The following is a 57,671-nucleotide window of genomic DNA, read 5'->3' on the forward strand; positions in this document are numbered from 1 at the left end:
GACAGTATTTTTTCTACCGGCGGCTATGGTAGAATTATTTTATTGCATGAGAAAAAACCGACTGTTTATGAAAATAACAAAAAAAATCAGAATTTTATTTCTAAAGATAATATCGAGTATTTCTTATATTCTTCCAATTACAGCTACGGTGTAGTTCCCGTAAACTATTATATGAAGCTCAAAAAAGGAATGTATTATTTAAAAGAAAACTTTTTATTATATAAATCTTATCACACAAAGACCGAGGAAAAGCTGAAAATAAACCCGTTTCATGAAAATATTCCCAGGATTTTTGCGATTAATGAATCTGTATTTTTTTTAGATATCAGGAATCAAAAAGTCAAACAAATCGAAGAGGACAACATTATAAATTCTTACCATATCCCGTTACTTACTGACCGTAAAAGTAAAATTTTCTGGAATCAGATCAATAATCAGGTTTTTATTCTTAATGAAAATACACTCTACACGTGCCGTTATGAAACCGGACAGTTAAAAATAACTCCGCTCATGCAGATGAGTAATAATATAAAAAAAGATAATCTTATCAGCATATATTATGATGAATTTTACAAAAAGCTTTATCTGGGAAGCAGTACAGATGGTCTGCAGATTATTAGTTTTTCAGAATTTACTGCCATAAAAAGTCCAAAATCGCACTCTATTTTTTATTCTTTGCTCCCCTTCAGTTCTTCTTCAGTCATTACGTATTGGGGAGAAGTCTATGACCGGAATGGTTTTATAACCGATAAAAAATTTAAAGATACTAGTCCGTTTTTTATGGATTATGATCAAAATAGAAACATTATTGTCCGGAATGAAGGTCATGCAATGATCTATAAAAAGGAAAGTTCTTACAAAAATTTTATTTCTCTTCCGATAAAAGATTTTTTTATAAACGGTTTTTTTTACGATGAAAACAGATATTATGCAATCATTGTAAAACCCGGAAAAAATGGCACCAATCAGTTTTACGGAATGCTTGCCGTGTACAAGGATACATCTTTCAATTCGTTAGAAAAAAAGATCATATTTAATGATGAGCCTACAAGATTTCTCAGGATTAATCGGGATAATATGCTGGTTGGTACTATAAAAGGACTGTATAAAGTATCACTCATTACAAATAAGGCGCACCTGATCGGCACGGACGAAATATCAATCCGAAATATTATAAAGTCAAAAAATGGTAATTTCTGGATAACAACGTTAGGGAAAGGCTTTTATTTACTCAAAAACGATCGCCTTATTAAAATGCCCCGTGACAGTAACGACAATATTTCCTCGGCACATACAATTTTAGAAGATAGCAACGGTTTTTTTTGGATACCTACCAATAACGGACTTTATAAAGTATTGGAAAGTCAACTTTTAAAATATGCCCAAGATCAAAGCTTTAAAGTAAATTATTATAGATTTTCAAAAGATTCGGGTTTTAATACCAATGAGTTTAACGGTGGCAGTAATGTATGTTCCGCAAAGCTGGAAAATGGAGAATTTGTGCTTCCTTCATTAGATGGACTTGTGTTTTTTGATCCTTTAAAAATTAAAAGCTATTATCCTGAAAATCTATACGTTGAAAGATGTCTCGTTGATAATCAGGAGCTTTATTTTAAGAATAATTTGTATTTGGATCAGGAATCTGACCGTATTGAGATATTTATTGATGCTCCGTATTTTGCAAATCCTGATAATATGGTGATACAGGCAAAACTAAGCGGTAACCCTCAAAAGAAATGGCAGCTTATCGGAAAGGAAAGAAAATTTTCAATTTCAAACCTTGGATACGGAAACCACATTCTTACAGTAAGAATCCTTGTTTCTGATACCGGAAAATTTATCTATAAAAAAGTGAATATCATTATTCCTCCTTATTTTTATCAGACTTTTTGGTTTAAAATAATAATCTTTTTGATATTATCATTCTTATTATATTTTTTAGTAAAATGGAGATTAAGCTTTCTTAAGAAAAAAAATTATGAGCTGGAACGGGTTATTAATCTGCGTACAAAAAAACTTTCTGATACGGTAGAAAAATTAGAAACTACAAAAATACGGCTTCATAAAGAGATCGAACAGCAAAAAAAGCTCATCGGCACCATTACCCATGATATTACAACTCCGATAAAATTTATTGCTCATACCGCAAAAGAAATTTTAGAAAAAGAAGAATTTGACCAAAAACTTACAGAAAAAATCCTTCATTCTATTTATAAATCATCGGACCAGTTGTATAATTTCACCATTACGTTGAAAGAATACGCAGATATTTACAGTCATCGGGAAGATAAAACAGAATTTTATTCTCTTTATCAGCTTATTGAAGAAAAAAGAATACTTTTTAGCACCATTGCAGAGAATGACAATACTGCAATTATCAATAATGTAAACCCGTTTTTACAGACACAGATCAGTAAAAACATATTGGCTGTGATACTTCATAATCTGCTTGATAATTCTGTAAAATTCACAAAAAACGGCACGATAACAATCAATAATACCCTTGAAAACGAAAATATCATTTTGCTGATATCAGACACGGGAATCGGGATGGATGAGAAAAAAATAGAATACTACACCAAGCTACAGGATAATATTGAAAGTGAAAAATTATTATTACAGAAATATGGGATGGGACTGCATCTCGTTTTGCAATTATTACAAATGATCAACAGCAAAATTGTCTTCGAAAAAAATAAATTACAGGGAACATCTTTCAAATTAATTTTAACAAATAAAAAAAATGACTAAATATATTCTTATAGCCGATGATCACGACGTTGTACTGGCAGGTACGAGCTTAATTTTAGAATCAAGAATACCCAACGTAATTATTGATCAGGCTGAAGATTATCCCGAAGCACTGGAAAAGATTTCCAGGCAAAAATATGACCTTGTTATTTTAGATATCAATATGCCGGAGACGAAAAATAAAAAAATGATCCCCGAAATTAAAGAACTTGATCCTGATGTAAAAATCCTGATATTTTCTGCTTACGAAGAAGAAATAGCCGTACAGTATATAAGAGAAGGCGCTAATGGATATCTCAGTAAGCTGAGCAAGGTTGATGAGATTTCAGATGCCGTGAGCAGAATATTCTCTGAAGGTTATTATTATCCGTCTGCTATTGTCAATCAATTATTGCAGGAATCGCCGTCGGATACCATAAAAAATCTTTCAGAAAGAGAATATGAAATTTTTATCTTAATGGTAAAAGGCTATGGGAATTTAGAAATCTCAAATACCATGAATATCCAAATGACCACCATCAGCACGTACAAAAAAAGAATTCATAATAAATTGAAAACCAAAAATCTTGCTGATCTTATTAAGCTTTATCAAACTTATATATCTTAACTATTTTTCTGTTTGTTAGGTTGTAGCGATTTCAAAATATAATGAAAAATAAGTTGTACAACAAAAATAAAAACATCAACTTATTAAGAGCCGTGTAGAAAATTTTCTACACGGCTCTTAATTTTATTCTACAAAATATGAGTTTTATTATAGAACTATTCCTATAATTTTACATTATTATAAAAGAGCATATAAGTCCTCGGTTAATGCTCCATTCATTCCGGTAAAAGATTAATAAAGATTTTCAACAACAAAAACATTAATAAATGCGTAAAAAATTTACAACATTATTAAAAGTAGTAGGATTACTAATTTCTTCTATTGCTTTTGCACAGACAGGAAATGTAGGAGTAAACACTCCAAATCCGGGATCTACAATGGATATTAACGGATCTGTAGCCGCAAATTACAGCGCAGTAAATACAACACCCTACAATTTAACCTCAACAAATTTCCATGTATCTTATAACGGTACATCGAATGCTGTATTTAATCTTCCGACAGCAATAAGCGGGACCGGAAATTTCAAAGGAAGAATGTACACGATCAAAAACAACACAAATTTTACAATAACAGTAAATGCCGCAGCTCCGGAAATAATCAACGGAAACCCAAGCATTTTAGTCCCTGCAAATCAGAGCGCACAACTAATCAATACAGGTCTTACAGGAGCTAATTCTACATGGGAAATGGTCTCTTCAAACAACATAACAGCCAGCAACGGTACTACTCTCTCTGGTACTGACGTGAGATTAGGCGGCACACTTTCTCAGGCAACCAACATTGATACAGCAGGAAATAATCTAAGTGTCAACGGAACAGGAAAGATTCTGGTGGGTACCAATGTACTTCCTGCGGGAGCTTCAAATTCTAAACTTGTAATTGACAATGGGACAACAAACGGTGCATTACAGATCAAGGATGGTACTGAGCAACTTGGATATGTACTTACAAGTGATGCGAATGGTTTGGCAACCTGGTCGTCTACAACAACCACCTCTTTTGCAAATAATTGGACTCCTTATACAGGAACATTAACCAATCCTTTTACAGCTCCCACGGGTATAAGTGGTGTATCTACAGGAGTTTCAGTAGTAATCCCTTCAAAAGGTTGGTATTTCTTCCGTTTTGGTATTGCCATTAATTCTGATTGTAATGATTACATTTTCTATATTAACGGTTCTGGAGATGTCTGGAAAAGCTATTGTACATCTAGTACTGCCGTTTTTATGAGTCCAAGAGACCAGAACCGGGTATTATATTTTCCCGCACCAGGAACTTATCCTGTATTAGCAGCTAAAACTAATGGTGTTGTACCTATAGGTTTTAATATAGGTAACCCTAGTTTTTATCTTGATTTTGTGAAATTCCAGAATTAATATAAAGCTGATCTTCTCACTTTTATTTAATGGTAAACTGTTACAAATTCTATTTTAAATATTCTGTTGAACACTTTCACAAACATATTTTCGTATGAAAAGAAATCTGATTTTCTTATTATTAGCAATTCTAAACTGTGTTTTGATTTCTGCACAGGCTGGAAATGTAGGAGTTAACACGCCAAATCCCGGCAGCAAATTTACAGTAAACGGCTCATTCGCTGCAGCATACAGCTCTGTAGCTACAAGCGGGCCGGTTGGAGCTGATGATTATTATATTGCATATAGCAGCGGCAGTAATGGGACTTTAACATTACCTGCTGCCATCAACGGATTAGGTAATTTCATCGGACGTACCTACCATTTTAAAAATACAGGAACAGCAAACTTTTCGGTAGCAGCCAACGGAAGTGAATTAATTGACAATCAGAGTGGTGCCGGTGTGGCATCAATCAATGTACCACCGGGTTATTATGCTTTTTTTATAAGTAAAGGATTGACGACAGGAACAACGTGGGAACTGATTTTGCTTTCAAGCTCAGACAGCCTTCCCGCTGCAGCATCTACTTATGCTTTTTCCACGGTAAGTACCACAACAAGGCAGACCATGCCCGCCACCACCGGTCCGTATATTGCTACAGAAATTGTTTATCCGCAGGGAATGGTGGTAAATACAGGAAATGCCTTAAATACCTCAACTGGACGATTTACAGCTCCTACAAACGGATACTATATGTTTTATGGTTCTACCCAGTTTGATAACGGTTCGCTTCCCGGGAATCCTGCATTTAGCTTTGCCCTGCTTTATCTGATAAAAAATTTCAGCACAACTCCCAATAATGTATTAGTGCAGTCTTATCAGAATAATCCGGGAAGTCTCGTAGGAACAAATGTTTCGTGCATCACCTACCTGAACGCCGGAGAAACCATAAGTATGGCTGCTGTAGCAGCAGTAGCCAGCGGCACTACGTATCAGATTGTGGTAAGCTCATTGTACGGTTACAAAATCGCAAATTAATTTCAACTAAAAATCATTTAACAATTAATCAATTTTATATTTGAGCTAAAAAGATTCTAATAACACAGTGAAAACTCTCAATCGTGTGGATTTCCCTCATTTCTATACGGTTTTACCACTACTAAAGTCCGAAGATAGTTTCTACTACCTAGGACTTTGATAGGTTGATCCTATTTTACACTAAAAAAAGCACCTAATTAGTCCCGATAACAAACGGATTCAACTATTAAAATTAATTTTTTATGACCTATATTTAATAAATAAATACTTCATTGCCGGTCTAAATAAATAGAAAAATAATAAACGACTATAAAAAGTACGCTCTGTTTGGCAAGACCCTACTGCAGAAAATTGCATTGAAACCATCATTTAATTTCGATTTTCCGCTCACTGAGCAAGCCTGTTTTCTCTATGTTTTACAAGGTGAATTTCAATATCAGGTCGATCAAGAAAAGATGAATATTCCTGTCAATTATTCTTTATTACTGAATTGTATCAACTCCGGATAATAGGCAGAACGCTTTTGATCATGTTTATTCTGTTTATCGCAGGTTCTGTTTATCAGTATCTAATGCAAAAAAAACAATAAACCCGATCCAACGTACGTACAACAAGAATAAGTCTACTAAAAAACTCACAAGAAATTTGTGAGCTTTTGTTTTTTTATCATCAAGCTATTTTAATTTGTGAAATTTACTTCAGTTTATAAGAATTACCGTCCCAAATATATGTTTTAGAAGCACGTTTTTTCTTTTCTCTGTCTTTATCATCCTTTTCCATTTCTTCCATTTTAAAAATGAAAGCATTTGGAATTCCGCCTTTGTCGTTTGGAAAAATAAATTCTTCGGTGTGATAATAAACATCGGCATCACCAACATTCATGAGCTGAGGAAGAGCTACCAACTTTTTATTTTTAAATAAAATATATTGATCATAACTTGCAATTCCGCAAGCTTCACCGGAAACCATCGCTTTTAAGGTTAATTCAACATTATTGAGCTTATGATTGCTTTCAATCGTAAACGTTCCATAACTCAAACTTTCTGCAGAACCAGTATCAAAGGAAACCTCATCAATTAATGTATTTCCTTCGACTACTTTTACAGCAGCGATATTTTGATTAATAATAATTTCAGGATATTGCTTGTCTTTTTTGTTAATTGTTTTCGTTAAGCCAAAAAGAAAATCATAACCGTTTTTATTTCTGTAACCTACACAAAGATTTCCGCCCCAAATGTAACCTTCTGAGGTTTTATCGTCTTTTTGATAAAATATTTTGTACCAATTTGCTCTTCGCTCTCCTAATTTCAAAATGGTTTCATCTTGTTTAATGATCAAAACCTGTTGATTGGTTGGCAAAGAATCCAGAATTTGAGCATCGACCTTTGGTGATTGTCTTACTCTTGTCCAATCTGTGAATATTTTTTGAGTTTTATTTTCTTCAAAATTAAAAATTCCGTTGGCATAGGAAATTTCCTCGTCTTGTGCAGAAAAGAATTGAATGATTAATAAAAATAAAACTGTAAATAAAGATTTCATATTAATATTTTGCGGTGTTTTATTTCTCAAGCAATAAACTTACCCATTCTTCACGTTGAAGTTGTTTTTTCAATTCAAGTCCATTTTCTTTGCAAACTTCTAAAATATCGTCAACATCAAAGAAACATAATCCTGAAAGCAATAATTTTCCGCCATCATTTAACACTGAAACATAAGTCGGAATATCTGAAATCAAGATATTACGGTTGATATTCGCTAAAATAATATCATAATTTTCTTTTCCTAAATTTTCGGCAGTTCCTTGTTCGATATCTAATTCTACTCCGTTTCTTACTGAGTTTTCTTTTGAATTTTCAACTGACCATTCGTCGATATCAATTGCTTTTGTTTCAGCTGCTCCGATTTGTTTGGCATAAATCGCCAAAACCGAAGTTCCACAACCCATATCTAAGACTTTTTTGCCATTAAAATCAATATCCATCATCTGTTGGATCATCAAATGCGTTGTCGGGTGATGCCCCGTTCCGAAAGACATTTTAGGCTGAATGATAATTTCATGCATTCCCGGAACCGATTCGTGGAATTCTGCTCTGATCAATACTTTATCGTCGATATTTATTGGTGAAAAATTCTTTTCCCATTCTTCGTTCCAATTAATGTTAGGCATTTCTTTGAAAGTGTATTCAATTTTAACGTCTTCATTTTGGAAAAGTGGTAATGCTTTAAGTTCCTCTTCCTTAAATAAATCTTTCTGAATATAACCTAAAATACCCTCCAATTCTTCTGTGAAGCTATCAAAACCTATCTCGATAAGCTCTGCCATTAATATATCACTCCAAGGCTGAAGCGGAGAAATCTTGAAATCGAATTCTAAATAATTTTGCATGTGAATAATTTGTTGCAAAAATAAAACTACTTTTTTGATTTATTGGAATATTGTGCTTTTGTTTTTTTTAACGCAAAGAGCGCAAAGGTTTATTAAAATTGATATGCATATTTTCGTTCGCAAAGGCGTTTCACTCAGCAAAGATCGCGTCATGATTATCATTAAGTTTGTCATCTTGGAAGGATCTAGGCAATTATTTAAGTTTTGGCTAGTTTTATGTATAAAAAAAGTGGGCTAAAGCCCACTCCTATTGATATTATTCTTCAAATTTAAAATTAGAAAATTTTTAACTCAAAATCTTAAATTTTAAACCGTTTATGGATTTGTAGAGAAAATAGACCCGTTCGCAATCAAAGCTCTTCTGTTCATTTTTAAAATATCTCTTACCCATTCTGCGAAATCTTCCGGTTGAAGAACTGTTTCAGGGTTTCCGTCTGTTAATCCACCTTGGATCGACATATCAGAAGCGATTGTACTTGGCGTTAATGTGATGACACGGATATTTTGTTTTCTCCATTCCGCCATCATGGATTGAGATAAAGAAACAACCGCTGCTTTTGAAGCTGCATATGCTGACATATTCGGACCACCTTTTAATCCAGCTGTTGATGCTACGTTGACGATATCTCCTTCACCCTTTGCTTTCATGAAAGGATGAACTGCTTTTGCAGCATAATATACTCCGAAAAGATTCGTTTTAATCACCTGTTCCCAAGTTTCAGAAGGCATTTCTTCTATCGTTCCAAAGTCTCCGATTCCTGCGTTGTTGATTAAAATATCGATTCCGCCCAACTGTTCTGCCAAAGATTCGATTCCTGATTTCACGTGAATTTCATTATCCATACTGAAAACGGCATAACATGCATTGACACCCAATTTTTGGATCTCATCAACCGTCATTTTAAGGTTTTCTTCGTTTCTACCTGTAATTCCGATATTCACTCCTTCATTTGCCAATGCCAAAGCAACCGCTTTACCAAGACCTCTTCCTCCGCCTGTAACGATAGCGTTTTTTCCCTGTATGTTCATTTTGATAGTATTTTATTCGTTTAAGCAAATTTACGAAAGGGATTTTTGATTGAAACACAAATGAACACAAATATTTTTCACAGATCACACAAATTTATTAACCACAAAAGTTTTAATTAAATATTTTTAAGTTTTGGCTAAAGCCAATTGAATTGTTAATTTCAACAAACGGGCTAAAGCCCGTTCCTATTTATAATATCACACGTTTTAATTGTGTTTATTCGTGAAAAATATTTGTGTTCATTTGTGTTTAAAACAGATTTAAATTTTAATCAAAAAAAATAAAACCGACTCCACATGAAGTCGGTTTCTTGAAAGTATAATAAAAAATGAAAAACTAAGGAATAAGAATAGGGTTTTGAACCTCGAATTCTTGTGTTGTTGTGAACTGATTTCCATACATATCCACTGCTTTTACCTCAACTTTATGTTTTCCTAATGTTAATTTTTTAGGAAAAGCACCTGTCCAGATGTGTTTTGACATTTCCGGGTTTGAAGGTCTTCTTCCCGGTAAAAGATTTGGAGTAACGTCCCATTTGAAAACTGACATTACAAAGTTTGGATCCAAGGTTTCGTCATACTCCATTGCTTCCCACTGATCGCCGTCGATTCTGTATTCTACCTTGTCTTTTTTGCTTCCCATGAAGAAATTAGCCAAGATTTTTGCAGAAGTTCTGCTAGGAATTGCTTTCGGAACATATAAACCGATCTGATAATCTTCCGGTTTTCCGGCTGTTTTGTATTTAACTTTATATTGATTATCATTAAAACTGATGAAAGAATACCCTTTTGCAGTACCATCTCTCATGGTTGAAGTCGGCAATCCTGCATCGTCTGCCGTTCCGGACCACCAGTCACCGCAAGTTGTTCCTGCATTAAATTCGTGAAGATCTTTTGACCCGTTCCAACCTGCTTGTTTTCCGTAGAAAATTTGTTGTTGGATGTGCGTGTGGGCCGATAAAATCAAAGCATTTTGAAAAGGTGTCAGATAATCAAATAATTTCTGACGGTCTGCATTTCTGAAATTATCTTCGTTTTTATGATCCAACGGAATGTGGAAAGAAACGACAACCAATTTGCTTTTATCAACTAATTTAAGGTCATTTTCCACGAATTTCAACTGATCTTCGCGAAAACCTCCCCAATAACCTTTTCCATCTCTCGGATCCGGATACAAAATGTCATCCAAAATAATGAAGTGAACATTCCCATAATTGAAAGAGTAATTAGCAGGTCCAAAATTAGATTCAAACGTTTCGTCTGAGAGTAAATCTTCTTTTGCATCGTAGTTCATGTCGTGGTTCCCCATCACGTTATACCAAGGTAAACCAACTTCTTTCATTACATCTGCGTAAGGTTTTTGTAAACTTAAATTATCTCCAACCAAGTCACCTAAACTAATTCCTAACACTGCATTTTTCTTGGTATTTTTAACCTCATTTACAATCGATCTTTTGAAATAATCCAATTCTTTTTCTGTGTAAGGTTGAGGATCTCCGAAAACTAAAATATCGAAGTTTTTGCTTTCGTTTTGCTTATTTAATGCAAAATTTAATTCTTTTGGAAGCTCTCCAGTCGGTGCAGTTCCTTTATATTTAAAATCTGCAGGCGAACCTTTTGGTTTATATTGATAGTAATATTGAGGTAAATTATTTCCATTCACCGGAGTCATATATCCTGAAGGCTTAATCACAAAAACCGTCTGATTTTCCTGAATTGGTAAGCTGTATCTTCCGCTTTTATCAGTCAAAACTACCTGAGTTCCGTTTGAAACCGCTACTCCTTCGATTCCTTTTTCTTTATTTTCTTTTTTCAGGTTTTTGTTAGTGTCTTCAAATACATATCCTGAAACAGAGGTTTGAGAAAATGCCATTGCTGAAATTAGTAAGCAGGGCATTAAAAATTTTATATTCATTTTATTTTAATTATTAAGGTGGTTTTATTTTCAAATCCTCTTTGTCATCCTGCAAGGATCTCAACAATCTTGGAAAAACTTAGTTTAGATTCCTACGGAATGACAAACTTTGTGGTTAATTTTTATGCTTAAGTTTGTGGTTAATTTTTATGTTTTAATTTAAACTTAGCTTAATTATTCACTTAAATTTTTCAACTTATTATTGATTCCACCATGTTTTAAGGTTGATATTATCTCCTCCCATTTGCTGAACTGCAGTTTGATAATTGGCAGTATTCAAAACCTTTGGATTTGGAGGATACATTAATCTTTGAGGAAGATCTCCGTTATTTAAAAGTCCGCCATTGTTGGGAAGTATTGGGAAACCTGTTCTTCTTTTTTCAAACCATTGCTGCTGGTCTACAAAGAATAAAGCAACATATTTTTGAAGATATATTTTGCTTAAAGAACCGTCATACGCCAAAACAGGATTAGCAAAATAATTAGCAGGCATCACAGCACCCCATTGTTCGATGGTTGCTTTTACCCCATTTTCATAGAAAGTCTGCGCACTTCCGGGAATAATTCCCTTGTTTGCTAATTCTGCTAAGGTGAACTGTAATTCTGCATATGGATAAATCAAAATATTTAATGGAGCTTTTGCTAAATTCTGATTCATGTTTGAAGGCTGATAATTAAATACCGTTCCGTAAGTATATCCTGATGGAGCCCCTTTATACCCAATATTTACACTTGCCAAATCTTTTGCCTGACCAAAAAACAAAGCCATTCTCGGATCATTATTTGCTTTTAAAGTTTCAACAAAAAATGCAGAAGCAGCTCTTCCTGTCGTAAAATCCTGCGGTCTGGCGATCGGAGGAAGAAGTGGGGAAACTCCGGTTACGTTTAATTTTGCAGTCTCAGCATTGCTCTGGAAAATCGGATAAACCAAAGGATTATTGATGATCTCCTGAATTCTTTCATTAACGTTTACTTCACCGTTTTTCTTTAAAATCCTTGTCAATAATCTCAATGAAAGAGAATTACAGAATTTTTTCCAGTTTATAATTCCGTTGGCATCGGATTCTGCTTTGTAAAAAAGGTCAGAACCTGTCAGTAATTTCGTAGTAACGAAAAGTGAATTTGCGGCTTTTAAATCATTCAATAATTGAATATAAATATCTTTCTGCTTATCAAATTTCGGCTGAGAAATACCTCCATCCAAATTGGAAGCTTCTGAAAACGGAACATCACCATAAGTATCAGTAAGATTTGAGTAAACCCAAGCATTCAAAACCATTGCAATTGCCTGATAATTAACATCATTATCTCTTATTGCCGCTTTTTTCATATCACTGATCTGCATCAGCCATTTGTAGCTGTTGTTCCAAAAACCGGCACCTGTATTTTCTGTTACATAATAACGACTCAGAGAGTTTCCTTCGTTTGGAAAATCAAGAGAAACCTGCATGATATCAAATGTGAAATCGTTTGCTCTCATGTAGTTGATTGCAGACATATTGTACTGAATCGGAACTAATAATTTTGAAGCTACAGGCTCATTGATTCTACTTTCATCAACGTTAACCTCATCTAAATTCCTGTCACAAGAAACTGAAACAAAACCAATTCCTGTAATTAATAAAATATTTAAAAGTAATTTTTTCATGATTTTAAATTTTAGAATTTAACATTAAGCTGAATACCTACCGTTCTGGCTGTCGGCAACTGCCCCATCTCAACTCCCGGAGTGATCTGGTTATCGTTAAGCGTTGCAGCTTCCGGATCAAATAATGGGAACTTCGTCCACATCCAAAGATTTCTCCCGAATAATGCTAAAGTCAGATCTGTGATTTTAAGCTGTTCGATTACTGTTTTCGGGAAAGAATATGAAATTCTGGCATCTCTTAATTTAATGAAAGAAGTATCGAAAGTATTCGTTTCTACGTTGGCTCTTCTGTAATAATCTGCGTAATAAGCCGATGCCAACACTCCTTTTGTATTGGGAGAGAATGAACCGTCAGGATTTTGTACAACACCTGCTCCAACGATCAAACCTCCGGGGTTATCTCTTCCGATCAATGTATGCTCTAATTTCCCCTGTTCAGTCATTTTGTGGTGAGACTGTGAATACGCCATTCCTTTGTACTGACCATCAAATGAGAAACTTACCGTAATATTTTTATATCTGAATTCATTCTGAAGACCAGCTCTCCATTCCGGATATGCGTTTCCGATCTTCTTCATTTGAGTCGGTTTTGCTGTTAAGCCATCGCTCGCATTGAAAATCACCTGTCCGTCAGGAGAATACATCAATCCATAACCATACATATCACCCAATGAACCGCCTACAAACGCGTTATAGTAAACTACTCCACCCACACTTGCCATTGTGTAAGGCTCACCATGGAACTCTTCAGGAAGAGAAAGAATTTTATTTCTGTTCAGCGACCAGTTGGCATTTACGCTCCATGAAAAGTTTTTATTTCTAATCGGATATGTATTTAAAGTCATTTCCAGCCCTCTGTTTCTAACCTCTCCTGCGTTGATCACTCTATTGCTGTAACCCGTTTCCCACAATGTCGGAATCTTTACAATCTGATCTTTAGAATTGTTTTGATAAGCCGTTATGGAATAATTAATCCTGTTTTTAAGAAAACTGAAATCCATCCCTGCTTCCATGTTTGTAATCATGTTAGGTTTCAGATTCGGGTTCGGATATAACGCCGGAGATTCTACAGAACCTGAAAAATCACTGTTATTATAGTATTTTATCAACATGTAAGGATCTGTATCGTTTCCGACTGTGGACCATGAAGCTCTTAATTTCCAATAATTAAATTTATCAGACGTTAACTTGAAAATATCTGAAAGAATGAACGATGTAGAAACCGATGGATAGAAGTAAGAACGGTTCTCTTGCGGAAGCGTACTGCTCCAGTCATTTCTTGCCGTAAGATCTAAGAAAGCTTTGTTTTTATATCCTAAAGTTGCCAAAGCATAGGTACTGTTAACCTGCTTATCACTTGGTTTTGCAAATTTATTGATGTTTGAAATCCCATTTGGCATTGTATAAAGTCCCGGTTTCAGAAGTCCGTCTGCCAGATAATCATTCATCGTGTATTCTGTGTAGCGGATATTTCCTCCGACTGATGCACTGAAATCAAAGTCATTGAATTTATTTTTATACGTAAATAAGATATCATTATTTAAATCCATCAACCTGATATGCTGTTCTCTGTACATTCCCTGAAGGTAGTTAGCTGAACTATAAGGTCTTTTTTGGGTACGCAATTCGTTGGTCAATTCCATTCCGGATCTTACTAACACTTCGAAGTTTTTAGTAATTTTATAATTAAGGTTTACGTTTCCTGTGATGAAGTTTTTATCAACACCATTCAGCATTTCGTAAGCAATCAAATATGGATTATCGATAAACGAACTAAACGGATGTACCTGATCAACCTGATCTTTCCCTGATTTCCAAATCGGTGCGTACCAAGATAAATCAACATTCGGATTCTGGAAGATCATGAAATATGAGATCGACTGGTTGCTGTAACCCGTTGCAGGCAAGTTGTCACTCTTCGTCTTATTGTAATTAAATTTAATTCCAATTTTTAATTTTTCACTTAATTTATGATCAACTGAAAAAGCTGCATTAAATCTGTCGAAACCCGTGTTTGGCATCATCCATTCATTCTTTAAATAGGTTAAAGATGACCTGAAAGATGTTGTTTCGTTCGAAGATTCTAATGAAATATTGTTTGAGAACGTAGTTCCTGTTTTCCAGAAACCTTTGATATTGTCTTTGTAAGGCTGCCACAATTGTCTTGTTGCACTTTGACCTTCTGTTTTCGGATCATATTGGAAAAAATACTGTCCCGCGAATTTCGGTCCGAAAGCACTACTTGTTCCACCAGTATTAAGTCCGTCTGCCGAAACCTGATAAGAATAAAAATAATTTCCGCTGGCGTCTTTCTGCATTGTTCCCTGCCCGTATTCGTACTGATAATCCGGCCATTTCAAGACGGTATCGTAACTTGAATAAGAATTTAAAGAAACCTGTATTTTTCCGTTCTTGCTTTTTCCGGATTTTGTGGTGATCATGATTGCTCCACCTGCTCCTCTGGAACCGTATAAAGCGGATGCTGTAGAACCTTTTAAGACCGTAATAGATTCAATATCATCAGGGTTGACTGTATTGATTCCGTTTCCGTAGTCGATTGGTAAATCTGCTTTGGAACCTGCTCCATAAGCCGAAAAACCTGTTCCTGTTGTATTATTATTCATCGGAACACCGTCTATAACGATAAGAGCGTTATTTTCACTCGCATTCATGGAAATATCACCACGCAATTTGATGGTAGAACTTCCCAAAGGCCCGGCTCCTGCTGTCTGAATTTTCAGACCGGCAACCCTTCCTTCCAATGCCTGTGACCAGTTATTGTTCTGAGTTCTTAATAATTCTTCGGACTTAATGGTTTCGGCAACATATCCCAAAGATCTGTCTTGTCTTTTGATACCTAAAGCCGTTACCACAACCTCGTCAATGTTTTTAATAGTGTCTCTTTTAGCTTTCTCCTGAGCCGTCAGACTGACACTGACGAGCCCGAGCAGTGACAAAACCAACAACTTTTGTGTCTCTTTACGCATATCCTTTTTTGTTTGCGCAAAATTAGACCGACATTATGATTACGATCTTAACAAGACTTTAACATTTATTAAAGAATTATTAAACAAAATATTAATTTATGATTAACAAAAATCACATTCGTTTGGTTAACAACATATTGAATAATTAAGCACTTTTAATATGAATAGCATACTATATTCACTTATCTTCATTGTCCTTTTTTGATATAATAAATTTCCCTTTATTAAAAAGCTTTTTGAGTGTTTAATTTTTAACTAAATTGATATAAAAAACAAAAACCTGCCTCAAAAAAGAGACAGGTTGATTGGTATTAAGATCATTAAGAATATCAAGTTAAGCTTTATTTTCGGGAAAATCTGCTTAACACTTAACCTTAATAAAGAATTACTTATTTTTTAATTGATCAGGAATATTTGTAGTGATAAAACCGATTCCCTGAGCTTTTAATTTGTCATAAACCGCTGCGTCATTTACCGTCCAAGAATTGGTGATTAAACCTAATGCTTTAGCTTCAGAAATCCATGTTGGGTTTTTATCGAAAATGCTGTAATGGTAATCGATTCCGTCTAAACCTTCTTTTTTGATCTGTTCAGGCGACAATTCTCCGTTCAGATATTGCACTTTAAATGTAGGTGCCAATTTTTTGATTTCTTTACAGATATTTAAGCTGAAAGAAATGAATTCACTTTGAGATTCCAGCTTCATATCTTTAATCATTTTGATCGTTTTCGCTGTCAGTTCATCTTCTTTTTCTTTTGTCTTATCAGGCTTGATCTCAACAATCAGCTTCAACGATTTGTCTTTTTTTCCTTGCTTTAAATAATCTTTTAAAGTCGGGAAATTTTCACCGTTTGATAATTTCTCTTTTTCTAAATCTTTGAAAGTAGTTTCAGAAATTTCCATTTTTGCATGATGCTCATCATGATTGATGACCAAAACACCGTCTTTCGTCATTCTTACATCAAACTCAGCTCCATAAATTTTTAAATTCTGGGCATTTTCTAATGATTTAATTGAATTTTCCGTTGTCGGAGGTTGCGTCTGCCAATAACCTCTGTGTGCGATAATCTGGGTTTGTGCCTTCATTGAAACTGTGCTTAAAACTGCTAACCCTAAGATAAAATTTTTCATAATATAATTAGATATTAATATTAAAAAGCCGTGAGACTTTTAGATAAAGGTAATAATTTTAAAAGTGAATGATCAATGGTCAATGGTGAATTAACTTCGTTGTCAATTTTAAAAGTAAATGTTTTATAATTAACAATTGACTTGTAAAGCAAAATTGACCATTCACCGTTTATTTTTTGTTTAGAAACTATACTTTGCTCCAATCTGAATTTGGTATGGATTTCCTGATAAAGGTGCTAAACCACTGGTATTTTTAGAATACACAAATTGTTTTGTAATCGGGTCAAACTTGTCAATTCTGTACAATGCCGTGTTTCCGTATGATTTGTTTACGCCCCATTCTTTGTTAAGTAAATTCGCTAGGTTAAAAATATCAACCGAAAGTTCAAATGCTCCGATTTTATCAAATTTTATTTTTTTCGCTACACGAATATCCCAAACTCCATAGAAACCGTTTTTACCACCATTTCTTTCTGCAATATTGTTATTGTAATCGGTAATGTAATTTTTTAACGCTTTTCCAACTTCTGGATCATCAAGCAAAGGCTGAGTAAGATTCGGGAAAATATACGCCAAATCATTAGTATCAACGAAATCTCCATTAATGTTACCTCCGGAAGTAAGAGAGAAACGCGTTCCCCCAATTCCTGAATATCTTAAACCTATTGTAAATCCTGCGATCGTTGGTGAGTTACCATACAACACGACTTTATTACGGAACTGATTATCCGAATACGTCATTCTTAAATCTCTCGGATCGCTCTGAACAAGTGTAGACAATGTCGCTGAATTCGCTACGTTTCCGTTGTAAGAAGTATTGTCCTTAATATCAGACCATGTGTAACTTGCGGTAATTTCTCCGTCTCTCCAATAACGGTAACTTGTGTCAACCACAAATGAGAACTGATTTACCTTACCGTCACTTACAAGTTCCAGAACTCTTCCGAAGTTTTTGTTGATTCTTCCCTCTTTCCAATCAATTTTTCCATTTGTAGGATTTATTGTGCTCACAGGGACAAATACTCCTCTTCCACCTTCATTATCCAGCGTGAATAAAGGATTTACCTTCATGTTTCTGTCATAATAGAAATAATTGTTTCTTCCCAAAGCCATATATCCTGCAACTCCCGCTCTGAATCTTTCATTAAAGAAATGAGTATAAGAAATATTTGCTTTATAAACGATCGGGATTTTAGCATCTTCTCCTGTATAATTTATTGTTGGAAGCTGATATTGAGCAAGTTTAGGAACTGTTCCGTAATCATTTCTATAACTTACAAAATCAGGAGTCAAGCCAATTTTTGAAGGATTCTCATCTACTGTTGCAAAATGCTTCCCATCAAAAACCAAGTTATTAATAACCATATAATTATTAATGTCAGAAGAGAAAATTCCGGCTCCGAATTTCAAGAAATCTTTATTTCCTTCATTAATATTCCACTCAAACTGAAATCTTGGCTGGATAATGAATGATTTGATCTGATTATCGGTTCTGATTCCCATTTCATCAAGTAACTTTTGGTTAAGTTCAGCTTTCGGATAACCTCCATAATCTAGTCTTAAACCAGCCATTAAATCCAGACCTTTTGCAATTTTAGTCTGAATTTGCCCATAAATACCAATATTCCAGATATTAGATCTTACAGAAGTATCATCCACCAAAGGAACTTCTCTGTAAAATCTGTTTGAAACAAGGTTATTAAAATTGGTTAACCCATCAAAATGAAATCTTCCGTTAACCTCACTTCCATATATTGATTTTGAACCGGTGTACATCAAATCTGCACCGAAAGTATATTTAATTTTATCTGTGTTGTAATATAAGTTGTCCACAATCTGAAAAACATTATTCTTAAAACCCTCCTGCGCAAAACGATGTCCTCCAAACTGAATACTTGTCGTTGGCTTATTTTTATCATCAATAACCGATTGCACACGCTCTACAATCCCTCTAGGAACCGGATGCCCCAACTGATCATTCTGATAACTGTCCTGGAAAGTATATAAATATTGTGCTTTTAATTCGTTGGTTACATTAGGTTTTAAGTTTGATCTCAACGTTAATAACAAACTGTTGTCTAAGTTTTTATCATTCGCATAAGATTCAAAGAAATTGATCGCTGTGTTATCAGTTAATCCGTTTTTATTTAAATCGTAAGTAAAGTTATTCCTTATGGTTAACAAGTTTTTAGGGTTAATCTGCCAGTCTAAACGTAAAAATCCTGCATCAGAATTTCTTACTTTATCAAAAGTTCCGAATTGTGGCGAGTTTCCAATACCATATTTTGCTCTTCCGATGTCTAAAACCTGGTTAAGCGTTTCATTCGTAACCCCAAATCTTAACGCATCTTCTTTAGATTGAACATCCGCAATCACCAACGGTCTTGAATCCAATTGATGATCCCAAGCTACAAAAAAGTGTAATTTATTTTTAATAATTGGCCCTCCCAATGAAAATCCGAACTGAGACGTTGAGAAGTCATTCGTTCTTTTATTTCCTCTGATATCATACGGACTTGAAAGCCAATTTGTTCTCAAATATTCCCAAGCGCTTCCTGAAAATTTGTTCGTTCCAGATTTTGTAACAGCACTTACCGTTCCTCCTCCACTTCTTCCCAGCGTAACGTCGTATTGGTTGGTTGTAATTTTAAATTCACGAACAGCTTCAATCGAGATTGAAAAAGGTGCACCGCTTCGGCTTGTTGTAGCTCCCGCTGATGTTGGGTTTTTCGCGGTCATACCGTCGATCGTAAAGTTGGTAGAAGATCCTAACTGTCCGGATAAATTTCCTCCTTTTCCACTTAATGGAGAAAGTTCTGTAAGGTTAGTGAAATTTCTTCCATTCACTGGTAAAATCCCGATATTTTTAGCAGAAATGGCTGTTGCAGCTCCTAAGTTTCCGATTTTATTTTTCAGGTTTCCTGTGATGACAACTTCTTCGATGTTTTTTTCTCTATTTGCCAAATCAACATTTACCGTCACCTGATCACCAAAATTCACCGTGTAGCCTTCTTTTTTCTCATCATTAACGATCACCGTGTAAGGTCCGCCAAGAGGAATTTCTTTAAAAATGTACTCTCCTTTTGAGTTGGTTTCGGTTTCCGTTCTGAAACCTGTGGACTCATTTACGATCGTTACTTTTACTTTCTCCTGAGCGCTGTTTCCGGCATTAATAACCTTTCCAACAATAGATGCCTGCGTGGTTTGTGCATACGCAAGCGTCCCAAAGCTCAAAAACAATAACCCTAATACAATCTTTACTTTTTTCATATCTTCAAATTAGCTGTGCAAAGCTACCTTGACTTTAGGAGCAAAGTGTTTAACAGAATTTTAACATTTTTGTAATTAAATTAGAACATTATGTTAACTTAGTTTAAACATAAATTTTATCCTATACACAATCAATCTGTTGGAATATGTTACGCGATATTAACTTTCTCACCATATTTAATTGTCTTATTTTTTTAAATGCAATTAGTTTAGTTATTTTTGCTTAAAAGATAGAATAGCAATGCCTGAAAACATTCAACAAAAGATAGAAAAGCTCCGCGAAGAGCTACATCAGCATAATTACAATTATTACATCCTTGATGAAGCCACCATCTCAGATTTTGAGTTTGACACCCAACTAAAAGAACTTCAGGATCTTGAAGCGCAACATCCTGAATTTAATGACGATAATTCCCCTACCTTACGTGTTGGCGGAGCTGTAACTAAGAATTTTCCGACCACTCAACATAAATTCAGGATGTATTCTTTGGATAATTCTTATGATTTTGACGATCTTGAAGATTGGGAAAAAAGAATCATTAAAACGATTGATGATCCTGTAGAATTTGTAGCAGAATTAAAATATGATGGTGCTTCAATTTCGATTTTATATGAAAACGGAAAGTTGGTTCAGGCAGTAACGCGTGGAGACGGTTTTCAGGGAGATGAAATCACAGCAAATGTTAGAACGATTTCGGATATTCCTTTGACCTTAAAAGGAGATTTCCCGAATCAGTTTTTCATGCGTGGAGAGATTTATTTAACAAGGAAAAACTTCGATAAGCTTAATAAACTGCGTGAGGAAGAAGGTTTAGACCCTTTTATGAATCCTCGAAATACCGCAAGTGGAAGCTTAAAAATGCAAGACAGCGCAGAAGTAAGAAAACGTACTCTTTCTTCTGTTTTATATCAATATATTTCGGAAGAAGTTCCTGCAGAAACGCATTGGGAACTGCTTCAAAAAGCTCAAGGATGGGGTTTCAAAACTTCTCAACAGGCAAAACTTTGTTCTACAATGGATGAAGTGAAAGAATTTATCAATTTCTGGGATGTAGAACGTCATAATTTACCTTTTGAAATTGATGGAATCGTTTTAAAAGTCAATTCATTACAGCAACAAAGACAGCTTGGATACACCGCAAAATCTCCACGTTGGGCGATGGCGTATAAATTTAAAGCTGAAAAAGTTGAGACCGAATTAAAAAGCGTTGCTTACCAAGTTGGAAGAACCGGAGCAATTACTCCTGTTGCCAATTTAAAACCTGTTTTATTGGCGGGAACGATTGTAAAAAGAGCTTCTCTACATAATGAAGATATTATCAAAAAACTGGATCTTCATGAAAACGATTTCGTGTATGTAGAAAAAGGAGGTGAAATTATTCCTAAAATCGTAGGCATAAACACAGAGAAAAGAACTTCCGAAAGCAAAGAGATCGAATACATTAAAAACTGTCCTGAATGTGGAACAGAATTGGTGAAAATTGTTGATCAGGCCATTCATTTTTGTCCGAATGAGCTTCATTGTCCTCCACAGGTTGTGGGAAGAATGATTCATTACGTTTCAAGAAAAGCTTTAAATATCGATAATCTTGGAAGCGAAACCATTGAACAACTTTACAGAGAAAAATTAATCGAAAATCCTGCTGATTTTTATACTTTAACAAAAGAGCAACTTCTTCCATTGGAAAGAATGGCGGAAAAATCTGCTCAGAATATTATCACAGGAATCGAAAATTCTAAAGAAATTCCGTTTGAAAAAGTACTGTATGGAATTGGTATAAAACACGTGGGAGAAACAGTTGCGAAGAAATTAGTCAAAAATTTCGCTACGATCGATGACTTAAAAGCAGCAACCGCAGAAGAACTTTGTCAGGTTGAAGATATCGGAACAAAAATCGCAGTAAGCATCGTTGATTTCTTTGCAAATCCTGAAAATATTTTGATGCTTGAACGTTTGAAATCTTACGGCGTTCAGCTTGAAAAAGGAGAAAATACGAATGAAGTTTTATCTAATGTTTTGGATGGAAAAACTTTTCTTTTCACCGGAAAATTATCTTTATTCACAAGAGAATCCGCAGAAGATATGGTAGAAAAACACGGCGGAAAAAATATTTCGGCAGTTTCCAAAAACCTTAATTTCCTTGTTGTAGGTGAAAAAGCCGGAAGTAAATTAAAGAAAGCTCAAGACATCGGAACGATTGAAATTCTTGATGAACAGCAGTTTTTGGATTTGATTGAGAAACAATAGAATCATTGAAAATATTTAACATAATAAGCCATTGAGATTTACTTTCAATGGCTTATTTTTGCCACTTAATTAAAAAAATAACTACTAACTAATAATACATGAAAAAAATCTACTTAATCGTATTTATGATTTTGTTTTCTGGGCTTAAGGCGCAGATTGTGAATATTCCTGATATCCATTTTAAAAATGTCCTTTTAACGACTACTTATCCTGTAGCAATGGGAATTAACGGTTATATTGATATAGATAGTAATAACGACGGTGAAATACAAAAAAGTGAGGCCGATAAAGTTCTGGAAATACATGTCAACATGCCTATGTCTTGGAATCCCATTATGAATGAAATATCTGCTATTGCCTCCTTGCAGGGTATCAAAGAATTTGTGAATTTAAGGAGCGTTTATATTTCAGGATTGCCATCCTTATCATCAATCGACTTGAGCAATCTGACTGATTTGTATAATATCATAATAGAAGACAATAATACTCTAACCTCTATCAATGTTCAGGGTTGTACAAGTTTAACGGATGTGAGAGCCAGTAATATGAACTTATCTAGCTTATTACTACAAAACTGTACCCAATTAAAACGTTTAAACTGCAGCAATGCTAAACTTCAGACTTTAGATGTATCATCAAATACCCTACTGGAAAGTTTAAATGCTTCAACAAATCAATTAACTACAATAGACTTAAGCGGTTTGACTGCTCTTTATGATGGTTATTTAACATGGAATAATCTGACGTCCATTACTTTTAACAACAATACAGCATTAATTTGGTTGAATTTAATTAATAATAAATTACCATCAATCTCTTTTGCACAGGCACCCAATATAAAATTGCTAAGCCTTAGCATTAATAAATTTACCAATTTGGATGTTTCGGGACTTACTCAGCTTCAAGGAATCGATTGTGCATATAATTTATTAACAAGTCTTGATCTTTCACACAATACTAAAATACAAAATTTCAGCTGCGACTATAATCCTAATCTACAGTCTCTATTTATTAAAAATGGAATTAATAATTTCACACAAAACTCACCTTCTTCGCTCTCTAATAACCCGAGCCTTGCTTTTATCTGTGCAGACGATTTTGAGATCTTAAATGCTACCAACTTATTACCGGCAAATACGAACTGTGTTGTCAATTCTTATTGCTCATTTACTCCCGGCGGAACCTTTTATACCGTTGAGGGAAATACAAAATATGACAGTAATAATAATGGTTGTGATACCAACGATCCAAACAAAGCATTTCAAAAATTTAATATTACTAATGGAAGTATTTCTGGAAGCGTTATTGCAAACAATTCAGGAAACTACTCAATTCCATTACAAGCTGGAACCCACACAATCACTCCGATTCTGGAAAACCCAACTTATTTTAATTTTTCGCCAACAAGTATAATCGCGAATTTTCCTACACAAACAAGCCCCTTTAACCAAAACTTCTGTATGTCTGCGAATGGAAGTCACAATGATCTTGAAGTTCTAATTTTTCCGATAGCTGCTGCAGTTCCTGGCTTTGATGCAAAATATAAAATCATTTACAAAAATAAGGGAACAACAACGCAATCAGGAGCTTTTGCTTTCAATTATAATGATGACCTGATGAATTATTTAAATTCTACAGTCTCTCCAAATTCTCAATCAACAGGAGTTTTAAACTGGAATTTCACTAATCTTTTACCATTTGAAACAAGAGAAATAACAGTTACATTTACTTTAAATACCCCAACGCAAACACCTGCTTTGAATGGTGGAGATATACTACATTACACAGCTCAAATCAATGCAGGAACTGATGAAACACCTTTAGACAACACATTTACATTAAACCAAACGGTTGTCAATTCTTTTGACCCGAATGATAAAACATGTCTTGAAGGAGCTTCTATTACCCAGGCTCAGGTTAGAGATTACGTTCATTACTTAATCCGATTTGAAAATAATGGAACAGCAAATGCACAAAACATTGTTGTAAAAGATGTTATTGATACTTCTAAATTCGACATATCAAGTTTAGTTTCGTTGAACGGAAGTCATAATTTTGTAACAAGAATTACAAATCCAAATACTGTAGAATTTATCTTTGAAAACATCCAGCTTCCATTTAATAATGCGAATAACGACGGATATATTTCTTTTAAAATTAAAACAAAATCTACTTTAAACCTTGGCGACAGCTTCAGTAATAAAGCGAATATTTATTTTGATTACAACCATCCAATTATTACGAATAATTATACAACAACGGTTCAGAATGTATTAGCAACATCAGAAATTAATAATGATAAAACTCAGTTCAGCATTTATCCGAATCCTGTAAAAGATGTTTTGTTTATTAAATCAAAAGAAAAAATCGTAAAAGCAGAAATTTACGATGTTGCCGGAAGAATTTTGAATTCAGCAAGTGTAACAGACAATTCGGTCAATGTTTCTGAACTTTCGAAAGGAAATTATATCATCAAATTATCTACAAAAGATAAAACGATGACTCAGAAATTTATTAAGAATTAATTCAAAAAATAAATTATAAAATACAAGACTGTCTTTAAAGGCAGTCTTTTTTTGTGGACTAAACAATTTTCAAATCATTTAAAATTCAATAAAAATTTAAACAATACCTAATAATAGATGGTTTTTATTCCATAATTAAAATTAAAAAGCAAATATTTTTCACAATACTATTTTATTTGTATATTTAGCACACCAAATCACTAACCCATGAAAAACATTTACTTTTTTGTGCTATTTCTAGCACATTTTTCACTCAATGCACAAATTATTAACTTTCCGGATCCTCAGTTTAAGGCTAAATTGCTTTCCGGAAGCCCTACCAACCAAATCACTCAAAACTTAGCCGGGAATTGGGTATCGATTGACACTAATAATGATGGCGAAATACAGCTTTCAGAGGCGGCAAATATTAGAGATATCAATATTTACAGCTCAAATAACAGTCCTTTTCCGATCTCCTCAATAGTTGGAGTAAAATCTTTTGTCAATCTTGAATATCTGGATGTATCCGACTGCCCAAACATTCTTTCTGTAGATGTCAGCGGAATGCAGAATTTGAAACTTGTAAGTTTTGATGATAACACCAATATGTCTTCTGCCAATTTTACAGGCTGCCCAATTCTGGAAAATATCAGTGTTAAGAATGCAAATATTGTAAATCTTGATATTTCTAATCTTCCAAAAATGAATATTTTAACGTGCTCAGACGGAAATGTAGAAACCATTAATTTTTCCGGCAGCACAACGATGAAATATTTATTATGCAGCGGTAATAATATTTCCAGTATTGATGTGAGTTCGCTTGTTAATCTGTACAGCTTCAACATTTTGTCAAATGCATTAACCACTCTTAATGTGAGTAATCTGACGAAGCTTGAAACCCTTACATGCTCGGCCAACCAGCTTACATCGATCAATCTTCAGAACACGCCTAAATTAAAATCACTTGAAGCAAGTTATAATAACCTCTCCACGATCAATCTAAGCCAAAGCCCGATTCTGAATTATTTAAGAATCATCAACAATCAGTTTACAAGTATTGATCTTTCGGCGGTACCTTTGCTGCAGACGCTTTATCTTAATAATAATCAGCTTACTTCGCTTGACATTAGCCATAACACGATCCTTAACTCATTTAATGCTCCCAACAATAATCTGCAGAGCATATTTATGAAGAACGGAAGATTTACAACTGGGCTGTACCAAAATAATCCAAATTTGAGTTATATATGTTGTGATGAAAATGAGATCAATCAAACAATTACGTCAAATAATAGTTATGGTTATACCAATGTTACCGTTAACTCTTATTGCTCGTTCACTCCAGGCGGAACCTTCTATACCATACAGGGAAATACCAAATTAGATCTTAATAGCAATGGATGCGACACGAGCGACCCTAATAAAAGTTACCAAAAATTCAATATTACGGGAGCGGGAATCACAGGAAGCATGATTTCAAATAATTCCGGAAATTATTCTTTTTCAGTTCCGGCAGGAGCTCATACCATTACTCCGATTGTTGAGAATCCGGCTTATTTCAGCATTTCTCCATTAAGTTTTACGGCAACTTTCCCTGCACAGACAAGTCCGTTATCTCAGAATTTTTGCATGACACCGAATGGAACTCATCATGATCTGGAAGTGATTGTTATTCCGATGACTGCAGCTGTTCCAGGGTTTGACGCTAAATATAAGATCATTTATAAAAATAAAGGAACAACAATGCAATCTGGAGCAATTGTTTTTAATTTTAATGATAATCTGATGAATTACTTAACAGCTACAACTGCTCCAAATTCTCAATCCACAGGAACTCTCAATTGGAATTTCATTAATCTTTTACCTTTTGAAACCAAAGAAATTACCGCAACTTTCAAATTAAACACGCCAACTGCAACTCCTCCACTTAACGGCGGTGATGTCCTTCATTACACAGCACAAATCAACGGAGCTACGGACGACACGCCTTTAGATAATACATTTACATTAAATCAAACCGTTGTCAATTCATTTGACCCGAATGACAAAACCTGTCTTGAAGGAACATCCATTGCCGAAACACAGGTTGGAGAATACGTTCATTATCTGATCAGATTTGAAAATACCGGAAACGGAAACGCTCAAAACATCGTTGTAAAAGACGAAATTGATGTTTCAAAATTTGATCTTTCATCCATCGTTTCTCTTAACGGAAGTCATAATTTCATAACAAAAATTACAAATCCAAACACGGTTGAATTTATCTTTGAAAATATTCAGCTTCCTTTTGATGACGCTAATAATGACGGATATGTTTCTTTCAAAATTAAAACAAAATCTACCTTAGTTTTAGGAGATAGTTTCAGCAATACAGCTAAAATCTATTTTGATTACAACCACCCGATTATTACGAATACTTTTACAACAAATATTCAGAATGAAACCGTTTTAGCAATTTCAGAAAACAATAAAAATAAAGATGTTTTCAGCATTTATCCGAATCCTGTAAAAGATATTTTATCAATTAAATCTGATAAAGAAATCGTTAAAGCAGAGATTTATGACACAACCGGACGAATCATTAATTCATCAGGTGTAAAAAATAACTCAATCAATGTTTCTGAGCTTCCAAAAGGAAATTATATCATCAAATTATCTACAAAAGATAAAGCGGTGACTCAGAAATTTATTAAAAATTAATTCAATTCAACAGCCAACCAAAAGACTGTCTTTATAGGCAGTCTTTTTTATGTTTACTAATGAAGATTTTATTGTATTTTTATTAAAGAAGTTTAAAATTAAAAAAATGGAATTTTTACAGGATCATTCTATACAAAATGAGCTGTTATTGATATTTATTTCTGTTCTTTTGGGCGTTTTCATAGGCGCAGAACGAGAATATCGAAACAAATCTGCAGGCTTGCGTACTTTTATTTTGGTATGCTTCGGATCTTGTCTGTTTACCATACTTTCCATTAAAATAGGTGTTCAGAATCCTGACCGCTTGGCCGCAAATATCATTACAGGAATTGGTTTTCTGGGAGCCGGAGTTATTTTTAAAGGAGATAATAAAATCGACGGAATTACCACTGCAACAACGATTTGGGCAACCGCTTCAATCGGAATGGCCGTAGGTTCCGGATACGTTTATTTGTCACTGATGGGAACCGTTTTGGTATTATTAATTTTAAGTTCACTTACTTATCTTCAGGCTTTTATCGATAACAATCATAAGATCAGAGAATATAAAATTGCCATTGTAGCTTCCGATGAAATAAGGCATTGTGAAGAATTATTCAGAAATAATAATTTGAAATATCTGATGATAAGACAGCAATATACCGTAGGAAATCTTGCAACAACCTGGAGACTCACAGGTCAAAATAAACATCATGAAACATTAATTAAACAATTAATGAACGATCCTAAAATAATTGCCTATCAGTTTTAAATTTAGATTAAAAATGTAAAGCATAATTGTCATTTATAATTAATATTGAATAACAAATTCAGTATCATTTTAATGATTTATCGATCATCAATAATTAACTATCCATTTTATCGCTTTTAACTGATAATTCATAACCAAAATCTCCCATTTTCTTTGTAAATTAGGGCAAAATTTTGATTATGACAAAAAAGATACTTTTATCTGTATTTCTTTTGCCGGCTGCCATGGCTTTTGCACAGCAATACGGAGGAATGTGGATCCCAACAGAGCTCAATGAAAAGGAAATGAAAGATTTAGGAATGAAAATCTCTGCTAAAGACATCTTCAATCCTCAAAAAGCAAGCATAAAAGATGCTGTAGTACAGTTCAACGGAGGGTGTACTGCTGAGATCATTTCTCCAAAAGGATTATTATTGACGAATCACCACTGCGGTTTTGGTCAGATCCAGGCTCATTCTACCGTACAAAACGACCTTTTATCAAACGGTTTCTGGGCACAAAATATGAGTACAGAACTTCCAAATCCGGGAGTAACAGTAGACTTTATTGTAGACATTAAAGATGTTTCTAATCAAATTTTAGAAGGTACAGATAACCTTACAGAACCTGATCTTACGAAAAAGATCAACACCAATATTGAGGTTTATAAAAATTCTCAAAAAACAGAATCTTTTCAATCTATTTCTGTAAAACCAATGTATTACGGAAATAAATACTATGCTTACACCATCGAAACATATAAAGACATTCGTCTGGTAGGCGCACCACCACAAAGCATCGGGAAATTCGGTTCTGATACCGATAACTGGGTTTGGCCGAGACATACGGGAGATTTTTCTATGTTCAGAATTTATGCTGACAAGAACAATAATCCTGCAGAATATTCAAAAGACAACGTTCCTTATACACCGAAGCATTATCTTCCGGTTTCTATCAAGGATAAAAACGAGAACGATTTCACATTTGTATTCGGATTCCCCGGAAAAACAACAGAATATCTTCCTGCAATTGCTGTAGAAAAGATCATGAAAGAGATCGATCCTGCAAAAATTGCCGTACGTGATGTTGCTTTGAAAACATTAGACGAAAAAATGCGTGCAGATGATGCAACGCGTATCAAATATGCTTCAAAATTTGCTTCCGTAGCCAATTACTGGAAAAAATGGATCGGTGAAGTTGAAGGGTTAAAAAAATCAAACGCCGTTGAGAAAAAAGTAATGTATGAAGGTTCTTTAGTTTCCAAAAACCACGAGGTAAAAGCAACTTTAGATCAATTGAATAAATTATACAACGATCAGGCTCCTTGTGCTTTAAATAATGCTTACTACACAGAAGTCATTAAAAATGCAGAAACATTAAAGCTTGCAAGTGACTATTACACCTACATTTCTTCTGTAGAATCTGGCAGAATGGATGAAAAAGAGCTTACCAAACTTAAAACAAAACTAACTGCATTTTACAAAGATTACAGCGCAGAATTGGATGCAAAAGTAACCGCAAGACTGCTGGCTTTATATGCTAATAAAACGGCTCCACAATTCTTACCTGCAGGTTTTGACAAGTATAAAAATGAAGCTCAAAATATTCCTGTAATTGAAGATATTTCGAAAAATTCAATTATTACGGGAAGAACTGCTGTAAATGGAGCAAATCTTAGTACAGATATTGAAAAAGCTTTCTCTAATCAGGATAAATTAATTAAAACAATTAAAAAAGATCCTGTTTATCAGCTTTACGTTTCAATAAGAGACACGTATATGAAAACTGCTGATCCTCAATTTACATCTCTTCAGACTAAAATTGATGCGTTGCAAAAAACATATATGGCACAACAAATCGATACGGATAAGGACAGAAAATTCTTCCCGGATGCCAATTCTACGCTTCGTGTAACGTACGGAAAAGTGAAAGGTTCTACGCCAAGAGATGCTGTTTCTTATGGTTTCCAAACGCATTTAGCGGGAGTTATTGAAAAATATGTTCCTGGAGATTACGAATTTGATGTTCCAAAAAAACTGATCGATCTTTACAATAAAAAAGACTTTGGAAATTATAAAGATAAAACAGGCGATGTTCCTGTAGGATTCACAGCAACAAACCACACAACGGGAGGAAACTCTGGAAGTCCGGTTTTGGATGCTAATGGAAATCTTGTTGGTTTAAACTTCGACAGACAATGGGAAGGAACGATGAGTGACATCAATTATGATCCACGTTTCAGCCGAAATATCATGGTTGACACCAAATATATTCTTTTCATTATTGATAAATATGCCGACTCTAAATGGCTTATTGATGAAATGAAAGTGATAAAGTAATTTTTTTAATGATAACTTTAAGAATCTATTTAAATTTTTAATATTAATTTAAATAGATTCTTTTTTATTGTATGAAAGAGCAAATCATAAACTTATTAGCCAATTTTGTAGGAAATGATATCGAAAAATCGTTTCCTCTTCCCTACTTTTTACCTGTCTACCACTGTGTTTCTGATGAAAATTCACCTCATCTTAATCATATCATCAACTATAAAAATGTAAAACAGTTTGAGCAAGACCTAGATTACTTATCAAAGTATTTCCAGTTTGTGAATTGGGGAGAATTTAAAGATTTTATCAACGGAAACTTTACCCCTAAAAATAAAATTACCCTTCTTACTTTTGATGATGGTTTCAGGGAATTTTATGATGTTGTCGTTCCAATTTTAGAGAGAAAAGGAATTTATGCTGTTAATTTTATCAATCCCGCTTTCATTGATAATAAAGATTTGATGTTTCGCTGCAAGGCAAGTTTAATCATTAATGAAATTGAAAAAAATAAAGAAATAAGCCCAGAAATATATAATATTCTTCAGTTTAATAGCGATTCGAAATCAGAAATCAAACAGAAAATATTACAGCTAAATTATCATAAAACAGAAACTCTGGATAAGCTTACAGAAGTACTTGAAATTAACATTAATTCATTTTTAAAAGAACAAAAACCTTATTTAAGCTTCGATCAATTAAAATCATTAACTCAAAAAGGGTTTGGAATTTCCTCTCACAGTTGGGATCATCCTTTGTACAATGAGCTATCTTTAAGTGAAAAACTAGAGACGACCAGCAAAACGTTTGATTATTTAAAGAACAATGATTTTCTTTATGAAAGTTTTGCATTTCCTTTTACAGATTTCGGCGTTGAAAAAGCTTTTTTTGATGAATTATTTAAAAATAAAGAAATGTTCTGTACTTTCGGAAGCGCAGGAATAAAACTCGACAGCGTTTCAAAAAACCTCCAAAGAATACCGATGGAAACTGGAGAAAATGCAGAAACGATCTTAAAAAAAGAAATTACTTATTATCAATTAAAAGGTATTGTAAATAAAAATAAAATTCTAAGGAAATGATACATTTAAAAACATTTAATAAAAAACAATTGGGGGAATTTGTATCATCCGGAGATTTCAAAAAATACGATTTTCTACCAATTACAGCACACAGAGCTCAATCTCACATCAATAATCCAAAAGCAAATGATGATCAAACGTTACTTATTTTAGCGTTTGACGATGACAATCTAGCTGGTTATATTGGTTGTTTCCCTGATAATTTCATCATTGATGGAAAAATATTTAATTATGCATGGTTGAGTACGTTATATGTAAGCAGTAATTTTCGAGGAAAAAGAATTGCTCAATCCCTTTTACAAAAGGCGTTTGAAGAATATCATGAAAATCTGGCGCTCACAGAATTTACAAAGGAAGCAGAAGGACTTTATAACAAAATGGGGACTTTTGAATACATTCAGCCTAAAGTTGGTAAGCGATATTATTTCCGGACAGATTTGGCAACGATAATTCCGTCAAAAAAGCCTAAAACAGAGCATCTACAGCCACTTCTCAGCTTAGGAGATTCCGTATTAAATTCTCTTATTTCAGTAAAAAACTGCTTCATCCAAAAACCTGATTTCAAATTTGAAATTCTTGATAAAATAGATGCAGAAAGCACTGATTTCATATCAAAATTTTACAGCAACAGAAATGCAGAAGAACTCAATTGGGCAATAGAAAATCCGTGGGTTTTGGAAAGTAAAAATAAAGAAGAAAACTATTTATTTTCCAGCTTTTCTGAAAGCTTTAAATATTTTTGGATAAAAATTTATGATAAGAAAAACACTTTAAAAACTTGTGCGCTTTTGTTTGTAAGAGATGGTCACTTAAAAATATCCTATTTGTTTTCAATATCTGATTTGGAACAGTTTGTTACATTTTTAAGCTATTTTATCGTTAAGAATAAAATTAATTCTTTAACAAGCTATCAAACGGAATTCAACAAAAAAGCAGAATCGATGAATATATTTCCAAACATCCATCAGCGAAATATGGAAAGGCGGTATATGTTTCACAAACAACTTATTAAAAACCTTCCTGACCACTTTGATCCTCATTTTCAGGATGGAGATGGTGATTGTGTGATGACATAAAAAAGAGGCTTTTAGTAAGCCTCTTTTTGTTTTAATACTACTTGGGATATTGTTTTATTGTGTTTTTGACAGGATTTCATCCTGCCCTTTGTTAAGTCGCCACTTCGTGGCTCCCATTTTTAATGTCCGAAGATATCTTTTAAAGTCAATTCTTTAAACTCTCCCATTTGGTTGACGGCTTCCATATTCAGGTTTTCTCGTTTCCCAATAATGGCGGTATTGAAATGAACAGGTTTTATTTCGGTCTGATAAAACTGCTTCACATCATCAAATTTCAGACTTTGAATCTGCTGATAAATATCTTTCCTAAAATCATGCGAAATGCCTATTTTTTTTAACCTTAAGGTATTGAAGAAAATAGTAGTTCGTGTAATTCTTGTTGATGCAATTTGTTTTAAGGCGGCATTTCTGGCATTTTCAAATTGAGTTGGTACTTCAGGAAGTTCACTCATCAATTCGCTCATTGTGTCAACTGCAATCTGCAATTTATCGGGCTGTGTTCCGATGTATGTCGTAATATAATCCGGATGTCCCGATTCCGCGTTGGCAGCATAAGAAACGTATGCAGAATACGCCAAACTCTTGCTCTCACGGATTTCCTGAAAAACAATGGACGACAATCCTCTTCCGAAATATTCATTGAAAACATTGATTTTTCCGAAGTTTGCGGTGTTGACTTCATTTCCTCTTCCAATTTTACTCATTTCCATTTGAACCATGTCATAGTTCATGAAATAGACATTTCCTTTAGTTTCCGGTTCAGGATATTTTTTAGGCTCAGGAATTTGAAGACTTGCCGTTTCAATATATTTTTCAATATAATTAGTAAAGTTTTCAAAGTTTTTCCCGTAGAAAAATAGTTGATAAGGATAATCAAACAGTTTTTTCATTTTGTCTGTAAACACTTCAACATTCGTACTTTCCAATTCTTCTTTAGAAATAATATCTGTAAAACGTGAAAATTCGCCGAGCTTTGTATAGTTCGTCAAAGCCGTCATAATACGGTTTTTATCTTTTTTTACCGCTTCACGATTTTCAAGAATGGTTTCCACAAACTGATTGTAAATTTCCTGATCTGGCTTTACGTTATGCATCCAGTGTTGAAGCAATTCAATTCCCTGTTCAAGGTTTTCTTCTAATCCGCTCAATGAGATCAAAAGTTGATCGGCAGAGGTTTTAAAATCGTTGCTTACTCCAATTTTAAAGAACTCTTTTTTAAGATCTTCGGGAGAAAATTTTTCCGTACCGAGATATTGAAGAACTTGGGTAGAAATCCCCAAATCTCTGTCGTGATCGCTTCCAAAAGGAAAAATAAAGTGAGCCTGAGCAATTTCATTATATTTATTTTTAACGAAACTCAGTTTCTTATCTTTAACCGTAGCTGTTTTTATTTCTTTTTGATAATCAATAAATTCAGGTTGAATATCTGCTGTTTTTTCTGCTAAAATCTCCTGTAAAAATTCAGATTGCGCTTCACGGTTGATTTTTATTGGCGTAATTCCAGGGTTATCAACTCTTAATAATTTATCGTTAACTCCTTTTTCTTTGTTGATGATAACGTAATTATCTTTAAAGAACTCATTCGAAAAATCTACAACTTCTTCTTTGGTAACGGTAGAATATTCATCCATCTCGCTCAGTTCCTGTTCCCAAGTTCTGCCTTTGATGTAAGTATCATAAAGATTTGTTGCAAGGCCATCAGCTGTTTCCAACGCTTTCATTCTTTGAAGTTTAAAATCGTTGATGATGGCAGGAAGCATCCAATCCGGAAAATCTCCTTTTTTCAGCAATTCGATCTGCTCCAATACCATTTCTTTGGCTTCATTCAACGTTTGCATTTCTTTTGGAACGGCAACAATTGAAAAATATCCGTATTCTTTCAACCCAACCGAAAAAGCCTGTGCCCAAAGCATTCTTTGCGTCTGGTTAATATTTAAATCTAATAATCCAGCTTCTCCTCTATTGCTTAAAATATTTGCTACAATATCGGCTAATATCGCTTCTCGGCTTCCATAGCTCCCGGTTCTCCAAGCCAATTGAGTTCTCGGAGTTGTCGGACTTTTTACTGTTCTTTCTACAATCTCAGTAAGTGGTTTTTCAATGATTGGGCTCTTCTTTGGTAATTCTTTGTAAGGAATTGCTTCAAAATACTGATCTACAAGCTGAATTGTTTCTTCAAAATCCAGATCACCCACGAAAACCATTGCATAATTATTAGGAACATAATATTCATCAAAATATTTATGAATAGCCTTCATAGAAGGATTTTTCAAATGTTCCGGTTTTCCTAAAGTCGTTTGCTGACCATTCGGATGGGTTGGAAAAAGAGCATCCATCAGCTCATAATTCACCAACCTTGAATCATTATCCTGCGCTCTGTTGAACTCTTCGTAAACTGATTCTAATTCAGTGTGAAAAAGTCTTAACGTTAATTCAGAAAATCTTTCTTTCTCGACTTTCAGCCATTTTTCAAGTTCATTATTCGGAATGTTATTTTTGTAAACAGTTTCGTCAAACCAAGTGTGGGCGTTCGTTCCGCTTGCGCCTAATGAAGAAATTACCTTATCATATTCATTTGCAATCGCATACTGACTCGCTTCCTGAGAAACTTCATCTATTTTTGTATAGATTTCTTTCTTTTTTTCAGGGTCTTGTTCTGTTTTATGTTGCTCGTATAAGTCAGAAATCTGGTCTAATAAAACCTTTTCCTTTTCCCAGTTTTGAGTTCCTAATTTTGAAGTTCCCTTAAACATCATATGTTCAAGATAATGTGCCAACCCTGTATTGTCAGCCGGATCGTTATTACTTCCAGTTCTCACAGGAATGTAGGTCTGAATCCTCGGAGCATCAAAATTCTGAGCAAGAAAAACCTTCAACCCGTTTTTTAGGGTATAAATTCTTACTTTATTTTCGTCCTGAGTTATGGTAGTATATTCGTAGTTATTTTTATCGGTATGAATCGTCTCCTTATATCTTTTGTCGGTCATATATAAATTCATTTTCATTCTTTTAAGATTAGAATGTATACAAATGTAAGCAATCAAAAAAGAACACTTTCTACTTTTCCTATTATTACATCTATTGCAACGATAATTAATTATGAATTACTTATTTCCAATTACTTATTATTTATTTTTCAGGAGCTATTTCGCGCTATCCACTCATACTCCTCACGCCAGCGCTCCCAACACCAAACCCTCCAACTTTCCCACTTCCTGTTGCGGGGTAACCGTTACTATCGCGGCTAGGCTTTTGTCTGTAAATTATTATGCAACCATCCAATCAAAGATTTTTTTCATTGAACTTTTATATTATTTTTCTTCCAAAAAGCCTTGGCAAGGTTTAAAACCTTGCCAAGGCTCCCCAACAACAAAATCCATCCTTTCCTTCTCACCTTTCTTAGCCTTTTTCCAAAATAATTATCTAAGTTTGCATTAAGTTTTCCCAAAATTACAACCATGTCCGGAAACATTCTGATCATCGATGATGAGATCAAGCTCCTGAAATTATTAGGAATGATCCTTTCCCAAGAAAATTTTAACGTAAAAGAAGCTTCCACAGCGCGTTCTGCAATGACGATGTTGGAGCAATATGACTTTGATGTTGTGTTGAGCGACGTCCGGCTTCCCGATGCTTTCGGAGTTGATCTTGTGAAATCTATCAAAGCAAAATATCCTCATCTGGAAATTATTTTAATGACCGCTTTCGGAAATATCACGGATGCTGTTCAGGCGATGAAAAACGGAGCTTACGATTATTTAGTAAAAGGTGATGATAACGAGAAAATTATTCCGTTGGTCTATAAAACGTTGGAAAAAGCAAAAGACAATAAATCCAAGATTGTTCAAAAAAGCAATATTCAAAAAGGATTCAATCAAATTATTGGAATTTCTCCTTTAATTATTCAGGCTAAAAAACTGGCAGAGAGAGTTGCCTTAACAGATGCAACCGTTCTTTTAACGGGCGAAACCGGAACCGGAAAAGAAGTTTTTGCTAACGCCATTCATGAAGGAAGCGACAGAAATAAAAATAATTTTGTAGCGATTAATTGCTCTGCATTCAGCAAAGAAATTTTAGAAAGCGAACTTTTCGGGCACAAGCAAGGCTCTTTTACCGGAGCTATAAAAGATAAAAAAGGTTTAGTAGAAGAAGCTAACGGCGGAACTTTATTTCTTGATGAAATTGGTGAAATGCCCATCGAGCTTCAGGCAAAATTACTTCGTGTCTTGGAAACCAAAGAATTCATGAGAATGGGTGAAACGAAGGTCTCCAAATCAGATTTCAGATTAATTGCTGCTACCAATAGAAATTTAGAAGACGAAATAAAACAGGCCCATTTCAGAGAAGATCTGTATTTCAGGTTGAATGTTTTCGAAATCAATCTTCCTCCCCTTCGTGAAAGAAAAGAGGATTTAAAAGTTTTAGCTAAAAATTTCATTGATATTTTTTCGAACAAACTGCATTTGTCCTCCGTTAATGTTTCCTCGGAATATTATAAAGAATTAGAAAAAAACGACTGGAAAGGAAATATCCGCGAATTAAGAAATACCATCGAAAGAAGTTTAATCTTAATGAACGATAATATTTTAGATACAGAAAGTCTTCCCCATTACTCTGAAAAAGTGACTTCTACAGAAAAAGATTCGTTAAGTATGCGATCTTTAGAAAAAGAACATATCCAAAAAGTGATTCAATACACCAAAGGAAACAAAGCGGAAGCAGCAAGACTGCTTGAAATTGGTATTGCAACGTTGTACCGCAAATTGGAAGAATATAATTTAAGATAAAATTTAACCATTAAGATTTTATTTAAGATGTTAAGAATATTAAGATGAGCTTCGCTTTAAGCTTAAAAAAATCAGAATGATTTTACCTTAATTAAACTAAACTTCTTAAATAAAATCTTAATGGTTAAAAAATAATTCAATATTCTATAAACCTATCATTATAATAATGAGCCTATCATTTTGATAGGCTTTTCTGTTTTGTGGCATCACTTCCAAATCCCGCAATACACTATCAATAAACCACTTACCTTACATTTAAATAAAACGGACTTTCTTTTGGCATATAGAATTTAAATAAAATATTCTAAAAATGACAATTTCAAGAAAAACGTTCAAAAAACGGGAGCATTCAAAATTCAACTTTTTGATTGTATCGTATGTACTTTTTACTTTATTAACCTTAATTGTAACATCATGATGCTCATTAGTTTAATACTGATTTTCGCAGTACTGTTTTGGCTTTTATACAAATCTGTTGATTTTTTCGACAAAATATAAAAAATTATGTGGAGTTTATTTATCCTTTCAATACTAGCCTTTGGGTACATCTGTTATGTTTTAACGAAACCTGAAAAATTTTAATCAAAATCATGAATACAGAAATTTTAGGCATCATAGCGATGTTCGCAATCACATTAGGTATTGGCATTTTCTTAGGGAAATACATTGCTGATGTTTACGGTTATAAAAAGACTTTTTTAGATAAAATTTTTCAACCGATTGAAAATGCTATTTATAAAGTTTCAGGGATCAACCCTAGCCGCCAGATGACTTGGAAACAGAATATGTTTGCCATGCTGACCATTAATTTAGTTTGGTTCATCATCGGATTTTTCATCTTATTAAATCAATCATTACTTCCCTTAAACCCAGACGGTAACCCGGATATGTCGCCCGATCTGGCTTTTAATACCGCAATTTCTTTCTTAGTAAACTGTAATCTACAGCATTATTCGGGAGAAACGGGAGTCAGTTATTTAAGTCAGTTATACTTAATGTTTTTACAGTTTGTAACAGCTGCTACCGGAATGGCTGCTATGGCCGTACTTTTCAAAGCATTTAAAGAAAAAACGACTACAGAATTAGGTAATTTCTTCGATTTTTTCACCAAATCAATGATTAGAATATTAATTCCGATCAGTATTCTGGTCGCTTTTATTCTTTCTGCCAACGGAACGCCGATGACTTTCGAAGGGAAAGACCATATCACGAATCTTGAAGGTCAGAAAGTGGATGTTTCCAGAGGTCCGGTTGCTGCTTTTGTGGCAATTAAACACTTAGGAACAAATGGAGGAGGATTTTTCGGAGCCAATTCAGCACATCCGCTTGAAAATACCAATTACATGACCAATATGACGGAAATGGTTACGCAGATGATCATTCCTTTTGCATTGGTTTTTGCGTTAGGATTTTATTTAAAGAAAAGAAAACTTTCATGGACTATTTTCACTGTAATGACCATTGGTTTTCTAGCACTTGCCGTGCCGAATGTTGTAAATGAGACTCGTGGAAATCCATTAATTACAGAAATGGGAACCGATAATCATTTGGGTGCGATGGAAGGAAAAGAGATCCGTTTCGGAAGCGCCTCTTCAGGATATTGGAGTATTGCAACCACCGTAATTTCTACAGGTTCTGTGAACTCGATGCACGACAGTACGATGCCACTTTCAGGAATGAATCAGCTTTTAGCGATGATGATCAACTGTTTCTACGGTGGCTGTGGTGTCGGAATTCTGAACTACTTCATATTCATCATTCTTGCCGTATTTATGAGCGGTCTGATGGTGGGACGAACCCCCGAATTTATGGGTAAAAAGATTGAAGCTAAAGAGATGAAAATAGCGATGATCGTTGCTTTATTCCATCCATTTTTAATTCTTGTCGGTACCGCTTTAACGGCTTACTTTCCTGAATTCGGAGCCAAGACATTAAATAATCCTGGATTCCATGGTTTTAGTGAAATGTTGTATGAATTCACTTCATCATCCGCCAACAACGGATCCGGATTTGAAGGATTGGGAGACAACACCCCTTGGTGGAATATCTCAACAGGAGTTGTGCTGCTGTTATCAAGATTTATCCCGATCATCGGCCCGATTGCGATTGCAGGATGTTTAGCTCAGAAAAAATACATCCCGGAAAGTGCAGGAACTTTAAAAACGGATACCGCAACTTTTGGATTTATGACTTTAGCCGTCATTCTTTTAATCGCTGCCTTGTCTTTCTTCCCTGCTCTTACATTAGGGCCTATTGCAGAACAACTTCAATATTTTTCTAAATAAAAATCAAATAATTAAACCATTAAGATTTATTTAAGAAGTTAAGAATATTAAGCTAATTATAATCAAATCATTAAGCTTAAAATATTCAGAGAATATTTTCTTAACTCAACTTAACTTCTTAAATAAATCTTAATGGTTCAAATAAAAAAAATCATTCAAAGCAATGAAAAATCAATCACAAACATTGTTTCAAAAAGATTTGGTCAACGAAGCTATCAGACAGTCTTTCGTTAAGCTGAATCCGAAAATCATGTTTAAAAACCCTGTTATGTTTCTGGTAGAAATCGGAACAATCGTTATGTTCATCGTGAGCTTATTTAGCTTGTCGGGTGACAAAACACAGGGCAGTTTTACCTATAATTTCTTAGTATTCATTATCTTATTTTTCACTGTTTTATTTGCCAATTTCGCCGAAGCTATCGCCGAAGCAAGAGGAAAAGCACAGGCAGATACCCTAAGAAAAACCAGAGAGGAAACTCCGGCTAAATTAATCGTAGACAACAAACCTGGATTTCAAGTAGAAACAGCTTTAAAAATGTCTGCTGAAATGAAACTGGGAGATATTTTCCTTTGTGAAGCAGGCGACCAGATCCCGATGGATGGTGAAATTATCGAAGGTTTAGCAACAATCGATGAATCAGCCATTACAGGAGAAAGCGCGCCCGTTATCAGAGAATCAGGTGGAGATAAAAGCTCCGTAACAGGCGGTACAAAAGTACTTTCCGACAGAATAAAAGTAAAAGTCACCACAAAACCGGGTGAGTCTTTTCTAGATAAAATGATTGCCCTTGTAGAAGGTGCATCAAGACAAAAAACACCTAACGAGATCGCTTTAACCATATTGTTAGCCGGGTTTACCCTTACTTTCATTATCGTTACAGTTACTTTAAAGCCTTTTGCAGATTATTCGCAGACGCCAATCACCATTGCGGCATTTATATCACTTTTCGTTTGTTTGATACCCACAACGATTGGAGGTCTGCTTTCTGCGATTGGAATTGCGGGGATGGACAGAGCTTTAAGAGCCAACGTTATCACAAAAAGTGGTAAAGCGGTTGAAACTGCCGGAGATATTGATGTCTTATTACTGGATAAAACAGGAACCATTACCATTGGAAACCGTAAAGCAACCCAATTTCATCCTTCTAATAATATTGATATTAATGAATTTATAAAAGCTTCGGCGTTAAGTTCTGTTGCCGATGAAACTCCGGAAGGAAAATCAATTATAGAATTAAGCGAATTAAAATCTGAAGACTTGCTTGTTCCAAATCCTGTCTATATTGATTTTACGGCCGAAACCAGAACTTCAGGTATTGATTTTGAAAACACAAGAATTAGAAAAGGAGCTTACGACACAATTAAAAAACTGACTGAAAAAGCCGGAAATATTTTCCCTCCCGAAACTCAGGAAGCAACAACTAAAATTTCTGAAAACGGAGGAACTCCTTTAGTCGTTTCTGTGAATGAAGAGGTTTGGGGCGTTATTGAACTTCAGGATATTATCAAAACAGGAATTCAGGAACGTTTTCAACGATTGAGAAAAATGGGTGTGAAAACGGTGATGGTAACGGGAGATAATCCTTTAACCGCCAAATTTATCGCAGAAAAAGCCGGAGTAGATGATTTTATCGCAGAAGCTAAACCTGAAGACAAGATGAATTATATCAAAAAAGAACAGCAGGAAGGTAAACTGGTTGCGATGATGGGTGACGGAACGAATGACGCGCCCGCTCTTGCTCAAGCCGATGTCGGTGTTGCGATGAACAGCGGAACTCAGGCCGCCAAAGAGGCAGGAAACATGGTTGATTTGGATAATGATCCAACAAAATTGATTGAAATCGTAGAAATCGGAAAACAATTATTAATGACTCGTGGAACATTGACCACTTTCAGTATTGCGAATGATGTTGCTAAATATTTTGCCATTATTCCGGCATTGTTTATCACTTTTATTCCGGCGCTTCAGAAATTGAATATCATGAATCTTCACAGTCCGGAATCAGCGATTTTATCTGCAATCATATTTAATGCGATCATCATTCCGATCCTTATTCCATTGGCTTTAAAAGGCGTTGCTTATAAACCAATTGGGGCAAGTGCTTTATTAAGAAGAAATCTTTTGATCTATGGTTTGGGAGGAATTATCGCACCATTCATTGGAATAAAGATTATCGATTTATTTATCAGTCTATTCTTTTAAAAATTAAAAAAAATGAAAATTTATCTTATTTCAGCGTTGAGATTATCTCTTGTAATGCTGGTTGTGGTAGCACTTTATTTAATCTTTGTTTTTGCAGGTTCTAAAATTTTACCAACACAGGGAAATGCAGAGATTATCAATTATAAAGGACAGAAATTTTACGCCAATATTGGTCAGGATTTCAAATCTATAAAATATTTTCACGGTCGTCCATCTGCTGTAGATTATAATGCGGCAGGAAGTGCAGGAAGCAACAAAGGGCCAAGTAATGAAGAATATTTGCAAACAGTTCAAAAAAGAATCGACACTTTAAAAATGCAAAATCCAGAAATGAATACGGCGAAAGTTCCTGTAGAATTGGTAACCGCAAGCGGAAGCGGATTAGATCCTGATATTTCTGAACAAGGTGCTTTATACCAAGCTAAAAGAATTGCTAAAGAAAGAAATATCTCTCTGGAAAAAATTGAAAATCTTATTAATAATCAAACAGAAAAACCTCTTTTGGGACTTTTCGGGCCATCAAAGATTAATGTTTTAAAGCTAAATATCGCTTTAGATCAAACTAAATAATTTAAATAACAACGTCATTATCAATATTTATATAATGAAATCAAAAACTATTCACGCTGCATTTTTTTTAGTATTGACTACTGTAAGTCAAATTAATGCTCAGGAAATTCAAAAAGACTCAATAACAATTAAGCCTAAAGATTCCTTAACCACAAAAACTGATTCTAAAATCCCGTTCGAAGGCTATGACTTGAGCTGGATCAACGGACAAAACCGTCAGACAGATTTTCCTTTAACCTTAAAAGATAAAGATGGAGAAACAATTTTAACGGGTGTAACTTATGTTGATGCTTATTACAACTACGATTTCCGTAATCCACAAGATAATACGCACACCATTTCATCAGCAATTGGTCGTTCGAATGAGGTAACGATTAATATGGCAAGTATTGGTTTGGAAACCAACTATAAAAATATGATCGGACGTTTATGGCTACAATATGGGCAAATGGGTTCTATTGTTCAGGATTTGGATGGAACGGTGAATCATGGTAAAAATACCAACGTAAATAATTTAAAAAACATCCGAGAAGCCGCAGCAGGATATCATTTCAACGTAATGCACGGTTTAAATGTAGAAGCCGGGATTTTCATGAGCTACATTGGTCTGGAAAGTTATGTTTTAGGTGAAAACTGGAACTATCAAAGAAGTTTGGTCTGCGATTTTACGCCTTTCTATTTTCAGGGAGCGAGAATTCAGGCATATCCATCAAAAAAATATAAGGTTGAACTTTGGGTGTTGAATGGTTGGCAAACATACAATTCATGGAATAAAGGTCTTGGATTGGGAGTTTCAAACTACTACCGCCCGAATGAAAATATTCAGCTCGTTGCCAATTTTTATTTAAACGGAAAAGATACCCGTAACAATCCTGATGTTAAACGTTTTCACCATGACCATAGCATTGTAGCGAGATATTTCCACAATAAAGAGAGCAAAGGTTTGTCACAGGCTGCATTCAGTATCAACAACCATTACGGATTCCAGAGCGGAGGCGGTTTGAAGGCAAAAGACAATTACATGATCGGAACTTCAATTGCCAACAGACTTTGGTTCCATCATAATAAAGTCGCTTTATCCTTAAGAGCAGATGCCGTTTCAAATCCCGGGGCTTATTTGGCCTTCTCCCCTTCTCCGGTTCCTAACAATGATTTTAATGATGCTATCGCAAAAGGAGAAAAACTAAAAATGTTTCAGGGAACAGCAACTGTTGACATTATGCCCAATCAGTTCGTAACCTTCAGGTTAGAATACGGATTTAGAAAAAGTAACATCCCTTATTTCGCAGGTTCTGGCGGAACAACAAGCCCGGATGGATGGATCGACACTCCGATAGATTCTTGGAGACCCGATTTAAGAAAGTCTGACAGCAGATTAACATTAGCAGTAATGTTCAGACTGTAACTGACAAAATAATTTTTAATACTTACTATAGGCTCGAAATAATTAACTTTAATTGTTTCGAGCTCTTAAAACAATAACCATTGCTAAAAAGAAATTTGAAAATGAAAAAGTATATTGTCATTGGGCTTATGTTGGGTGTATTCTTTCCGAAGGCACAGTCTGCGGATTCGATGAAAATTGGCAATAAGATCACCTTTTCTGCTTATGCAGAGCTTTTTTACAGCTATGATTTTAATGAACCGGCCAGCCATAACCGTCAGGATTTTCTATATTCATACAACCGTCATAATGAGTTGAATCTTAATTTAGGACTTGCAAAAGCTTCTTATCAAAGCGACAATCTTCGGGCCAATTTAGCTTTAATGGCCGGAACTTACGCTCAACATAACATGGTTGCGGAACAAGAGGCATTACGATATGTAAATGAAGCCAATATTGGAATTAAAATTTCAAAAAACAAAAACTTATGGATCGATGCGGGAATCATGCCTTCTCACATCGGTTGGGAAAGTGCAATCGGAAAAGATAACATAAATCTCACAAGAAGTTTGGCTGCAGAAAATTCGCCTTACTTTGAAACAGGAGCCAAAGTTTCTTATACCTCAGACAGTGGAAAATGGTTTGTAAGCGGATTGGTTCTAAACGGATGGCAACGTATCGCAAAAGCTGAAGGCAATCAAAGTATTTCTTTTGGGCATCAAATTACATACAAACCGAATGATAAAATTACGTTGAACAGCAGTTCATTCATCGGAAATGACAAATCAAAAGAAGAGAAAAAAATGCGTTATTTCCATGATTTGTATGGAAGTTTTCAGGTAACAAAACAGTTTTCTACCATTCTTGGTTTTGATATCGGAGCCGAACAAAAATTAAAAGGAAGCGAACAGTACAACATTTGGTATACTCCGAATATGTTGATGAAATATCAATTAAACGATAAATGGGCTCTGGCAGGAAGACTAGAATATTACAACGATAAAAACGGAGTGATCATCAACACGAAAACGCCCAACGGTTTTCAGACTTTCGGATATTCGTTAAATGTAGATTACGCGATCTTAAAGAATGTTGTGTTCCGTACAGAAGCAAGAGGTTTTACGTCAAAAGATGCGATCTTTGTAAAGAACGATGAACTTAAACAAGGAAATTTTTTTATTACAACAAGTTTAGCCGCTTGGTTTTAAAAAGCGGGAAGTTTGAGGTTGGATGCTGGAAGTTATCGTTATGTGATATTTACTCCCAACATCCAGCTTCCGCCTTCCAACACTACCTATGTTTCAAAAAATAAAATTAAAAAGAATAAAATCAATGTCATCATCAGCAAAGCAATTTTTAGAGCTCATTCAAAAATCCAAAAAAGGGAAATTTAAGATCTATATTGGGATGAGTGCAGGTGTTGGAAAAACGTTCCGAATGCTTCAGGAAGCCCATGCTTTGTTGCGAAATGGTATTGATGTAAAGATTGGCTACGTAGAAACCCACGGAAGAGAAGAAACCGTAGCTTTAGTAGATGGAATTCCTGAAATACCTCGAAGATCTGCATTTTATAAAGGGAAAAACCTTGAGGAAATGGATCTTCAGACGATTATCAATGAACATCCGGAAGTTGTTTTGGTGGATGAATTGGCACATACGAATGTGGAAGGTTCAAAAAACAAAAAAAGATGGCAGGATGTGTTGGAAATCCTTGACAACGGTATCAATGTCATCAGTGCAATGAATATTCAACATATTGAAAGCTTAAATGAAGAAGTAAAAAAAATCACAGGAATTGAAGTTTCAGAACGCGTTCCCGATAAAATTTTGGCGTTGGCAGATGAGGTGGTGAATATCGATTTAACCGCTGACGAACTTTTAACCAGACTGAAAGAAGGTAAGATTTATAAAAAGGAAAAAATTCAGACCGCTTTAAATAATTTCTTCCAAAGCGGACATATTTTACAGCTTCGAGAATTGGCTTTAAAAGAAGTTGCCACTCACGTTGAAAAAAAAGTGGAAACAGAGGTTAAAACAGAAAATTTTAAACCTATAAAATTTCTCGCATGTATCAGCAGTAACGAAAAAATTGCTAAAAATATAATCCGAAAAACCTCAAGATTGGCGAGTTATTACAATAGTCCGTGGACAGTTTTATATGTGCAGAAACCATCTGAAAATCCTGAAAAAATAGCCTTGGATAAGCAAAGATATTTGATTAATAATTTTAATTTAGCACAGGAATTAGGCGCAAAAGTGATCCGAATAAAAGAAAACAGTGTGCATAAAGGAATTTTAGATTATGTAGTTGAGCATAATATCACCACGGTCTGCATCGGAAAACCCCATGCAAAGCTTTGGCAGAGACTTTCCGGCTACAGCTGGATCTACACCCTGATGAACCGATTGAATGAGCGACAGATCGATATTATTATTTTATCTTAAACACAATGAAAATTAAAACCAAACTTACCCTCGGCGTAGGTCTTTTATTCTTACTGATCGTTTTACTTTCGGTGATCGGTTCTGTGTATATCAATAAATTAAAATCTGATACCGAAAAAATTCTTACCGCCAATTACAACAGTTTAGAATTCTCCAAAAACATGTTATTGGCGCTGGATAAAATAAGTACAGACAGTGCGATTGCCATCAAAGATTTCAAAAAAAACAATGCTTTACAGGAAAAAAATCTCACTGAATTTGGTGAAAAAGAAGCCACTCAAAATCTTAATCTGCATTTCGACAGCTATTTAAAACAGCCCACCAACGAAAAAGAAAAACTTATCCGAGAAGATCTGGCTAAAATCATGTCGCTGAATATGAAAGGCATTGAACGTAAAAGTGATATCGCCATTATTACCGCAGAAAATGCCACTTTTTGGATCGTAAGTATTGGAACAGTTTGTTTTCTGATCGCTTTTACTTTGTTGTTTAATTTACCTCAAACCATTGCAGAACCTATTAATCAACTGACTTTCAGTATTAAGCAAATTGCGAATAAAAATTATAATGAAAGGGTTCATTTTAAAGGAAGTGAAGAGTTTAATGACCTTGCCAATTCTTTCAACATCATGGCGGAAAAGCTGCAGGAATATGAAAGCAGCACCCTTTCTACCCAATTGATGGATAAAAAAAGGATTGAAACGTTGGTTAATAATATGCACGATGCTGTCATCGGTTTGGATGAAAATCATTTTATCTACATGATCAACGATGAAGCTTTAAAAATTACCAACCTTAGAAAAGAAGAAATCATCGGAAAAACTGCTCATGAAGTGGCAATTAACAATGATTTGGTAAGAGAACTTTTAAAAAACATCGATCATCCTGTAAAAGAACCGATAAAAATTGTCACCGATAATAAAGAGAATTATTTTGAACAGGAAATTGTTCCCATCAACATTGTAAAAACCGGAGAAAAAGAGAAAAAATACATCGGAAAAGTAATTTTACTCCGAAATATTACGCCTTTTAAAGAATTGGATTTTGCTAAAACTAATTTTATTGCAACGATTTCTCATGAATTAAAAACACCAATTTCTGCCATAAAAATGGGCGTTCAGTTATTAGGAAATCAAAAATTCGGAGAACTGAATGACCAACAAAAAGAATTATTGAAAAGCATTAACGAAGACGGACAGCGTTTATTAGATATTACTGGAGAACTCCTGAATCTATCACAAGTTGAAACAGGAAATATCAGATTACATATTGAAAGTTGTTCGCCGAGAAACATAGTTCAAACCGCCATTAAAAATGTTGAAAAACTAGCTGAACAAAAAAACATAGCCATTAATTTTCAATATAATTTAGAGAAAAACAATTTTGTTTCTGCCGATTTTGACAAAACAGTTTGGGTGATGAATAATTTCCTTAGCAATGCAATCAAACATTCTTTTCAGGACGAAAACATTCAGATTTTGGTTGAAAAATCAGATTCATATGTAACATTCAGCATCACAGATACAGGAAGCGGAATTGATGAAAAATACCATCGTCAGATTTTTGACCGTTATTTTCAGGTTCCCGGAGAGCATCAAAACGGAACAGGTTTAGGCTTGGCGATTTCCAAAAATTTCATTGAAAAACAAAATGGAGAAATTGGTGTGAATAGCTCGCTGAATCAGGGAAGTACTTTTTATTTTAAGTTGCCTTTGGTGTAGAATAAATATTTAAAATAAAATTTTCTAAATTTGAATTAAATTCACAGCAGATGAAAACTTCAGATTTAAAAATCGATTTAATAAACAGGATCACCCAATTAAAGGAAATCCGACTTATCGAAGAGATTCAAAAACTTTTAGATTTTGAATTGGATCAGAATGATTATATCCTTAACGACTCTCAAAAAGACAGAATTGCCGAAGCGAGAGAAGAATATAAAAGTTCCGCATACCTTACGGAAGATAAAGCCAATCAAGATATTGAAGAATGGCTAAAAGAAAAGTAATCTGGACACTCAAAGCCAATATCGAAAGAAAAGAAATTCTTGAATATTGGATTCTTAGAAACAAATCTAAAACCTTCAGTATAAAACTTAACAAGCTAATTGTTGAGACCATTAAACTATTAGCAGAACATCCTACAATTGGCAGAAAAACTGACATTAAAGATGTTAGGGTTAAGATTATTAGAGACTATTTGATTTTCTATGAATTTTCAAAATCTGAATTAATTATACTTTCAATCTGGGATGGAAGAAGGGAGAAAAATATTTTATAAAAAAGCAATTATACAAAATACTGTTAGCGAATATTATAAGTATCTTCGATTCATTAAAACTAATCAATACTTATGAAAAGAATTCTTCTCTTCACATTATTTAGCCTGTCCCTTTTTACAGGAAAAATATATTCACAGGAAACTCCGACTTCTTATGTTGGAAAAGCCATTCAGCTCATGGAGCAAAATTCTGTTAATAAAAAGAGTATCGATTGGCCGGCAATAAAAGAAACCTATCTAAAACAAGCTAGCGAAGCGAAAACCATTAGAGAAACCTACCCTATCATTAGAACGATTCTTGGAAAATTGGGCGATCAACATTCAAAACTTTATGAGCCTGAAGTTATTGAAGCGTATTTAAAAAGATTTAAAGAAGTTGGCGTGGAATTTCCTTATCCAAAAGACAGTCTGATCGATCGTAACATGGCTTATATCACGGTATCCGCCATCGGAAATATGAATCAGGATGACTGGAACGAATATGTACAGACTTTTTTCGATAAGGTGAAAAAATTAGATCAAGCCAACCCAAAACTTTGGATCATTGATCTTAGAGACAATGAAGGCGGAATGTTTTCTCCTATGTTAAAATCGATTCGTCCTTTTCTAGATACCGATAACGCATCAGGATCTATGGATAATTCTGGAGCGATAAGCTTTTTCATGAGTAAAAATGATGGTATTTATTTCGGAAAACAAAAAATAGGTGCAATTCCTATTTCGGATATTAAGATCACGAATAAAAACAAGCCAATTTATATTTTAACCAATAAAAAAACGTCAAGTTCAGGAGAATTTGTTGTGGCTAGCTTTAAAGGACAAAAAAATGTAAAAATTGTAGGCTGTAATACGCAAGGATTAACCTCAGATAATTCGGAATTTAAATTGCCAGACAATGCCTTTTTAGTGATTACGACAGGGACTTTAATTGACCGAACAAAATATCCTTATAAAGAAATTGGAAAAGGAATTTCTCCCGATATTGAAGTTAAAAGTGATCAATTAAACGATTATATCAGCAAAATAAAAGACTCAAAATTTTAATTCTAAACATCGAATTTCACATGACTTATTTCAAAACCATATCAACAGTTTTATTCATCTTAGTATTCCATTTTCAAGGATTTGGACAGGCTTTTTCACTGGAACAGCTAGAAAAATTCAACAAAATGGATATGGCATCATTTAAGGTTGAAATTAAAAAGATGAAATATTCTTATTATGATAAAGCTGAAAGCTCAGAATTCAATTTATACGAATACGATAGTCCGGATTTTCAATATAAGATCGGGAAATTTGAATATACAAATGAAAAATCGGCAGATCGAGTTGAGTTTCAGTTTAAAAATAAAAATGAGTATGATCAATACTTAAAAACAATAACCGATTTAGGCTACAAAAAAACCGAAACCGGAAAAATTCCTGGCGGAGAAACCTTTGTCGATTATTTTAAAAATAAACTTCACATTAGGTTTATTTTCCCACCAGCAGGACAAGAGAATGAACCTTATACTATTTTAGTTTTTAAGTAAATTTGCTTTAATGAGCAGTTTAATCACCAAACAAATGAGCATTCAGGATATTTATCAGAAAACTATAAAATTTGCAGCGCAAAAACATACAGATCAAAACCAAACCATTCCGGGAACTGATCTTCCTTACATTGTTCATTTGAGTAATGTTGCTATGGAAATCTTACTAGCTTCCGAACGATCAGAAAATTTTGATGGTAAATTAGCTGTTCAGGTTGCTTTACTTCATGATGTTCTGGAAGATACTCCAACCACGTACGAAGAACTTGAAAATAAATTTGGTCAACCCGTTGCCAAAGGAGTTTTAGCATTAACCAAAAATGCAGATCTGGAAAAAGATCAAAGGATGATGGATAGTTTAAACCGCATCAAAAAGCTTCCCAAAGAAGTTTGGGCTGTAAAATTGGCGGATAGAATTACAAATCTTCAACCACCACCCGCTCATTGGTCTGAAGAAAAGATCAAAAAATATAAACTGGAAGCGGAAATCATTCTCAAAGAACTTCATGGTGGAAATGAATATTTGGAGAAAAGGCTGGAACAGAAGATTAAAGAATATAATTAATAGAAAGTAAGTTATCAAAAATTTAAAAATAGACGCCATTTTTTTTGCCACACCCAATGACTTCAGAGAATGGCTTGAGAAAAACCATAAAACTGAAAAAGAACTTTTGGTAGGATTTTATAAAGTCGGAACCAAAAAACCGTCCATGATCTGGTCAGAAGCCGTGGATCAGGCATTATGTTTTGGGTGGATCGACAGTGTGAGAAGATCTATTGATGAAGAAAGCTACAGCAATCGTTTTACCCCAAGAAAACCTACAAGTATCTGGAGCGTTATCAACATTAAAAAAGTGGAAGAACTGACCAAAGCCGGATTAATGAAACCCGAAGGTTTAAAAGCATTTGAGCTAAGAAAAGAAGAAAGATCTGCCATTTATTCTCACGAAAAAGAATTAGCTGTTCTCGATCCTACTTATGAAAAACAATTCAAAGCCAATAAAATAGCTTGGGAATTTTTCAATAATCAGGCGCCTTCATATAAAAAAGTTATGCTTCATTGGATCATGAGCGCCAAACAAGAAAAAACGAGAATTTCAAGGCTGGAGAAAACGATTCAGGAGAGCGAACTAGGTAAAAGAATACAATAAAAATTTCCCCAAAATACAAAATCAATACATGTAAGAATCCCTAATAGCCGTATTTTCTGTTGAAAGGTTTACAAATATTGTCATAACTTTGAGGTCAATTAAATTAAAAGAAGATAAAACATTTATGGATACGCAAATACTAGATTTTTGGATAGGAAATTTTAGCAGTGAAGAAGATTTTGAAGACTTCGTGAATGAAGATGAAAATTTTTATGTGGAAGAAGAATCTGATGAAACCCATAATTCAAAATTTGCAGAATCTCAGGATACGATCTGGCTGGATTATGATTTTGTAGAATATGGTTTTGATGACACCAACAATAATATTTACGATAAATTTTCAGAATATTCTTTTGCAGATCAATGGCTTCCTACTTTAGTGAGTCGGATCAATGAGCTCCAAATTAAAGCTGACATCAATTCTTTGATTTTTCTAAATAGCGGACAAATTGCAAAACCCGTTTCTGTGGAAGATGAAATGTTTAGCTTGGCTTATCTTGGGAAGATTGAGTTTAGTGTTTAAGAAAAATTTAGTAAAGAAAGTTATCATCTTATCATTAAATTAGAAAAGATAAATATTCTTTGAAAAATTTAATTAATCTTGGATAATCATTAAAAATGAACGACGACTTAAAAAATCAAATTAAACTGCATTCAGCAGGAGCTACAGTTAGACATTGGTCAGTATTTGAACATTTGAAAAGTCATAGAAATGATTTTGAGCTTGATCAAGAGTTTATCAATAAATGGGTACTTCCCTTTTACATGAAGATAAGAAGTATCAACGACACATCATGGATTGAAAACATAAAACAACTTAAAGATGAAATAACCGAAGAGGTAACATTAGCGCTTCTTGGGGATTTTAACTGGAGAACAAGATTGGTGGGTGCATATTTGTCTGCAATTAAAAATTATGAAAACCAGATAGACATCATTGGAGTTCACTTGTTGAAAAGTGAAGTATGCTATGTCGGGGATCTTTACTCTCTTGTTTTCACTTTTTATAATCAACCAAAAACAAGAGAATACCTTAATCAATACCTCAACCATTATCTGCAAAAGCCTGAACTTTATTTTGATCAGGATAGTGTTTTAGAAAGTATTATTTATCTTGATAAAGTTAATGATACCAATGATTTTTCAAAACATTTAGAAAGTTGGAAAAAAATGAATGAAAGCAGAAATGAACTTTCTAAAATAAGAAATCTTCAAGTTGCAAAAATATTAGAAGAACAAGAGGGAAAAGATAAATCTGATGAATATATTAAAGCGATAAACGGTTTTATTCCGAATCATGATTTAAATATTCAGCATATTTCAAAACAAATCGAGATACTAAAAGAGCTCAGAGAATATTGTAAATAAAAAGATAAACACAACATTTGAAAAAAAAGATTTCCTTCATAAAATCCAAAATCATCTCATTTTTAAAGAAGAATGGAATTTCATTTTTCATAGTATTTATTGCAACATTTTTGCAGACCTATTGGGCGATGGGAAGACTTTCGGATAACACTTCTAGTGGCTGTTTAGATTGTAGTTTTTTTGAAGATGCATTTTTTATTTCGTTGCTGATAGGCTTTTTTCTTTCTATCCTGTTTTCAATATTCTCGTTACTCAAAAATTTATATCTGAAAATAGTAATAGAATTCATTCTTCTTGTCGCTTTATGGCTATTCTGGAACTATACAATTTTCGTAGAAAGAGAATCTTCTTGGAGTACTTATTTGTTCAAGGAAGAAATATATATCACCATTTTGCAGTCGATTTTGCCGGTTATTATTTTGGGTTGCATTTCTATTATCTTATTACATTTTAAGGAGATAAAAACTAAATTAGCAATTTTTAAATCATTAAAATAAGCCTGAATTCTTATCTTTGCACCGCAAAACATTGATAAAAAAATATGATCCCATTTCACGATCTTTTCTTTTTTGCCTTAGCTGCCCTTGTCTTAGTTATTAGTCCGGGACCGAATATGATTTATTTAATTTCCAGATCTTTAACACAAGGAAAAAAGGCGGGTTTGACGTCACTTGCAGGTGTAGTTTGCGGATTTTTATTCCATATTGTGATGGTTTCTTTTGGACTGACGGCCGTGTTATTTGCAGTGCCTTATGCGTACATTGTTTTAAAGACACTTGGGACAATATATCTTTTATATCTGGCTTATCAGGCAATTAAACCCAACAGTAAAAATATTTTTGAGGGTGACCAAAACATTTCGATTGACAGACCAAGAAAATTATTTGCAGTCGGTTTCTTCACCAATGTTCTCAATCCCAAAGTTGCCGTTTTCTATTTATCCTTTTTTCCACAATTTATAAAACCTGAATATGGCTCAATTTTCACTCAAAGTTTGGAGCTTGGAATCACTCAGGTTTTCATAAGCTTTACTGTCAACTTTATCATCGTACTAACTGCGGCAAAAATAGCCCTGTTTTTCGCTAAGAATCCTGTCTGGATCAAAATACAGAAATGGTTTATGGCGAGTGTGTTGGTTTTTCTTGCGGTGAAAATGGCGATTTCGAAAGCGAAATAAAAAAAGTATAAATTATTTAAAGCTTTAAAAATAATAATTCTATTGAAGATAAAAATTAAGCACCTGTTTTACAGGTGCTTTTATATGTACATTTAATCCTACCAAAGAGAAGTTTTTATAATTAAAAAAATCAATTTTGAGAACTTAAATTTTTACCATAAATCCGGGAAGTGAGTATAATTTGCTCCTGTATTGGTTGTCTGAATTATCGCTGAAGGATTAAATTTATATTGATTAAAAATTGCCATTGACGGAATCCATCTTAAAGTATTTCCTTCTCTAAAAAAAATTTCGCCAGTATTCGGATTTTGCAACAAACCATTATCTGCATAAATTGGCGCACCTACAGACGTTTGGGTAACATCAACCATAGTCTGAGTAGATGGAAATTCATATCTAAATGTATGATCAGCAAATAATCCATCCCAAGTCATTGGTGAATCAATATGTCTCCAATATCCCTGAAACTTAATATAATACATAGTATAGTTAACCGAACTTCCAGGTGGACTATAATACGTTTTTACTAAATCTCCATTATTTGAGGCATAAAATGGGGTTTTTTGTGTTAAACCATTGTTTGAAGAAAACTTATTTTCTTGAACTTGTGGATTTTCCATTAAATCATCATCATGTGAACAAGAAACAGCCATGATTAAAGGAATAATTAAAAGGATTTTTTTCATTTATTTTATAATTACAGCTGCAAATATAAACTAAAAAAACAAATCTCAAAAAAGTGATATATATTATTTTAACAATTTAAATCATTAATCAAAATAAAAAACATCGTAAGAACAAAAAACTTCCGCTATTAGCGAAAGTTTCTATTATTTGGAAAAATTATTATAGATGAATAATTTAATTTATTTTTAATGCGCTTCCAGCCAGTTCTTGCCTACCCCAATCTCCACCAACAACGGAACCTGCGTTTCAATGGCATTTTCCATTTCAATTTTAATAATATTTGTAGCGACTTCAACCTCATCAATTGGAGCTTCAAACACCAATTCGTCATGAACCTGAAGTAACATTTTTGTCTGAAGTTTTTCTTTTTCCAGTTCTTTTTGGATTTTAATCATCGCCATTTTCACAACGTCTGCAGCACTTCCCTGAACAGGAGCATTGACGGCATTTCTTTCGGCGTGACCTCTCACCACAAAGTTTCCTGAGTTAATATCTTTTAAATGACGCTTTCTTCCTAAAATAGTTTCAACATAACCAATCTCACGGGCTTTATTGACCTGTTCAGCCATGTATTGCTTCAACTTTGGATAGGTTTCAAAATAGGCTTCGATCATTTGTTTAGCTTCCGTTCTCGACAAACCGGTTTGCTCTGCCAATGCAAAAGCACCCTGACCATAAATGATTCCAAAGTTTACTGTTTTGGCCTGACTTCTCTGAGTTTTGGAAACTTCTTCCAATGGAATGTTAAACAGTTTCGCAGCCGTCGAAGCGTGAATATCTTCACCATCCTGGAAGGCTTTTATCATATTATCTTCACCTGAAATCTCGGCAATCAAACGAAGTTCGATTTGTGAATAATCGGCAGAAATAATCTTCTTTCCTTCTGCTGAAACAAACGCTCCACGAATTTGCTGACCTCTTAATGTTCGGATCGGGATGTTCTGTAAATTAGGGTTTACACTCGCCAAACGACCTGTCGCAGCTGTGGTTTGTGAGAAATTGGTATGAACACGATCATCTTTGTCGATCTGTGATGGCAACGCATCAACATACGTCGATTTTAATTTCTGATAGGTTCTGTATTCAAGAATATGCTGAATAATTTCGTGCTTTGAAGCTAACTTCTGCAATACATCTTCCGAAGTCGCGTATTGACCAGTTTTGGTCTTCTTAGCTTTCGGATCAAGCTGCATTTTTTCAAATAAAACTTCACCCAATTGTTTTGGCGAATTCATATTGAACTCTTCTCCCGAAATCTCAAATATTTTAGCTTCTAATTGTCTTAAATCATTTTCAAGATCGATGCTTTCCTGAGCCAACCATTTTTCGTCCAGAGAAATTCCGGATAATTCCATTTTAGCTAAAACTTCCATCAACGGCATTTCGATATTGAAGAAAAGATCTTCTAAATTTTCTTTCTTTAATTGAGGCGCAAACAATTCATACAATTGGAAAGTTACATCTGCATCTTCCGCTGCATAATCAGTCTGTGTTCTCAGATCTGCATCTCTGAAAGTTCCCTGATTTTTTCCTTTTTTACCGATAATGGTTTCAATGGAAACAGGTTTGTAATTTAAATAGACTTCTGAAAGATAATCCATTCCATGTCTTCCGTCCGGATTTAGAAGATAATGGGCGATCATGGTGTCGAACATTGCTCCTTGAACGGTAATATCGTATTGCTTTAAAATTTTATAATCGAATTTCAGATTGTGAGCGATTTTAAGCAAGTCTAGTTTTTCAAAAAATGGTTTGAAAATTTCCAATGTTGCCAAGACTTCCTCCCTGTTTTCAGACAAAGGAATATAGTACGCCAGGCCTTTTTTGTAAGAAAAACTCATTCCTACCAATTCGGCTTCCAGTTCATTCAAAGAAGTTGTTTCTGTATCAAAACAAACCGCTTTTTGGTTCAATAAGTTTTGAACTAAAATTTTCTGAGCCTTAGGATTATCCACAAACTGATATAAATGTTCATTCTGCTCAATACTAGATTTTGTGGAAGTTGCCTGATCCAGTTCTTCAAAATTGGCAAAAAGATCAAGCTGACCAATCTGCTTCGCTACTTTTTGTTGAGGCGTTTCTGTGGATTGAGAAACTTCTTCACCGTTTGCAGGTGCATCTTTAGCCACAACTTCTGTTTGAGAAGGGGCAAAAGCACGGTAAAGATTTTCATACAATCTTGTGAATTCTATTTCGTCAAAGACTTTTTTTGCTTTTTCAAAATCCGGAGTCTCAAGATCATATTGCTCCTGGTGGAATTCTACAGGCACATCACAAATAATGGTTGCTAATTTTTTAGATAAAATTCCGCGCTCGGCAGAAGCTTCTACCTTTTCTTTAAGCTTACCTTTTAATTTATCTGTATTGGCCAAAAGATTTTCTATGCTTCCGAATTCTTTCAGAAATTTCATGGCAGTTTTTTCTCCAACACCGTCTAATCCCGGAATGTTATCTACTGCATCACCCATCATTGCTAAGAAATCGATCACCTGTTTTGGATCTTCAATTTCATATTTAGCTTTGACTTCTTCAACACCTAAAATTTCAATTTCACTTCCTTTTAAACTGGGCTTGTAAATTTTAACTTTATCGGTCACTAATTGTGCAAAATCTTTATCAGGCGTCACCATAAATGTCGTGTACCCTTCTTTTTCTGCTTTGCATGAAATCGTTCCTATTACGTCATCCGCTTCATAACCTTCAACTCCCAAATAAGGAATATGCATCGCCTCTAAAATCCTGTGGATGTATGGAATAGCAATCTTAATGGCTTCCGGAGTTTCGCTTCTGTTGGCTTTGTATTCTGCAAAGTCATCGGTTCTTACACTTGCCTGTCCGACATCAAAAACCACAGCCAAATGAGAAGGTCTTTCTCTTCTGATCAATTCGATCAATGAATTGGTAAATCCAAAAATTGCAGAGGTGTCTATTCCTGTGCTCGTTATTCTCGGACTTCTGATCAATGCGTAATATCCTCTAAAAATCATCGCATAAGCATCGATGAGAAATA

General features: G+C 34.3%; 40 protein-coding genes (2 of these 40 running past the window's edge). 28 read left to right on the forward strand and 12 right to left on the reverse strand.

Features of this window, described 5'->3' with window-relative positions:
* The 4 genes from A0O34_RS03345 to A0O34_RS03360 all read left to right on the forward strand — a co-directional run.
* Positions 1–2,751, forward strand: partial view of a ligand-binding sensor domain-containing protein gene (locus A0O34_RS03345; RefSeq protein WP_066751146.1) — the 3' portion only. The gene continues 258 nt to the left of window position 1, outside the view; only the last 2,751 of its 3,009 coding nucleotides appear in the window; the start codon falls outside the window, past its left edge; its stop codon occupies positions 2,749–2,751.
* Positions 2,744–3,358, forward strand: a complete 615-nt coding sequence (locus tag A0O34_RS03350; RefSeq protein ID WP_066751156.1) for a response regulator — start codon at positions 2,744–2,746, stop codon at positions 3,356–3,358. Before A0O34_RS03345 ends, A0O34_RS03350 begins: the two co-directional genes overlap by 8 nt.
* Positions 3,359–3,624: 266 nt before the next feature.
* A complete protein-coding gene (locus A0O34_RS03355; protein ID WP_066751159.1) occupies positions 3,625–4,737 on the forward strand; it encodes a hypothetical protein in 1,113 nt (370 codons plus the stop codon).
* 94 nt (positions 4,738–4,831) lie between these two features.
* Positions 4,832–5,755: a hypothetical protein gene (locus A0O34_RS03360; RefSeq protein WP_066751162.1), complete on the forward strand. Its 924-nt coding sequence runs from the start codon at positions 4,832–4,834 to the stop codon at positions 5,753–5,755.
* 693 nt (positions 5,756–6,448) lie between these two features.
* Here the strand turns inward: A0O34_RS03360 and A0O34_RS03365 are convergent.
* The 8 genes from A0O34_RS03365 to A0O34_RS03400 form a co-directional block, all read right to left on the reverse strand.
* Positions 6,449–7,294, reverse strand: a complete 846-nt coding sequence (locus A0O34_RS03365; RefSeq protein WP_066759469.1) for an SH3 domain-containing protein — start codon at positions 7,292–7,294, stop codon at positions 6,449–6,451.
* 19 nt (positions 7,295–7,313) lie between these two features.
* Positions 7,314–8,141, reverse strand: coding sequence for a 50S ribosomal protein L11 methyltransferase (gene prmA, locus A0O34_RS03370; protein WP_066751165.1), 828 nt, complete (start codon positions 8,139–8,141; stop codon positions 7,314–7,316).
* Positions 8,142–8,456: 315 nt separating this feature from the next.
* Positions 8,457–9,170: a 3-ketoacyl-ACP reductase gene (locus tag A0O34_RS03375; protein WP_066751168.1), complete on the reverse strand. Its 714-nt coding sequence runs from the start codon at positions 9,168–9,170 to the stop codon at positions 8,457–8,459.
* A 337-nt stretch (positions 9,171–9,507) separates the two neighbouring features.
* Positions 9,508–11,085, reverse strand: coding sequence for a calcineurin-like phosphoesterase C-terminal domain-containing protein (locus A0O34_RS03380; protein ID WP_066751171.1), 1,578 nt, complete (start codon positions 11,083–11,085; stop codon positions 9,508–9,510).
* Positions 11,086–11,284: 199 nt separating this feature from the next.
* The gene (locus A0O34_RS03385) at positions 11,285–12,733 is read right to left on the reverse strand and encodes a SusD/RagB family nutrient-binding outer membrane lipoprotein (RefSeq protein WP_066751179.1); all 1,449 of its coding nucleotides are present in this window, start codon (positions 12,731–12,733) and stop codon (positions 11,285–11,287) included.
* Between the two features lie 11 nt (positions 12,734–12,744).
* Positions 12,745–15,720, reverse strand: coding sequence for a SusC/RagA family TonB-linked outer membrane protein (locus A0O34_RS03390; RefSeq protein ID WP_066751180.1), 2,976 nt, complete (start codon positions 15,718–15,720; stop codon positions 12,745–12,747).
* A 385-nt stretch (positions 15,721–16,105) separates the two neighbouring features.
* Positions 16,106–16,852, reverse strand: coding sequence for a glycerophosphodiester phosphodiesterase family protein (locus A0O34_RS03395; protein WP_066751182.1), 747 nt, complete (start codon positions 16,850–16,852; stop codon positions 16,106–16,108).
* A gap of 180 nt (positions 16,853–17,032) precedes the next feature.
* A complete protein-coding gene (locus A0O34_RS03400) occupies positions 17,033–20,122 on the reverse strand; it encodes a TonB-dependent receptor (RefSeq protein ID WP_066751184.1) in 3,090 nt (1,029 codons plus the stop codon).
* Between the two features lie 241 nt (positions 20,123–20,363).
* Between A0O34_RS03400 and ligA the strand changes: the two genes are divergently transcribed.
* The 7 genes from ligA (at position 20,364) to A0O34_RS03435 (ending at position 32,792) form a co-directional block, all read left to right on the forward strand.
* Positions 20,364–22,370, forward strand: a complete 2,007-nt coding sequence (gene ligA, locus A0O34_RS03405) for an NAD-dependent DNA ligase LigA (RefSeq protein WP_066751187.1) — start codon at positions 20,364–20,366, stop codon at positions 22,368–22,370.
* Positions 22,371–22,468: 98 nt separating this feature from the next.
* Positions 22,469–24,895 carry a DUF7619 domain-containing protein gene (locus tag A0O34_RS03410; RefSeq protein WP_066751190.1) on the forward strand — a complete coding sequence of 809 codons (2,427 nt, stop codon included), beginning with the start codon at positions 22,469–22,471 and terminating at the stop codon, positions 24,893–24,895.
* 207 nt (positions 24,896–25,102) lie between these two features.
* Complete coding sequence (locus A0O34_RS03415) at positions 25,103–27,577, forward strand: DUF7619 domain-containing protein (protein WP_066751192.1); 2,475 nt, start codon at positions 25,103–25,105, stop codon at positions 27,575–27,577.
* Between the two features lie 106 nt (positions 27,578–27,683).
* A complete protein-coding gene (locus A0O34_RS03420) occupies positions 27,684–28,328 on the forward strand; it encodes an MgtC/SapB family protein (protein ID WP_082891238.1) in 645 nt (214 codons plus the stop codon).
* A 179-nt stretch (positions 28,329–28,507) separates the two neighbouring features.
* Positions 28,508–30,646: a S46 family peptidase gene (locus A0O34_RS03425; RefSeq protein ID WP_082891089.1), complete on the forward strand. Its 2,139-nt coding sequence runs from the start codon at positions 28,508–28,510 to the stop codon at positions 30,644–30,646.
* A gap of 71 nt (positions 30,647–30,717) precedes the next feature.
* Positions 30,718–31,716: a polysaccharide deacetylase family protein gene (locus tag A0O34_RS03430; protein WP_066751195.1), complete on the forward strand. Its 999-nt coding sequence runs from the start codon at positions 30,718–30,720 to the stop codon at positions 31,714–31,716.
* A complete protein-coding gene (locus A0O34_RS03435) occupies positions 31,713–32,792 on the forward strand; it encodes a GNAT family N-acetyltransferase (RefSeq protein WP_066751197.1) in 1,080 nt (359 codons plus the stop codon). Before A0O34_RS03430 ends, A0O34_RS03435 begins: the two co-directional genes overlap by 4 nt.
* 119 nt (positions 32,793–32,911) lie before the next feature.
* Here the strand turns inward: A0O34_RS03435 and A0O34_RS03440 are convergent, their stop codons facing one another.
* On the reverse strand, positions 32,912–35,791 hold the full coding sequence (locus tag A0O34_RS03440) for a M16 family metallopeptidase (protein WP_228394347.1): 2,880 nt from the start codon (positions 35,789–35,791) through the stop codon (positions 32,912–32,914).
* Positions 35,792–36,250: 459 nt separating this feature from the next.
* Between A0O34_RS03440 and A0O34_RS03445 the strand changes: the two genes are divergently transcribed.
* The 16 genes from A0O34_RS03445 to A0O34_RS03515 all read left to right on the forward strand — a co-directional run bounded on the left by A0O34_RS03445 (position 36,251) and on the right by A0O34_RS03515 (position 52,797).
* Positions 36,251–37,579 (forward strand): sigma-54-dependent transcriptional regulator, encoded by a 1,329-nt coding sequence (locus tag A0O34_RS03445; protein ID WP_066751200.1) that lies wholly within the window; start codon positions 36,251–36,253, stop codon positions 37,577–37,579.
* A 590-nt stretch (positions 37,580–38,169) separates the two neighbouring features.
* Complete coding sequence (kdpA, locus tag A0O34_RS03450; RefSeq protein ID WP_066751202.1) at positions 38,170–39,864, forward strand: potassium-transporting ATPase subunit KdpA; 1,695 nt, start codon at positions 38,170–38,172, stop codon at positions 39,862–39,864.
* Between the two features lie 163 nt (positions 39,865–40,027).
* Positions 40,028–42,067 (forward strand): potassium-transporting ATPase subunit KdpB, encoded by a 2,040-nt coding sequence (gene kdpB, locus A0O34_RS03455; RefSeq protein ID WP_066751203.1) that lies wholly within the window; start codon positions 40,028–40,030, stop codon positions 42,065–42,067.
* Positions 42,068–42,079: 12 nt separating this feature from the next.
* A complete protein-coding gene (kdpC, locus tag A0O34_RS03460) occupies positions 42,080–42,637 on the forward strand; it encodes a K(+)-transporting ATPase subunit C (RefSeq protein ID WP_066751206.1) in 558 nt (185 codons plus the stop codon).
* A 34-nt stretch (positions 42,638–42,671) separates the two neighbouring features.
* The gene (locus A0O34_RS03465; RefSeq protein WP_066751209.1) at positions 42,672–44,042 is read left to right on the forward strand and encodes an outer membrane beta-barrel protein; all 1,371 of its coding nucleotides are present in this window, start codon (positions 42,672–42,674) and stop codon (positions 44,040–44,042) included.
* A 101-nt stretch (positions 44,043–44,143) separates the two neighbouring features.
* Positions 44,144–45,229 carry a porin gene (locus A0O34_RS03470; protein ID WP_066751212.1) on the forward strand — a complete coding sequence of 362 codons (1,086 nt, stop codon included), beginning with the start codon at positions 44,144–44,146 and terminating at the stop codon, positions 45,227–45,229.
* Between the two features lie 124 nt (positions 45,230–45,353).
* Positions 45,354–46,466 carry a histidine kinase gene (locus tag A0O34_RS03475; protein WP_066759477.1) on the forward strand — a complete coding sequence of 371 codons (1,113 nt, stop codon included), beginning with the start codon at positions 45,354–45,356 and terminating at the stop codon, positions 46,464–46,466.
* Positions 46,467–46,471: 5 nt separating this feature from the next.
* Positions 46,472–48,187 carry a HAMP domain-containing sensor histidine kinase gene (locus A0O34_RS03480; RefSeq protein ID WP_066751215.1) on the forward strand — a complete coding sequence of 572 codons (1,716 nt, stop codon included), beginning with the start codon at positions 46,472–46,474 and terminating at the stop codon, positions 48,185–48,187.
* A 50-nt stretch (positions 48,188–48,237) separates the two neighbouring features.
* Positions 48,238–48,474, forward strand: coding sequence for a hypothetical protein (locus A0O34_RS03485; protein ID WP_066751218.1), 237 nt, complete (start codon positions 48,238–48,240; stop codon positions 48,472–48,474).
* Positions 48,456–48,746, forward strand: coding sequence for a type II toxin-antitoxin system RelE/ParE family toxin (locus A0O34_RS22050; RefSeq protein ID WP_082891239.1), 291 nt, complete (start codon positions 48,456–48,458; stop codon positions 48,744–48,746). The genes A0O34_RS03485 and A0O34_RS22050 overlap by 19 nt, the downstream gene beginning before the upstream one ends.
* A gap of 72 nt (positions 48,747–48,818) precedes the next feature.
* The gene (locus A0O34_RS03490; protein ID WP_066751220.1) at positions 48,819–49,790 is read left to right on the forward strand and encodes a S41 family peptidase; all 972 of its coding nucleotides are present in this window, start codon (positions 48,819–48,821) and stop codon (positions 49,788–49,790) included.
* Between the two features lie 20 nt (positions 49,791–49,810).
* A complete protein-coding gene (locus A0O34_RS03495; protein ID WP_066751223.1) occupies positions 49,811–50,278 on the forward strand; it encodes a hypothetical protein in 468 nt (155 codons plus the stop codon).
* 10 nt (positions 50,279–50,288) lie between these two features.
* Entirely contained in the window at positions 50,289–50,843 is a 555-nt protein-coding gene (locus tag A0O34_RS03500) for an HD domain-containing protein (RefSeq protein ID WP_228394348.1), read from the forward strand.
* A gap of 28 nt (positions 50,844–50,871) precedes the next feature.
* Complete coding sequence (locus A0O34_RS03505) at positions 50,872–51,429, forward strand: YdeI/OmpD-associated family protein (RefSeq protein ID WP_066751226.1); 558 nt, start codon at positions 50,872–50,874, stop codon at positions 51,427–51,429.
* 124 nt (positions 51,430–51,553) lie between these two features.
* On the forward strand, positions 51,554–51,952 hold the full coding sequence (locus A0O34_RS03510; protein WP_066751228.1) for an immunity 22 family protein: 399 nt from the start codon (positions 51,554–51,556) through the stop codon (positions 51,950–51,952).
* 95 nt (positions 51,953–52,047) lie between these two features.
* Positions 52,048–52,797 carry a DUF6000 family protein gene (locus tag A0O34_RS03515; RefSeq protein ID WP_066751231.1) on the forward strand — a complete coding sequence of 250 codons (750 nt, stop codon included), beginning with the start codon at positions 52,048–52,050 and terminating at the stop codon, positions 52,795–52,797.
* A 118-nt stretch (positions 52,798–52,915) separates the two neighbouring features.
* Here A0O34_RS03515 and A0O34_RS22265 read toward each other — a convergent pair whose 3' ends face one another.
* Positions 52,916–53,086, reverse strand: coding sequence for a hypothetical protein (locus tag A0O34_RS22265; protein WP_157885938.1), 171 nt, complete (start codon positions 53,084–53,086; stop codon positions 52,916–52,918).
* 252 nt (positions 53,087–53,338) lie between these two features.
* Here A0O34_RS22265 and A0O34_RS03525 point away from each other — a divergent pair, with 252 nt between their 5' ends.
* Positions 53,339–53,974, forward strand: coding sequence for a LysE family translocator (locus A0O34_RS03525; RefSeq protein ID WP_066751234.1), 636 nt, complete (start codon positions 53,339–53,341; stop codon positions 53,972–53,974).
* A 152-nt stretch (positions 53,975–54,126) separates the two neighbouring features.
* Here the strand turns inward: A0O34_RS03525 and A0O34_RS03530 are convergent, their stop codons facing one another.
* A complete protein-coding gene (locus tag A0O34_RS03530; protein ID WP_066751237.1) occupies positions 54,127–54,660 on the reverse strand; it encodes a hypothetical protein in 534 nt (177 codons plus the stop codon).
* Positions 54,661–54,846: 186 nt separating this feature from the next.
* Positions 54,847–57,671, reverse strand: partial view of a DNA polymerase I gene (gene polA / locus A0O34_RS03535; RefSeq protein ID WP_066751239.1) — the 3' portion only. The gene runs 25 nt beyond the window's last position; 2,825 of the gene's 2,850 nt are visible here — the last part of the coding sequence; its start codon lies beyond the right edge, outside the window; the stop codon is at positions 54,847–54,849.

The sequence above is a fragment of the Chryseobacterium glaciei genome, assembly GCF_001648155.1.
GTDB classification, from domain to species: domain Bacteria; phylum Bacteroidota; class Bacteroidia; order Flavobacteriales; family Weeksellaceae; genus Chryseobacterium; species Chryseobacterium glaciei.

Coding starts and splice junctions, on each gene's coding strand:
- A0O34_RS03500 (WP_228394348.1), top strand. CDS start 50,289: ATGAGCAGTTTAATCACCAAACAAATGAGCATTCAGGATATTTATCAG.
- ligA (WP_066751187.1), top strand. CDS start 20,364: ATGCCTGAAAACATTCAACAAAAGATAGAAAAGCTCCGCGAAGAGCTA.
- kdpB (WP_066751203.1), top strand. CDS start 40,028: ATGAAAAATCAATCACAAACATTGTTTCAAAAAGATTTGGTCAACGAA.
- A0O34_RS03475 (WP_066759477.1), top strand. CDS start 45,354: ATGTCATCATCAGCAAAGCAATTTTTAGAGCTCATTCAAAAATCCAAA.
- A0O34_RS03490 (WP_066751220.1), top strand. CDS start 48,819: ATGAAAAGAATTCTTCTCTTCACATTATTTAGCCTGTCCCTTTTTACA.
- A0O34_RS03480 (WP_066751215.1), top strand. CDS start 46,472: ATGAAAATTAAAACCAAACTTACCCTCGGCGTAGGTCTTTTATTCTTA.
- A0O34_RS03400 (WP_066751184.1), bottom strand. CDS start 20,122: ATGAAAAAAGTAAAGATTGTATTAGGGTTATTGTTTTTGAGCTTTGGG.
- A0O34_RS03385 (WP_066751179.1), bottom strand. CDS start 12,733: ATGAAAAAATTACTTTTAAATATTTTATTAATTACAGGAATTGGTTTT.
- A0O34_RS03430 (WP_066751195.1), top strand. CDS start 30,718: ATGAAAGAGCAAATCATAAACTTATTAGCCAATTTTGTAGGAAATGAT.
- A0O34_RS03445 (WP_066751200.1), top strand. CDS start 36,251: ATGTCCGGAAACATTCTGATCATCGATGATGAGATCAAGCTCCTGAAA.
- A0O34_RS03435 (WP_066751197.1), top strand. CDS start 31,713: ATGATACATTTAAAAACATTTAATAAAAAACAATTGGGGGAATTTGTA.
- A0O34_RS03530 (WP_066751237.1), bottom strand. CDS start 54,660: ATGAAAAAAATCCTTTTAATTATTCCTTTAATCATGGCTGTTTCTTGT.
- A0O34_RS03375 (WP_066751168.1), bottom strand. CDS start 9,170: ATGAACATACAGGGAAAAAACGCTATCGTTACAGGCGGAGGAAGAGGT.
- A0O34_RS03350 (WP_066751156.1), top strand. CDS start 2,744: ATGACTAAATATATTCTTATAGCCGATGATCACGACGTTGTACTGGCA.
- A0O34_RS03365 (WP_066759469.1), bottom strand. CDS start 7,294: ATGAAATCTTTATTTACAGTTTTATTTTTATTAATCATTCAATTCTTT.
- A0O34_RS03420 (WP_082891238.1), top strand. CDS start 27,684: ATGGAATTTTTACAGGATCATTCTATACAAAATGAGCTGTTATTGATA.
- A0O34_RS03360 (WP_066751162.1), top strand. CDS start 4,832: ATGAAAAGAAATCTGATTTTCTTATTATTAGCAATTCTAAACTGTGTT.
- A0O34_RS03525 (WP_066751234.1), top strand. CDS start 53,339: ATGATCCCATTTCACGATCTTTTCTTTTTTGCCTTAGCTGCCCTTGTC.
- A0O34_RS03440 (WP_228394347.1), bottom strand. CDS start 35,791: ATGAATTTATATATGACCGACAAAAGATATAAGGAGACGATTCATACC.
- A0O34_RS03495 (WP_066751223.1), top strand. CDS start 49,811: ATGACTTATTTCAAAACCATATCAACAGTTTTATTCATCTTAGTATTC.
- kdpA (WP_066751202.1), top strand. CDS start 38,170: ATGAATACAGAAATTTTAGGCATCATAGCGATGTTCGCAATCACATTA.
- A0O34_RS03415 (WP_066751192.1), top strand. CDS start 25,103: ATGAAAAACATTTACTTTTTTGTGCTATTTCTAGCACATTTTTCACTC.
- prmA (WP_066751165.1), bottom strand. CDS start 8,141: ATGCAAAATTATTTAGAATTCGATTTCAAGATTTCTCCGCTTCAGCCT.
- A0O34_RS03390 (WP_066751180.1), bottom strand. CDS start 15,720: ATGCGTAAAGAGACACAAAAGTTGTTGGTTTTGTCACTGCTCGGGCTC.
- A0O34_RS22265 (WP_157885938.1), bottom strand. CDS start 53,086: ATGAATTCTATTACTATTTTCAGATATAAATTTTTGAGTAACGAGAAT.
- A0O34_RS03425 (WP_082891089.1), top strand. CDS start 28,508: ATGACAAAAAAGATACTTTTATCTGTATTTCTTTTGCCGGCTGCCATG.
- A0O34_RS03470 (WP_066751212.1), top strand. CDS start 44,144: ATGAAAAAGTATATTGTCATTGGGCTTATGTTGGGTGTATTCTTTCCG.
- A0O34_RS03485 (WP_066751218.1), top strand. CDS start 48,238: ATGAAAACTTCAGATTTAAAAATCGATTTAATAAACAGGATCACCCAA.
- A0O34_RS03510 (WP_066751228.1), top strand. CDS start 51,554: ATGGATACGCAAATACTAGATTTTTGGATAGGAAATTTTAGCAGTGAA.
- A0O34_RS03465 (WP_066751209.1), top strand. CDS start 42,672: ATGAAATCAAAAACTATTCACGCTGCATTTTTTTTAGTATTGACTACT.
- A0O34_RS03380 (WP_066751171.1), bottom strand. CDS start 11,085: ATGAATATAAAATTTTTAATGCCCTGCTTACTAATTTCAGCAATGGCA.
- A0O34_RS03410 (WP_066751190.1), top strand. CDS start 22,469: ATGAAAAAAATCTACTTAATCGTATTTATGATTTTGTTTTCTGGGCTT.
- A0O34_RS03395 (WP_066751182.1), bottom strand. CDS start 16,852: ATGAAAAATTTTATCTTAGGGTTAGCAGTTTTAAGCACAGTTTCAATG.
- A0O34_RS03355 (WP_066751159.1), top strand. CDS start 3,625: ATGCGTAAAAAATTTACAACATTATTAAAAGTAGTAGGATTACTAATT.
- kdpC (WP_066751206.1), top strand. CDS start 42,080: ATGAAAATTTATCTTATTTCAGCGTTGAGATTATCTCTTGTAATGCTG.
- A0O34_RS03515 (WP_066751231.1), top strand. CDS start 52,048: ATGAACGACGACTTAAAAAATCAAATTAAACTGCATTCAGCAGGAGCT.
- A0O34_RS22050 (WP_082891239.1), top strand. CDS start 48,456: ATGGCTAAAAGAAAAGTAATCTGGACACTCAAAGCCAATATCGAAAGA.